Genomic DNA, 57671 nt, shown 5'->3' on the forward strand with positions numbered 1-57671 from the left:
GTTCGAGGCGCGCGTACTGCCGCAACTTCATGTTCTGCTTTGGGGAAACAAACGGGGCGTCTAGCCCACGCCGATGACGTAGACGGACATCCAGTTGTCGGCAGCAACGTCGGCCAAGAAAGCCCGAAAATGCCGTGCTGGAAAAGGTTTCGAATCCGCATGCTGGCTCGCCTATCGCCGGTGCTTCGCGCTCCTCCAGGCGTGACTTGCTCTCGGTACGTGCGCGCGCTTCCCCAGGGTTGATTGGTCGCCGATCGCCGCCTCGGGCCGAATGCGCTTGACAAGATAGCGCCGGCTCGTTCAATTCGGAGCATTCACCAGGGGAGTCCCGGCAAGGGGCTGAGATACTGCTGGCTTTCGCGGCGCAGTGACCCGTTGAACCTGATCCAGTTCATACTGGCGTAGGGACGGTGCAAGCGCTTTGCGGGAGTTTACGCCCGAGGTCCTGTTTCGAGCAGGCGGCCAAAGCGTCTTTTCATCCTTCCGGCACAGAACTGGGTCTCCAATGCACGAGCAAAGGAGCCTCAAGATGAATGCCCTCACCCCCGCCGTGTCGACGGGACCACTGCCCGCCTCACGCAAGATCCACAAGTCTGGCGTCCTCTATCCGCACATCAAAGTGCCGATGCGCGAAATCTCCGTCCATCCGACAGCCGGGGAGCCGCCTGTCACCGTCTACGATCCGTCAGGCCCCTATACCGACCCGACTGTCGAAACCAGCATCGACAAGGGCCTTGCCCGGCTTCGCCACGAATGGGTCGCGGCGCGCGGCGATGTCGAAGCCTATGACGGCCGCCATGTCCAGCCCGAAGACAATGGATTTGTCACGGGTGAGCGCCTGACGCCGGAATTTCCCTTACGCAACCGGCCGCTCAGGGCCAAGGCCGGCAAGGCGGTGACACAGCTCGCCTATGCGCGTGCCGGCATCATCACGCCCGAAATGGAGTTCGTCGCCATCCGCGAGAACCTCGGACGCGAGAGCCTGTGCGGCAAGCTGCATCGCGACGGCGAAAGCTTCGGCGCGGCGCTTCCTGATTTCGTCACGCCGGAATTCGTGCGCGAGGAGGTGGCGCGCGGACGGGCGATCATTCCCGCAAACATCAATCATCCCGAGAGCGAGCCGATGATCATCGGCCGCAATTTCCTGGTGAAGATCAACGCCAATATCGGCAATTCAGCGGTCACATCGTCGATGGCCGAGGAGGTCGAAAAAATGGTCTGGGCGATCCGCTGGGGCGCCGATACGGTGATGGATCTGTCGACCGGCCGCAACATTCACAACATCCGCGACTGGATCGTGCGCAATTCACCGGTGCCGATTGGCACCGTGCCGCTTTACCAGGCGCTCGAGAAGGTCGGCAGCGTCGCCGAGGATCTGACCTGGGAGGTCTATCGCGACACGCTGATCGAACAGGCCGAACAAGGCGTCGACTATTTCACCATCCATGCGGGCGTGCGGCTGCACTACATCCCGCTGACCGTCGACCGGGTCACTGGCATCGTCTCGCGCGGCGGCTCTATCATGGCCAAATGGTGCCTCCACCATCACCGGGAAAGCTTCCTTTACGAGCATTTCGCGGAAATCTGCGACATCTGCCGTGCCTATGATGTGTCCTTTTCCCTCGGCGACGGCCTTCGTCCCGGCTCGATCGCCGATGCCAACGACGCGGCGCAATTCGCCGAGTTGGAAACGCTCGGCGAGCTGACGAAGATCGCCTGGGCAAAGGACTGCCAGGTGATGATCGAGGGGCCCGGCCACGTGCCGATGCACAAGATCAAGGAGAACATGGACAAGCAGCTCGCTGTGTGCGGCGAGGCGCCGTTCTATACGCTTGGGCCGCTGACGACCGACATCGCGCCGGGCTATGACCACATCACCTCAGGTATCGGCGCGGCGATGATCGGGTGGTTCGGCACGGCCATGCTCTGCTACGTCACGCCCAAGGAGCATCTCGGCCTTCCCGATCGCAACGATGTCAAGATTGGCGTCATCACCTACAGGATAGCTGCCCATGCCGCCGACCTGGCGAAGGGCCACCCGGCAGCGAAAGTCAGGGATGATGCCCTTTCCCGCGCGCGCTTCGAGTTCCGCTGGGAGGACCAGTTCAACCTGTCGCTCGACCCCGAAACCGCGCGTTCCTTCCATGACCAGACCTTGCCGAAGGAGGCGCACAAGGTCGCGCATTTCTGCTCCATGTGCGGGCCGAAATTCTGCTCGATGCGCATCTCCCACGACATCCGGGCCGAGGCGCAGAAAGAGGGCATGGCGGCGATGGCGGCGAAATACCGCGAGGGCGGCAGTCTTTATATGCCGGTGGACGGCGAACCGCTTTTGTCGAAGATGCCGGAGCCGTCATGAGGGTGCTGGTCAAAGGGGCCGGCGTCGCCGGCCTCTCTGCTGCCTTCGAACTCGCCGCCCGCGGGGCGGCGGTGACCGTCGCCGAGACCCGGCACTGCCTTGGCGGCAACGCATCATGGATGGCCGGCGGCATGCTCGCGCCCTGGTGCGAGCGCGAAAGCGCCGAACAGCCGGTGCTGGATCTCGGACGCGATGCCGCCGACTGGTGGGATGCGGTGCTGCCGGGTCATGTCACGCGGGCCGGAACGCTCGTTTTGGCGATGCCGCGGGATGCAGGCGAACTCGACCGGTTTGCAAGCCGCACCTCGGGCCATCGGCGGGTCGACGAAGACGAAATTGCGCTCCTGGAGCCCGATCTCGCCGGCCGCTTCCGTCGCGGGCTGTTCCTCCCGGGTGAAGCCCATCTCGACCCACGTCGTGCAATGGCGGCGCTGCATGAAAAACTCGCCGGAAGCGGCGTCGAATTCCGCTTCGGAGTGGACGGCCGGCACATGACGGGATTCGACCGCGAGATCGACTGCACGGGAATGGCCGCGGTCGATGACCGACTGCGCGGCGTTCGGGGCGAGATGCTGATCCTGCGCACGCCGGACATTTCGCTGTCACGCCCGGTCCGGCTGCTTCATCCGCGTTTGCCGCTCTATCTGGTGCCGCGCGCCGACCACCGTTTCATGGTCGGCGCGACGATGGTCGAGAGCCAATCCGGAGAACCGGTCACGGTCCGTTCGATGATGGAGCTTCTGAGCGCCGCCTATGCCCTCCATCCAGCGTTCGGCGAGGCAGGCATCGTTGAGACCGGTGCCGGTGTTCGTCCAGCCTTTCCCGACAATCTGCCGCGCGTCGAAATGAGCGGCGAAACCGTCGCGATCAACGGGCTCTATCGCCATGGTTTTCTTCTCGCCCCCGCCATGGCGCGCCAGGCGGCCGACCTGGTTTTCAGTCAAGACGGAACCAAGGAACTTACTCATGAAACTGATGGTCAACGGCGAAGCGTATGAGGTTGCCGCCACCACGCTGGCGGAGCTGCTTGCCGCGCTCGACTATGAGGGCGATTGGCTGGCAACGGCCGTCAACTGCGATCTCGTGCACAAAGCCAACCGCGCGGAGTTCCAGTTGAGCGACGGCGACCGGATCGAAATCCTCTCGCCCATGCAGGGAGGCTAGCATGTTCGATCTTCTCGGAACGACGCTTGCCTCACGCCTGCTTCTCGGCACCGCTCAATACCCTTCGCCGGCCATCCTTGCCGATGCGGTCAAGGCGTCGGGCACATCGGTGGTGACCGTCTCGCTGCGCCGTGAGATGGCAGGCGGCAGAGCCGGCGAAAAATTCTGGTCGCTGATCCGCGCACTCGGCACAAGAATCCTGCCCAACACTGCCGGCTGTCACTCCGTCAAGGAAGCGGTCACCACCGCAAAAATGGCGCGCGAAGTGTTCGGAACCAACTGGATCAAGCTCGAAGTGATCGGCAACCACGACACACTGCAGCCGGACGTGTTCGGCCTTGTCGAAGCCGCCCGAATCCTTTGCGAGGACGGTTTTGATGTATTCCCGTATACCACCGACGACCTAGTCGTCACCGAGCGGCTGCTTGCGGCGGGCTGCAACGTCTTGATGCCGTGGTGCGCACCGATCGGATCCGCCCTCGGGCCGATAAACATCACGGCGCTGCGCTCGATGCGCGGACATTTCCCTGGCGTCCCGCTGATTGTGGATGCAGGGCTCGGGCGACCGTCGCACGCGGCGATTGTCATGGAACTCGGCTTTGACGCCGTGCTCCTGAACACGGCGGTCGCCAGGGCGGCCGATCCAGTCGGCATGGCGCGTGCGTTCGGCAAGGCGGTCGAGGCCGGTCGTGAAGCTTTCAGTTCGGGAATGCTCGAACCGCGCGACGTCGCCGTGCCGTCGACACCGACGATCGGCAGGGCAGTTTTTTCATGAAGCTCGATCCCTTCTATCTGATCGTCGAAAGTGCAGCCTGGATCGATCGGCTGGTGCCGCTCGGCGTCAAGCTGGTGCAGCTTCGCATCAAGACCATGGGCGAAGCCGGATTGCGCGCTGAGATCCGCACAGCGAAGGCCTTGTGCGCTCGATACGGGTGCCAGCTCATCATCAATGATTACTGGCGACTGGCCATCGAGGAAGGCTGCGACTTCGTTCATCTCGGTCAGGAGGATATGCAAACCGCCGACCGTTCGCGGATTCGGGTAGCCGGCGTGAGGCTCGGACTGAGCACGCATGATGGTGTCGAACTGGACACGGCGATGGCCGCCGAGCCTGACTATATCGCGCTTGGGCCCATCTACCCGACCATCCTGAAGAAGATGAAATGGGCGCCGCAGGGACTCGAACGGATCAGAGAATGGAAGCATCGGGTAGCGCCAATCCCATTGGTCGCCATTGGCGGTCTCAACCCTGACAGGCTCGACGGAGTTTTCGCGGCTGACGCCGACAGCGCGGCGGTGGTCACCGACATCACGCTGAATGCCGATCCCGAAGGGCGCACACGAGAATGGATCGAAAAGACGGAGCGATGGCGCTGAGGCGAGAACCGCATGTGCTTGTCGTTGGCGGGTCGGACTCCAGCGGTGGAGCTGGAATTGCCCGCGATATAGAAACGGTTTCCGCCTTCGGGCTGCGCAGTTGTCTTGCCATCACCGCCGTGACAGTCCAGACGCACTCGGCTGTCGAGCACGTCAAGCTTGTGCCGTCGGAGCTTGTCGCCGCTCAGATGCGCGCCGCGTTCGCTGCCAACGCTGTCGCGGCCGTCAAGATAGGCATGATTGGGACATCGGCGGCTGTTGAGGCAGTCGGCGCTGTTTTGGTCAACCGCCAAGTGCCTGTGATACTCGACCCGGTCCTGGCCTCTACCTCGGGACGCAATCTGCTGGCGGACGATGCCATTAATATGCTGCGCCACGATCTGATGCCGATCTGCCGGCTTGTAACGCCTAACCTGGTCGAGCTGGCTGCGTTTACCGGCTCGTCACCGGCCGCGGACGAAGAAGGGGCTTGTCGTCAGGCTGAAGAGCTATCGAGGACGGTGAGGACCGCCGTACTCGTCAAGGGCGGCCATGCACAAGGAACCCGTTGCGTCGACGTGCTTTTGCAGCCGAACCAACCTGCAGTTCGGTTCGAGGCGCCCCGCTTGCCTCGTGGGATGCGCGGAACGGGTTGCATGATGGCCAGCGCAGTCGCCGCCTCGCTTGCTCTTGGAGCGTCGCTGGAAGCGAGCGTGCGCCAAGCCAAGCAACATGTTTTCGATGCGCTTGCCGGATCGAAGGACATCGGGCCGATAAGCTGATCGGGCCGAACGTATCCAACGCTCCGATCAAGTCTGGCAGGCGATCGTGGGTCTACTCCTAGGTAGTGTGCTGAGAGTTCTGCAAATTCGCTGAGAGAGGGCGGTCATGGCAGGCTGGTGATGTTCAACGTCACCGATTCCCGCGAAGGAACGCCACCATGACCAAGACAGAAGGTAAGTCGACCAGCGCTGCCGTCAAAGACATTCTGCTTTCGAATCCGGAGGGGCTGCACGAAGTGATCCGTGCGGTAATGCAGGAGGGTCTCGAGGCCGAGATGGAGGAGGCGCTGGGTGCTTCGAAGGGCGAACGCACGCCTGAGCGCCTTGGGTATCGCTCGGGTTACTACGGCCGCACCCTCGTCACCCGGGTGGGCAAGCTTGAGCTGCGGGTTCCACAGGACCGGGCGGGTCACTTCTCCACCGAGCTGTTCGAGCGCTACCAGCGTTCGGAGCGGGCCTTGGTTGCGACGCTTGCGGAGATGTATGTGCAGGGCGTGTCGACCCGCAAGGTCAAGGCGATCACGGAAGAGCTGTGCGGTCATGCCTTCTCGGCTTCGTCGATCTCGGCCATCAACAAGCGCTTGGACGAGAGCCTGAAGGCGTTTGCCGAACGACCGCTTCAGGAGCCATTCCCCTACCTCATTCTCGATGCCCGCTACGAGAAAGTGCGCGAAGCCGGCATCGTGATGAGCCAGGCGGTGCTGATCGCGGTCGGCATCGACTGGGACGGGCGCCGGCAGATCCTGGCCGTGGAGATGGCCAATCGCGAGAGCCGCTCCGCCTGGAAGGACTTCCTCGTCGGCTTGAAACGACGCGGTCTCAAGGGCGTCGAACTGGCCGTGTCCGACGACCATGCCGGCCTGGTCGCGGCGATCGGCGAGGTGATCCCGGAAGCAGCATGGCAGCGCTGCTACGTCCACTTCCTCAGGAACGCGCTCGATCACCTGCCCAGGAAGCACGGCGACGATTGTCTGCAGGAACTGCGCTGGCTCTACGACCGGCGCGATCTCGCCGAGGCCAAGGCCGATCTCGCCGCATGGCTGTCCAAATGGTCCGCCCGCTACCCGCGGCTGACCACCTGGGCGGAAGAAGCCATAGAACAGACGCTGACTTTCTTCCGGCTGCCGCGTCAGCATCACAAGCACCTGAAGTCCACAAACATGCTTGAACGGCTCAATGAGGAAATCCGCCGGCGCACCTATGTCGTGCGCATCTTCCCGAACGCCGAAAGCTGCCTGCGCCTGGTCAGGGCGCTGGCCGTCGAAACCAACGAAAACTGGATGGAGGCCAACCGCTACATCAACATGGATGATCTGCGCGAGCACAAGAAGCTCGCTCTACGCCAAGCCGCATGACCAGATTCATGATCGCCCATTTTGCAGAACTTGACGCACACAACCTACTCCTAGGACATGAAGGCCCTATCCGAGGGGTGAAAATGCGGCATGCACGGTCGCTTTCGCCCATGAACAACACGCCGCTTTGAGGAGGAGCCGCATGCCTTCTGTGCCAACAGGTTGATGGGTCATCCGAAACCCGCACCTAGTCGTCGCTAGCGACCGCATGCCGCTTGGCACGTTGTTGGGTGAGCGAACGTTCGAACCGGGGTTAGCCAACTCGAGCCATAATTGCGGATTGAATCGCCGTTGCGGTATATAGGGAAGCATCTAACGACAGATTCCCAAACGCCGGTTGACAAAGGAGGTAGTTTGCACCTGCCGCTTCCAGCTGATCACGAAGAGCTTGTCCCGCAGAAGCTGCCGTTCCTACTACGCACAATTCCTTCTCGATTGCTGCATCGAAGGTCAGCGGCAGGTTTGGTGGAGTCGGCATGCCATTGAGATCATAAAGGAATTTAAAGCTCGTTAGCCACCGTTCGTAAGCAGGTGCGGCGAGTGAACGTGCATCTGTTTCAGAACGCCCAATCACGACCATTCGGAGCAACCCAAGAAATGGCGTTTGGTCGTCCGCCTCACTGGTGTGCTCTCGACCGGCGCGGAAGGCATCAGTGATTCTTCGAACGGAAGAGGAAGGTCCCACGCACGCGATGTTCACGCCATTCGCAGCGGCCCAGACTGCCGATTCCGGTCGATTGGTGGCGATCCAAGTCGGCGGATGTGGACGCTGATGAGTTCTTAGCGTCAGCGGAACGCTGTTCAACTCAAAATGGCGACCTTGATAGGATAGCGTGCCGCCCTTCAGCGCATTGATAAGAATTTCGCTGGCTTCCGCATAGTGGTTTGGCGCCGCGTCCGAGCCAATCCCGAAGTAACCCAATTCGATCGGGAGCGAGCCGCGCCCTATCCCAAGTTCGAGCCTGCCACCGCTCAATTGGTCCAGCATACAGATCTCTTCGAACGCACGTAGCGGATGATAGAGGGCAAGCAGCATTACCAACGGGCCGACACGAAGGCGCCGGGTTCGCTGGGCTACGCTCGACAAGAACAGATTCGGTGAGGGACCTCTCCCATGTGGGGTACAATGGTGCTCTGCGAGATGATATGCATAGAACCCAAGGTGATCGCACGCCTCCGCTAACATCAGGCGATCTTCGTACTGTCGGGCGATATCGGGGCCGTCCTCGTCCAGATGATCGAAGATGCCGACAGCTAGGCCTGAAGGAAAGGCCTTATCCATGATATTGTCTCCATTTTTGACGCAACAAGTCCGGTTGCTTGCGTATTCCAAGCAATTTAAAGATTTCTCGCTCGTGTAATCGTTCGGATTATTGCATGCGAAATGCTAAAGCAGAGCCTTAGCAACCTAATGCGGGGGTGTTGACATATTCAATATTCTGCTAATACGACTAGCGGCACGAAGAAACGCATCCATTTGCTCTTTTGTACCGATGCTGACGCGGATGTAATTCTCCAAACCTTTATCTGGAAAGACGGCAACAAGTATTTTGTGCCTTGCGAAGGCTGATTGCCACCATGAGCCGTCCTGTCCCGTTGGCACGCGGGCAAGCAAGAAGTTTGCGTGGGAAGGGATTACGGAAAATCCAAGTTGCGACAGCGCGAGCGTCACTCGCCGTCGTTCATGCCTGATGTGTCTGTGGTTGTCTGCATAGGCGGCGCGGTGCGCAAGGACGCTGATACCAACCGCCTGCCCGATCACATTCATGTTGAAGACGTTCTGGATGTTGCGTAGCCTGCCGATAATTTCAGGATGACCGAAACCGAAACCGACGCGAACGCCGGCGGCAGCATAGCTTTTCGAAAATGTCCTTAAGACCAGAAGGTTCGAATAGCGATTGATGAGGCGTAGACCATTCTCGGGTGCAAAGTCGACGTAGGCCTCATCTAGCACGATCAAGCGGTCCGATTTCGCTACCAGGCGTTCGATATCGGCCACCGGAACGAACGTTCCAGTCGGATTGTTCGGATTGGCTAGCAGAATGAACTTGGCGTCCTTTGCAGGACCGAAGAGCAATTGCTCCATCTGCAAGGAATGATCTTCGCTAAATTCGATTTCGACAAATTGAGCACCCTGCAACGTTGCAAGTTTGCGGTTGAACGAAAAGCCTGGCGACATCATCGCCACGCTATCCCCCGGGGTAAGGAATGCTCTGTAGACAAGTCCAAGCAGTTCAGACGATCCGTTGCCGGCGATCACCTGATCCATGGAGACGCTGTAGGCATTCGCGGCTGCTTCCCTCAAGCTGATGTTATCGTCTTCTGGATATAGATACTGCCGTTCGAGAGCTGCAATCGCACTTTGCATTATGATTGCCGGAAGCGGGAAGGGGTTCTCATTCGTGTTTAGTTTTACCCAACTTGAATCCGGCGCTGGTGTATCGGATGGCAGAGCATCTAACTGTCTCGCCACTTGCGAAAGAGACGACAGCACACTCTGAAGTTTTGCATCGGACATGTTTTTCTCCGTTTCAGTCGCAGAGGGAATCCGGGATGAACTGATGGTCTAGAGCACATGGCCGACCAACAGTGCATTCACACCGCCGTTGTCAGCACATTGACCCCGCGAGGTCGGGCGGGCTGTCCTCCCGGGTCGGATTGGCCCGACGCTCAGTCCGCATCCACTCGTCATCGGGCCAAGGCTCCGCCAACCACCAACGCTTGATTTGTCCCTGATATTTGCCTCGGTCAGCCTTTCAAGGACGCTTGATCTGATGCCGTATTTCCTCAGCGTGTATCCAATCTGGCGGGGCGTCAGTCCAAGGAGGCGCCGCCTTTGTCTGCACCGAGCCATCTCTTCACGGCCGCGATGACACGCTCGCGATTTGACATACTCGTACCTTTAAAAAGGCTGCGCTGGGAGGCGCCAGCGGTGCCTGGTCGCTGACGACGGACGGGACCGTATCGGCGGCCCAAGGAGCAGCCTCAGTCGGCCGCGTGGCCGGCCTGTCTGGCATCATCGGCCCCAGTTGCGGCACCTTGTTGCCCGGTCCGCTCTTCCACGGCGCCGCGAAAAAACACTGTCCGTGGCAGCAGTCAAAGTCGTTTCTGCCGATTGACGCTCCCGCTGCCAGGAACATGCGATGCAGCTTCACTGTCTGCCCAACCAGATTGGCGATTGCGGTGAGGAGGCGGAGGTCGTAATCGAGGAGGGAACTAGATTTGTTGTCCAAGATGCGGTCGATGGTCGGCGTGCCCACGACGTTCGCATCGACGCGAACGGGTACGCCGATGAACGACACTTTCATGTTGTCGGACGCCCCGAGCGCGTCCTTGTCGGCGGCGTTGAAAGCCGGATCCACCGCTTGGTTGCGGATTTTGACTGGTCACGGGCAAGCGCGAAAAAACGCCCTAGCCGTAAGTCGGGGCGCTGCAACGTGGTCGAGTGCACAGCGGTGCGATGCCTTGCCATGGGGTTTCCTTTCATGAATCGCGACCGTCGACTGGCTTCTGCACGCCGCAACCGCACGTTGATTCACGAGACGGGAATGGGGCGGGAGAGTCAATCGAGCTTTCTTTCATTCGCGAAAGGAAACTCTGCGCTCATGATAGAATTCCATCAGTTTCATATAGCTCCGGTAGATGATATCGAACGGCAGAATGTCTGCCCCGGCGTCGCCGCGGTGCCGGTGCTGATGGCCCGGGCCATCAGCCTAATCAGCTCCTGGCAAAGCTGGGCGCAGTGGCGTGGCGACCGCCATCGCGACGATGCCATCTACGAGGGCCGACCCGGCGTGATTTCATTGACAATCGCGACAGCGTCTTGAGCTTTGCGCACCTCGCGGAGCGCCTGATGGCCCCCTGCCCCCGCCGACCATACAGAAGCCGACGAGCTCAGGTTGCCGTGCATGAGATCCAGCGTGGTCTCGTATGTGCTGCGCTGCGCCGTTTCGCAAACGTCTAGTCACATTTTCGAAGTGCGTGTTGGAATCGGTGATTCCGACACATTATCGCCACGTTTTAGCCGCGAGGTGGTCGTAATCTCCCACCGTGAAAGCCGGCGTTGCCCTGAGACGGTTCGGTCCGGCATCGGCTCAAACCAGCCCCCCACTTAAGGGTCAGTGCCGGATCGAACGCTCTTGCATCTCTTCTTGAAGGAAATCAGGTGCGACGCCGAAGCAAGCTGATCCGCTCCATTGAGCGACACATGGTCCGCCAAATTGCCCAGCGCGCCAAGCACCTACAAATCAACGATGTTTTGAGGCGGCGGCTGCCAGGCGAGACGCATTGGGGCCGGCAAGGCCATTCCGAGCCCCCAGCGCGCGAGATGCTTCGGATCGGAAGTGTTGCGTAGCTCACTTCTCGAGGATCGATCCGATCGCAAAGACGCATCACGGATCGCATGTCGTGCTCGACCAGCAGAATGGAAACATTGTCCATCGTTAACCTGAACTCGTTGCCCTGCGGTCACCGCTGCTCGTTCACGCTGAAAGTGCGGTGAATCGCGGTGTCCAACTGAGCTCGCATCAGAGCACGACGAGGATGAGTATGGCGGGCTAGACGCACCTGGTCTCGGCCTATGCGATAACCCACAGCCTCGTGCTGGGGGAATTGGCGGTGGCCGACAAATCCAATGAGATCACCGCCATTCTCTTTGCTGCTGAAGGAACTGGCCGCGTCCGGAGCGCTGGCGGGCAGTTTCGTTTCCATCGACGCCATGGGGCTGTTAGTCCGACATCGCGGAGACGATCGTCGATCTCTGCGGCGACTATATCTTGGCCACCAAGGACAACCAGAAGACTGCCCATGCCGACAGCTCTATTTCGACGCCGCTCCCGTCAATGAGATCGGTGACCGAGGTCGAAAGGGGCCATGGCCGCATCTAGACGCGCCGTCATCTCGTCTCACAGCGCGTCGACTGGATGAGTGGCAGAAGGCGCTATCCCGACGAGCCGCGCTTCAAGGGCCTCATCACCATCGCTATGGTCGAGACCCACATCGAGACCCGCGCCGAGGTCAGGGTCGAGCGGCGATGCTACATCTCCTCTCGCATCCTCACCGCAAAAACCTTCGCCGAGGCCACCCCATTGGGGATCGAGAAGGGTTACGTGAATTCAAGGAGGACCAGTCCCGCCTGCGCCGGGGCCACGCGCCACAAACATGGCGATGGTCCGCCACGTCGCCCTCAACCTCATCCGAGCCATGTCCGGAAAACAATCCATCAAGGGAGCGAAAAATCGCGACCTTGGATACCTACTACCTGATTGCAGCTCTCCAATTCCGGATGGTCGACCCATACCAGCATAATAGGAGGATATTTGCTGCTCTTTCCTCGTCCCGCCATAGGAGGAAACGGCACCGCGACCTTGATGCAGTGTCATGGATGGATAGGGCATCATTCGGGAACCGAACCAATCCACAGAAATATTTTGTTGGTATTTTTGTTGGTCCGCGCTGCTATTGCTCCATGCCGAGGCGATTGAAAACGAACTCAAATTTTCTCTACTTGGATTCCGCCTCTGTCAACATGACCAAGCGTGGCGCCGACCAGATCGGCGGCGCCGACTACACATTCGACTGCACCGGCAGCACCAAGGTGATGCGCCAGGCACTCGAAGCGTCGCATCGCGGCTGGGGCAAGTCGGTCGTCATCGGCGTGGCGGGTGCCGGCCAGGAGATTTCGACGCGGCCTTTCCAGCTGGTCACCGGACGCACCTGGATGGGCACCGCCTTCGGCGGCGCGCGCGGCCGCACCGACGTGCCAAAAATCGTCGACTGGGTACATGGACGGCAAGATCCAGATCGACCCGATGATCACTCATTTGCTGAAGCTGGAAGACATCAACAAGGGCTTCGACCTCATGCATGCGGGCAAATCAATCCGAAGCGTCGTGGTTTACTGAGGAGAAAAAGAGCCGCCGACCGAAGGGCCAGCGACTGAAGTTGCACGGGTTCACAAGGGAGGAATAAATGCCGGAAAAACTTCCCAAGATCGACAATGGACTGCCTAGGGAAAGCGCAAGCTTTGCCGGCGGCACGCTGGTCTGTGCCTGCACCAGCAAGCCGGTGAAGGTTAAGGTCAAGGGCCAGATCGCCCACAACCATGCCTGCGGCTGCACCAAATGCTGGAAGCCGGCAGGCGCGGTGTTCTCGGTCGTGGCAGTCGCCGGCACCGGCGACGTCACCGTCACCGAGAATGGCGACAAGCTCAAAGTGGTCGACCCCGGCGCGCTGATCCTGCGCCATGCCTGCACCGGCTGCGGCGTCCACATGCACGGACCGGTTGAGCGCGACCATCCGTTCAAGGGCCTCCTCAACCCCGGCCTGATGGACTACATCGCCACCTGGACCGCGAAAAAGTCCGGCGCGTTGCCGGCCTGACAGCCGTAGGATTTCAGGTATGGGGCCGGACACGTTTCCGGCCCCTTGGGCAACGGTGGAATCCAACTACCAGCTGGAAAGTAGTATCCTAGTGAGATTACCTCAGGTCTGAGGAAGGACGAGGGCCGACGCCCACAGCGGGCTTTCGTGAGATGGCCTGGCTGGCAAGGCCGAGCCTTTCTCGTCGGTCATCGGCGAAATTCTCGGCGGACGCTGTGTCTTAAAACCGATGAACTGTCAGTTTGCCGTCCCGTCCTGCAGAACAAGAGCGGCCTGCGGCACATAGGATGAATAGCCTGCATAACCAGTTAGGTCCGTAAGGCCTCCGGTTCGAGTCCAGACTCCCCTTGGGAGGTCGAATAGCGAGGTTTAAAATTTGTAAGAATTGCGGCGATGACCGCCGCATTTTTTAAAAGATTGTAAATTCACTTCTAACGTGATAGTTTATAGGAGTCATGGAATGCGGCGATCATCGCCGCATGCTAGCGCCTTTATAAACTTATGCCAACGAACACTGACCGGAGACAATTGCTGCAAAACCTGGTGCCTGAAGGCCTGCCGGTTACAAAACAATGGCTAGCGAAGCAGACCCCGGACTTCGATCGCCATGCGCTCGACAATCTGGTCAAAAGCAGGCAGCTCACGCCGCTCGCATCCGGCGTCTACATACGCCCCGGTGCACACCTCACCTGGCAGGGCGTCGTCGCTGCGTTGCAGACTATCTTCCGCACGGATCTCACTGTCGGCGGGCTGACTGCACTCGAATTGCAAGGATTTGCACATTACCTGCCACTGTCGAGGCAACGTGCAGTCCATCTCTACGGCAAAACCGCTTTGCCCACCTGGCTACAAAATGCGCTGCCTTCAGTTCAATTGGTTCGACACAGCCGTCTCAACTCACTAGGCGGTGCCGGTCTCCTAACTTGGGAGTATGATACCAAAGAGCGATCTTTCGTGGCCAGCGACATACCGGGTCAACGGGCAAGCGCGTGGCCGTTCACCATGTCGTCGCCCGAGCGCGCTTATCTCGAAGTTCTCAACGAAGTGCCTGGCACCATCTCTTTCGAACATGCCGACCAGCTTCTCCAAGGTATGACGACCCTCTCGCCAAGGCGCATGGAGCAGCTCTTGCGAAAATGCTCGAGCGTCAAATTGCGCAGGCTGTTCTACTGGATGGCCGAGCGCCATTCCTACGTCTGGCTGAAGAAGCTCCCCAAACCCGACGCGCTCGATGAGCTTGGCCTTGGCAGCGGCAACAGAGTGGTGGCCAGGGGCGGCAGACTCGATACAAAATACCACATAACGGTCCCGGAGGAGATGTGGACACAAGTAGCCCCTACTACAGACAAGTCCGGCTCCTGACGCGGGTCTTGCCGCTGGTTGCGGCGGAGATGTGCTTCGCCCTAAAAGGCGGCACCGCCATCAATCTCTTTATTCGCGATCTGCCGCGGCTTTCCGTCGACATCGATCTTGTCTACCTGCCCATGGACGAGCGTGACGAGGCGCTCAAGAAAATCGCCGAAGCGCTGTCACGCATTGCAGACACCATCGCCATGGCTATCCCCGATACGGAGATCATTCGATCATATGAAGATCAGCGGGATGCCTTGCGTCTTTTCGTGACGCAAGGCGGCGATCGCATCAAGATCGAACTCTCCCCCGTGCTGCGCGGCTCGGTATTCCCCGAGGAGCTACGAGAGGTGTCGCCGGTCGTCGAAGAGCAATTCGGCTACGTCGAAATGCAGCTTCTTTCGATTCCCGATCTCTATGCCGGAAAAATCTGCGCCGCGCTCGATCGCCAACATCCGCGCGACCTCTTCGATGTCAAGTTGTTGCTCGAGAATGAAGGGTTGACCGAGGATTTGGTAAAGACCTTTCTCGTCTACCTCATCAGTCACAATCGAACGATAGCTGAGCTCCTTCAACCGACCCGCAAGGATATTGCCGGCATCTACGAAGGTGAGTTTTTGCGCATGTCGCAGATCGAGGTGAGTCTCGATGAATTGCTCGACGTTCGCGAGCGATTGATCGTGGGCCTCAATCAGGCATTGACCGGCGATCAGCGAAAATTTCTTCTCTCTTTTAAGGCGCGTCGCCCACAATGGGAGCTTCTCGGAATTGAAGGGGCGGACAAGCTTCCCGCCGTTCGCTGGAAGCTCCAGAATCTGGAACGCATGCCTGATGCGAGACATCAGCAGGCATACGAAAATCTTGAGCGAGTGCTCAGCAAGAAAGCGAGCGACACCACCCCGCCACCGCGTACCGATACCGAAAAGTGAGGCCTTGTTTGCCTGCTCACCTTGCTACCGCGTTGCCCGGCGAACGGCACGGCTGAGGACCTCGCTCGAATCTGAATCGGGGTGCTCGCCACCGCCTTTCCATTCATCAGAAACCAGCCATTCTTCGAAGTAGAATAGCCATGTCGCAATCCATGGAATGAAGGTCTGGTCCAGTGTCGCACTGCACTTAAATGTAAGATTGCGCGGTCCTCTCGCAGAGACCGGTAACTTCTCTGGGGTCAGGCGGCGCGCAGGAGTGGCGGTCTGGGCTTGAATAGTGGTGGGACGTTCGGCTCTGTCTGTCGGAACGGTGCCCGCAATCGATCGCGAAGCTCGCCGTTGAGATCTGCCGTGCGGACCTGCATGAGCATGTGAGCGCCGTGAAGCGACCATCGCATCTGCTGTTTCTTGACCATCCGCTTGCCGACGAGTGAATTCACTGCTGACTCAGCCAAGGTCGTGGCGACGCGAAGCCCGGCTCGGTAGCGCTTGCCATAGTTGATGATCGCGCCGCGGTTCGATCGGATATAAGTCAGGAGCTGCGAGCCGAGGCTGTGAAGGACGGACGACGGAGAACTCGCCGCCTCCCTGCAAATCGATCACTCTCTCCAAGAGTTGTTCCAGGTCGCGGATCGCGCGATCGACCCGCCCATGCCACAGACGCCACTTCACCGCTCTGATGTCCTGGTCGATGAGGGGAAGCGCTTCAGAGAGACCCGATGGGGATCGAGCCATATGATCGGCGATCTGCTGCATCGGCTGGATCTTCATGGCGATGTGGACCAGTCGATGATGTGGGCCGTCGGCTTCGGCATTGCGCGGGGCAGCCGCTTCAGGATTTCGGCGCCGTCCGAAATCACTGTCACATCGCCAAAGCCGCGGTAACCTACTTCCCGAAGGGCATGAAGCGCACGATCCCGGATTGCCCGTTGGTCCGTGCTGCTGGTCACGAAATAGCGGCCGCCACCTTCGCCCCGCCCGCCGCGGCCGCATCGGGCCACGACGAGCTCGAAGTTGCGCGCTGAATTGGGATCGGCGCTGCGAACATGCGCAGTATCGATGCTGATGACGAACTCTTTGCGGCGATCGCCGGGCAGCTGCATTTCAAGCTGGCGTCGTTCGTCCGTTTGCGCCCTTGCGTGCAATTCTTCGTCAGCAACCTGATCGTCGAGCCGTTCGCCAATCCTGATGGTTCGCTTGCGCACGGTGGCATGCGTCTCGGTCGGCTCAACAGGTAGGAATTCGGCAAGCACATCCGCTGCCCGTCGGTACGGCATCATGCTCCCCAGCCGCGCCGTCAGTTCCATCAGCTCGGATGTCGCTCGATCGGGGCAGATCTCCTTCAGCGGCGCGAAGGCAATGACCGTGCCCGGGTATCATCCAGCGAGGATTGCGCACCTCCACGGTGCCGAAGACGGTCTGGATCTGGCGCGTCGTGTAGTCCTTGACCGGCCGAAACCTGTGGCAATCCGGGCAGACCCGGCGAAAGAGCGAATACGTCTCCGCCTCGTGGTTCACAACCGCGCTCTGCAGCGCCGTCATGATCGTCTTACCGTCCTCGATCGACAGGCCAAGGTCGCCGTCAGACAGACGGTTCCATCTCTTGTCGATGCGAACCGCCTTCCGGCAAACGTCACCGAACTCGTTCCTGCCCTCGATCGTGATCGTCCATTCCACCGCCATCGCCTTCTCTCCGAACAAAGCGACGCTGATGGACTACGCAGGCCTAATAAACCGTATTCGACCCCAGAGATGGGGTGGTTGCCGCCTTTTCCAGACGGCATCGCGATGTGCCAGGATAGTAGTGTTATCAGCCACTGAGCGGAAAGGACGGCAACCGTGACGAAAGATACGATGATCGGGGTGGATCTGGCAAAGAATGTTTTTGTGCTGCATGGCGCGTCGCTGCTAGGGCAATTGCAGTTCCGTAGGAAGCTGTCGCGGCAAGGTTTCTCCAGATTTATGGCCCAGCAGCCTCCAGCATTGGTCGTGATGGAGGCGTGCGGTAGCGCCCATTACTGGGCTCGCGAGATGATCAGGTTCGGCCATGAGGTGAAGCTGATAGCACCACATTACGTGAAGCCATTTTTGAAGCGGCAGAAAAACGACGCAACGGATGCGGAAGCGGTCGTGGAGGCGGCCAGCCGACCGGCCATGCGTTTTGTCGAACCGAAATCAGCGGACCAGCAAAGCCTGGCAATTTTGTTTCGCGCTCGGGAACGACTGGTCCATCAACGCACTGAACTGGTCAACGCACTGCGGGCCTGCCTCTATGAATACGGCCACGTTGTTCTGCAGGGAATTCGCCAGATCAAGCGGATCGAAGAGATCCTGGAGGCATCGAACAGCGACTTACCTGACTTGTTGCGTGAAGAATGCCGCGACTTGCTGGAACAGATCGCCGAGAAAACGGTGCGCATCAATGCCAGGACTGACAAGATCAAGACGCTGGCGGCTGAGGCTGACACGGCGCGGCGACTGCAGACCATGCACGGCGTTGGTCCCTTGACCGCCCTGGCATTCGAAGCCTTTGCCCCGCCAATGGGTAGCTTCAAGTGTGGACGCGACTTCGCTGCCTGGCTCGGCCTGGTTCCGCGTCAATTCTCCTCCGGGGGCAAAGAACGGCTCGGGCGCGTTTCCAAGGCAGGGCAAGCTGATCTGCGTAGATTGTTGATTATCGGCGCAATGTCCCGTCTGAACTGGATGGGTCGTAAATCGATCCCGGAAGGTTCTTGGCTGGCGCAGATGATGGCGCGCAAACCTCGGATGCTGGTTGCGATCCCGCACGCTAACAAGATGGCCCGGACAATCTGGGCCATGCTGACAAAGCAGCAGGATTACCAGGTTCCGGCAGCAGCAACCGTAGCCTGATCAAGAGGCTACGCAAGGCTGACGCTGGCAACGGGGAGGCAAGAAGGCGACGTCCTGAATGGGCAAAATGATCGAACAGATCTGGATCGGGAAAACCAGATAATTTCTCCGAGCCCGTGAGCTCGTCCCAGAGATATGGACCCGATCCGCGGATCACCATACCGGCCAGCGGCTTCTGAAAGGGCCGCATTCAAAGGCCTTACAGAAGACCGCACTCGATCACCACTCCATAAGGATCAAAAACTTCTTGCATCACAGGCGGCAACCACAGAAGAAATTACCGGTCTCTCAGGATGTCCGGACGGTCCTGCTCCAGTGCATGTGCGGACTTTTTTGAACGTCCAGCCGTGGCCGCCAAGCCAGGCGCTCAAGGCGCTGCGGCTGATCCCCACCGACCGCTCGGTCGCCAGCCGATCCACCATCTCGTTCAGCGTGATGTCCTTGCGCTCATCGATCAGCCCGACGATGAAGGCTTCATGCATGTCGATGTCCTGCCACGGGTAATTTCCTCCATCTGAGATTAGAGTCCGGGCCTTGATTGAAGGACGGACTGATGAAGAGAAAGCGGTTTTCGGAAGAGCAGATCATCGCGGTTCTGCGTGAGCACGAGGCGGGAGCGAAGACGGGCGATCTGGCCCGCAAGCACGGGATCTCCGAGGCGACGCTGTATAACTGGAAGGCGAAGTATGGCGGGATGGATGTGTCCGACGCCAAACGGCTGAAAGCCTTGGAAGACGAGAACGCGAAGCTGAAGAAGTTGCTCGCCGACCAGATGCTCGAAGCCTCGGCACTGCGCGAGCTTCTGTCAAAAAAATGGTAGGGCCCGCCGCCAAGCGCGAAGCCGTCGCGCATCTGCAGGCCGTCATGGGCCTATCGGAGCGTCGGGCCTGTTCCTTCGTCTGCGCCGATCGCAAGATGATCCGCTACCAGTCTCGCCGACCGCCAGAGACGGAGCTGCGTGGTCGGCTGCGTGACCTCGCCAACGAGCGCCGACGCTTCGGCTACCGGCATCCTGCTCAGGCGCGAGGGCGAGGCATCTGGGGTCAACCGTATCTACCGTCTCTATCGCGAGGAAGGTCTGACGGTGCGCAAGCGCCGGGCAAGACGGCGAGCAGTCGGCACGCGGGCGCCGATCCTGGTCGAGGCAAAGCCGAATGCGCGCTGGTCGCTGGATTTCGTCCATGACCAGTTCGCCTGCGGCCGGCGCTTCCGTGTGCTCAACATCGTCGACGACGTGACACGCGAATGTCTGGCCGCGATTCCGGACACCTCGATCTCCGGCCGTCGGGTTGCTCGCGAGCTGACGGAACTGATCGCCCAGCGCGGCAAGCCCGGCATGATCGTCTCCGACCACGGCACCGAGTTCACCTCGAACGCCATCCTTGCATGGTCGAAGGATCACGATGATCGGATGGCACTACATCGCGCCGGGCAAGCCGATGCAGAACGGTTATGTCGAATCCTTCAACGGTCGCATGCGCGACGAGCTCTTGAATGAGAGCCTGTTCTTCGGCCTCGACCACGCCCGCAGCGCCATCGCCGAATGGCGGGAGGACTTCAAACCGCGAGGCCGCATTCCTCGCTCGGCTACCAGACCCCGGCGGCCTATGCCGAGGTCATCACCGCAACCGGCTCCGACGCTGTGCTGATGGAAGGCTCCGCGTCTTCGCCGGTTGCTCAACCCGCGCCCCACGGCGTAACAGAAACGGTCGAGGCTCTAATCGCCGTTGGATGAAACTTCAGTGGCAGGTCATCGAGGCTGGACGCACGGCGACGACCCTGCGGCCGCGCCGTCAACTCGCCGAGCTTCGCCCGCGCAATCCAACGGATCGCGCTGGACACTCCCACACCGAACCGCGCCGCCGCTTGCCGTGCCGACATGCCCGCGTCCGAAGCCTTCCAGACCCGCGATCGGAGATCGTCACTCAGTGCTCTTCCCATCATCCACCTCATCAAAGGAGTTGAATCACCGGCGAAGACCGCCGTCATATCACAATCGATTCATCAATCGCAGGACGTGCTCTAGTCAAAAGGTTGCAACAGATCCTGCCATATTCCTACAGGTGGTGGCTGATCGCCGTCGGCCACATGCTTCTCAATAATCTGGCACTTCTCAATATTTCAATATCGCGGGTCTGCGCAGCAGTCGTTTCGATTCACCCGGCACTTCTGGGCCGGATCGCAGCCAGTAAAAGCGCTTCTGGGCGATGCCGGATCAACCTTCAGGAAGCTTATCCAAGGGTTGAAACTTCTCGTGCGGAACTTCTTCGCAATGGCTCCTGCAAAGGCCGATCCGTTCAATTATGTCAATCGCTAGCAGAACCGATGCGCGTTTCACAAAAAGTGGCAACAATGGCGCCCACAACGGGATTTTGAAGCGCAGATTACATCAATTTTGCCCGCAATTGTGTCTGTACCTCCGCGGCAATTGGTGAGATGGTCACAAACGAGGAAGCTCTCCAACGAAATAATCGTCGTACCGCTGCCTGATATTAGACGCCGCCTTTCTCGTCCGTTAGAAATCAAACGTATGTTTGTAACCTTTGGGAAGTTAACCCGCCACGTGGTTACTATATTCACCAGACGCGGGTGGGATTGGTTAATCAATAGGTGGGTGGCGTTATGGCACTTAGGATTTCGCTCTGGCCATTATGCACGTTCCGAAATCGATGAGGCAAACGGCTATCGAAATAGTAAGCATCACCTGTTTTGAGGACCCGCTTTTCGCTTCCGACAGTCACCTCCACCACGCCGGATAATATCATGCCAGCTTCTTGAGCTGCATGAACAAACTCCTCGCCACTATCGGCGCCCGGTGCATATCGCTCGTGCAAGACGAGCATTTGGCGGTTAGGATGATCGAAGCCGATGACGCGATACGAGATTGTGTCGACTTTTCCAATCTCTACGAGGTCGGGGGACGCGTAGAATGGCGAGTACGGAAGACTGGACTGAAGATCGGAAAAGAAGCCAGTCAGGGTGGTCCCAAGGGCATCTATCACGGCACCCAAGGTGTCGATCGAAGGGCTCATTTTGTCTCTCTCGATCAGAGATATTGTAGAATGAGATATGCCGGAGCGAGTCGCTAATTCTCTGATGCCAAGATCACGTCGGCGACGTAGTTCACGTAGTTTCATCCCAATCTTCGGCATTGGTCCGCTCCTCGTTTGACTTGATAAATACCCTGCAATGGCAACGACGCCGGGCGGAAGCTCAGGTCACATAACATGGTGAATATAATGAACAGGGTCCTGATGGGCAATGGTCGGGCTGTTCAAGTTCCACGATGCTGTCTTCGGAGATTCCACATTAGGCTAGGAGATTCTGATGACGTCGCGTCTCAAAGCGCTGAAAGGAAAGTTTACTCAGATTAAGGAGCCCTCACGAGATGCCATCTCGGACGCGGTTCCGGTCGAGAAGACCGTAAGGGACATCATTGCGAATGTTCGCAAACGTGGGGACGCTGCGGTTCGTGAATACTCGCTTGCCTTCGACAAGGTTGACGTCACCAACTTTGAAATCACCGAGGAGGAGAAGCAGAAAGCTGTCGCCGATCTCGATCCGCAGACCCGGGAAGACACGGAATTCGCCATCGCTAACGTCCGCCGCTTCGCCGAGGCCCAGTTGAAGACCATTCTTCCCCTCGAAATCGAAAGCTTGCCGGGACTTCATCTTGGCCACCGCGTCATTCCGATTGAAATCGTTGGCTGCTATGTGCCGGGCGGTCGCTACCCGCTTCTGTCGGCGCCAGTCATGACCATTGTCCCGGCCAAGGTTGCAGGCTGTGATCAGGTCATTGCCTGCCTTCCGCCGAATGCTCACCCTGCTATGATCGCAGGTTGCCACCTTGCCGGGGCAGATCGCATTTTCCGCGTTGGCGGAGCCCAGGCGATCGCCGCCATGGCCTACGGCACTGAGACGATTCCGGCAGTCGACAAGATCGTCGGCCCGGGCAACGCGTTTGTGAATGAAGCAAAGCGGCAGGTGTTCGGTCAGGTCGGTATCGACCAGCTCGCTGGCCCGAGCGAAATCTTCATCGTGGCCGACGAAACCGGCAATGCAGCAACCATCGCGACCGATCTTCTGGCGCAGGCCGAGCACGACGTCCGCACCCGTGTTGGGCTCGTGACGACTGACTGCAAGCTTGCTGAGGACGTTCTCAAGGAAGTCGAAAGGCAGTTGGAAGACTTGCCCACGGCCGCGGTAGCGGGCGTTGCATGGAAGGATTATGGAGAGATCACTGTCGTGGAAGACGAAGGCACGATGGTTGCCTACTCGGACTACATCGCTACTGAGCATCTTCAGGTCCACACCCGGGATCCGCAGGCAACCGCTAAAAAGCTTCGAAACTACGGCTCACTCTTCATTGGAGAACTTGCCAGCGTCGTCTATTCGGACAAGTGCTGCGGTACGAACCACACCTTGCCGACCATGGCGGCAGGTCGCTACACTGGCGGCCTTTGGGTTGGCTCCTACGTTAAGATCGCCACGCACCAGTGGTTGGACGAGCGTGGTGTTGCCGCCGTTGCCCCGGCAGCTGTGCGCCAAAGTGCAACTGAAAAGCTGGAAGGCCATCGTCGCGCCGCGGCATTGCGTCTTACCCCAAACAACTGGCCTCAGTTGGGTAATTCACGACAGCGTCCGAAAGCAGATTGAGGCCGGTGCAGACGCCTCGATAAACCTGGTTTGGGGGTAGACGGGGTAGCGAGCGAGGCAATTGCGAGGTCCGGGCGGTGCAATCGAATTGTCCCCCTCGTTAACGTGCAACGCGAACGACGGCCAAATGTCACGTGCTCGATTGGCCGTCGCTTCAGTGGTGATCCAGGCCTGGTGTAGCGTGAATGCCTCATACGGTTAAACGCTCCACGACTTGAGCCGCGACAATGGGCGCGTCATCCACATTGGTGTCCGGCCAGACTCGTGCGCGTTTTTTGGGGAAAGCACCGGGCACGAAATAGGAGAGGCCCGCGCTTGCAACATAGATAGTCGCTGCAACACCCGCGAAATTGCGATTGAAGTGGAACTGCGACTTCATCACGATAAAGTCCTGCTCGCTGATATTGACGCCGTGGGACTCGAAAATGGCGCGATCAACGATGAACCCTGGCTTTGAAGTGGCAATCACAAGGAACCGATTATCAATCTCGATGAGGGCCGTCTTTCCCATGGCAGCGGATTCGTTGGCAAACTAGGTCCAATGAGTTTAATATCCCTATTGTTGAGCACCTTGACCACGCCTTCGACATCGAAGGGCAGATATAGCGGGGTCATCTTGCCGCCGAGACGCATCTTGATTTTCGCGCCGACGCCGGCCGCATGTGCCTGAGCGACGGTTTCCGGATCATTGACCGTCATCGCGCCCTGGAGCTTCACAGGATGCTTCAGTGCGGCCTGCAGGATCAAGGTGCTGTCTCCCGGCGCGCCGGCCAGCGTCCGGTCACCAAGATCGGCAAGCGCCTTGGTAGTGCCACTCTTGTCCTTCGCAGTCGCATCTAGGACCGCTGCGATCGTAACAGTTTCATCCTTGAAGCACTCACGCAGATCCCAGAACTCCTGGGCGTAATCCTCCACGATCGCCTTGGCTTGCGCATATGGCCCGTTGCTCAGTATCACGGCGGCCTGACCCATGTTCGTTAGATCCGCAAAGCGATAGGCGTTGTAGATGCTGAGGTCCACCACTGGCGCTTTCGACTTCTCGAGCGCACGGGCACGGGCGTGCATTTCCTTAAGTGGGCTGAGATGAGTTTCGAGCCTGCCTGGGCAATCATTCGGGTTTTCGCGAAGGTATAGACCGGGCGCAGACGGCCTTCCAGGACATCGAAAACCAATCTGACGACCTTCTTGCCATTTTCGTAGTAATCGTCATGGGGATTGTTCTTGCAGGCGATGCAGATGTCGGCTGCCTTCAACATCTGCGGCGTGATATTGGCATGAAGGTCGAGACCTACTCCGATGACTGCGTTTCCGCCGATGGTGCCGCGAATGTAGGAGAGGAAATCACCTTCCGCATCTTCGACCTCAGTCGTGGACATCGACCCATGCAGGTCGAGGACAATCGCATCGGGCGCGAGCTTCTTGAGTTCCTCGCCCCAGAACTGGCGTTGCTCAACGTAGAAACCATGCTCGATTGCGCCGCTCGGAGCGACCATCGAATCTGAAATGGGAAGGATTTCAATATCAGCGCGTTCAATCAAGGCGTCGACAATCCCGCCGAGCGTCGTGCCATTTCCCTCGGCCGCTTCGATCACAGTCTCGCCGCGAACGACCGTGATATCTGCCGCCGCTGTCGCAGGCGCATATCCGTGCGATTCATGAAACAGGCGTCCGACTGCAATACGCTTCATAATATTAGGTTGCCTCCTGAAGGTCGGGGTTGGTCGCCAGGGACTTCGCCGCTACCTTACTGGGCGCGTGCGACGACGTATGCTGCGTTTTAGGCCGCGGTTTGAAGTTCACGATGCGGATGGGCTGGCGGGTGGTGACCCGCAACAGGGTGCGCCGGGAACAAGTGCTTCGGTTCTTAAGGGTCCGCAGGCCGCTCCTGTTCCCCCAGCGGTCGAAAATGGTGTAATCGACCAATCGATCAAGTCGACGGCACGCTGAAGTATCGCCTTTGTTTGACCACGGCTGGGGGAAGCGGCGATGACATATCCGATCATGTCTCGGAGATCGCCTGTCCTGACGATCGGTGTCTTAGGTTCAACATGCAATTTGACCTCGGCGACACCTGGTACAGCAGCCGCCCGGCTGTCGCCACGGATCCAATCGAGAGTGCCATCGCAATCAGGAACCAGGAACCGCACCGCCGCAGTCTGCGAATGCCTTCTGCGCAAATTCCACTTCTCACCGATGGCAAGCTTGATGTGCTGGGTGACCAGATCGACACCGTAAGCCAGTTGAACCAGTTGGGGATCGCCTGCGCCATGAAGACGGGGATTGACTTCAATGACGACTGGACCACGCTTGGTCCACCGGAAATCAATGCCCGCTGGCCCCCAGCCAAGGTCGAGAGCTCCCAAGCAGTTCCGCGAAACATCGGCGATACGTTTATACTCGTCATCCGTCAGTAGGGCCGGAAAGGTGAACTCATGACAGACGAAATGCGGCAGGGGGCCGAAGTCGGAGGCGGTAATCCCAATGAACTCATTGCCCATTATTTGAGGGGAATAATGGGGCCCTTGTGCGAATTCTTCGACCAAGATCCTCGGCGAAGACCGCCATAAGTGCTTCCCGCCCAACAGATAGGTCGTATGTTCAGCCAACTCGTTGACGTCGCGGCACAATCGAACTCCCCTACTGCCGCTGCCCACGGCTGGCTTGACAATCACCGGCAGGCCGATCTCCTCGGCAGCCCTTTCCACCTCCGTCGCATCAGCTGCCAAGCGATAAGCAGGTATTGGAACGCCGGCTTCCTCGAGAAGCTGACGTTGCTTGAATTTGTCGCAGCATTGTTCGATGGATGTGGGGTTCGGTCCTGGCAGATCGAAATGGCGGCAGAGCTTACCAACTGTCGCATAGAACTGGTCCCCGACGGACGTAATGCCAGCAATGTCATAGGTTGCACCGAGCCGGGAACATTCGCGGATCAGCGCATCGAGATCGGTTGTATCGACACGGATTGCCTCAATTCCTTCGACCCCAAGATAGTCGTACTGAGCTGGATCAGCCGACAGGACAATTGGATGAAGACCAAGTTGCAGAGCTGCTTGGACATATAGCGGACCATTATACCTTGAACCTTCAAGTAGGATGAGCGCTCTTCTTGCCATTGGTCGTTGTCTCCGACTTTGCGTGCTGTGCGGCGGCCCGAGCGTACATCGGCAAAATCTTTTTCAGCCGTGCCTGATCTCAGACCTTGAAGTGACCGTACCATTGTCAGGGATTTGCGGTCGCAAAGATTCTGCAAATTTAGTTCAAGGATTTGTTGCAATAGTTTGGTCGCCGGACCGTGTCCGGCTTTTGCGATTCGCTGCTGGTGCCGAATCGCGTGCGCATTCGTGCCACCAATGCCAAATGAGCTGACCCCACTGCGCCTTGGCCCACCGCCCTTGGGCCAAGCGGTGCAGGTCCTATTTACGAACACCGGGCTTTCCTTGAAGTCGATATTTGGGTTGGGCTTGTCAAAATGTAGGCTAGCGGGAATGACGTTCCTGTTCAGCATCGTGGCGAGCTTGATCAATCCCGCGCCCGCTGCGGCGTCGAGATGGCCGACATTTGTCTTCACCGAACCTATTGCGCAGAATTGTTTCCGTGCTGTGTGGGAACCGAAGGCCTTGGTCAGGCCGGAGATTTCGATGGGGTCGCCAAGATAGGTTCCGATACCATGCGCCTCCACATAACCAATGGTGTCTGCAGAGATCTCAGCATCGGCGAGGGCAGCTTGGATCACCGCAGCCTGTCCGTCAGCACTGGGGGCAGTGAAGCCGACCTTGGCGGCACCATCATTGTTAATGGCGGTCCCCTTTATAACTGCCCAGATATAGTCGCCATCTCTACAAGCATCGGTTAGCCGCTTGAGAACGACGACCGCTGCTCCGCTGCCTCTCACCGTTCCCTGTGCTTTAGCATCGAACGCACGGCAGTGGCCGTCAGGAGACAAGATATCGCCTTGTTGATGGAGATAGCCCTTTCCACGCGGCAGGGAAATGGATGCACCGCCTGCCAGCGCCATATCGCACTCATTGCTGCGCAGGCTCTGGCAAGCGAGGTGGACAGCAACCAGCGAAGTGGAACAGGCCGTCTGAACTAACACGCAGGGGCCGGTCAAATTGAGCTTGTAGGCAATGCGAGTCGCCGTGAAATCGTGGCCATTAAGAATGCGGATCTGCAACTTCTCTGAATCCAGCAGGTCGTGACCTGCTTCACGTCAGCGAGATAGTGGTTGGCTCCCACGCCGGCAAAGACACCGACTCGGCCTTCTACGTTCTCGCGCGATCCGTATCCCGCATGTTCGAGCGCCTGATACGCCGTTTCCAACAGGATCCGCTGTTGCGGGTCCATCCACGCTGCTTCCTTGGGCGAGAGACCGAAAAACGCTGCGTCAAACAGATCAACTCCGCTGATAACGGCTTCGCGCCTCACATAATTAGGCTTGCCAAAGGTATTGGGATCAACGCCGGCTTCTCGCAATGTCTGTTCATCCAAGTCTGCGATGGACTCTATGCCATCAACCAGATTGTTCCAGAATTGATCGACGTTTTCCGCTCCCGGGAACCTGCCCGCCACGCCGATGATCGCGACAGCATTGCGGTTCTGTTCGGGCTTGCTTTCGCTTGCGGCCACGCCAATTGGTTTCTTAAGATACTGAGTGAGGCGAGGGGCGTCGGAAATTGCGGCCAAGTGCGCTGCGAGCGTTCTTATGGTGGGGTGCTCGAACAGATCCAGTATCTTGCAATCAATGCCCAGACGATCTTGGATACGCGCCTGAACCTGAACAATGGCCAGGGAATGTCCACCAACATCGAAGAAATTGTCTTCAATGCCGACGGAGTCCACCTTCAGAATGTCCTTCCAGATGTCAGCCACATCAGCCTGCAACCCATCGGTCGGTAAAGTTGCGGCATTTGATGTCGAGGCGTTTTTCCTCGGCTCGGGAAGAGCGCGCCGATCGATCTTGCCGCTGCTATTGGGCGGTAGCTGCGGAAGGAACACGAACTGTGAGGGAATCATGTAGCCAGGCAGCGCGGAGCGCAGGAAAGCCTGAAGTTCATCGATATCCTACGCTGTTAGGCTCGCATTTTCGTCGGGACGGTCTGTCAGCGTGACGCAGCACGCTTTGATGTTCTCGTGCTCCATCAGACACTGCTCGATTTCGGCAAGCTCGACCCGCATGCCGCGAAACTTGATCTGTCCGTCTTTCCGGCCCAGGAACTCAATCGTGCCATCTGACCGATACCGGGCCAGATCCCCAGTTCTGTAGAGCCTGGATTGCGGATCATCATCGAAAGGGTTTGGCCGGAAAACCTCGCGCGTGAGGTCATCGTGATTGATGTAACCGCGAGCCAGGCCGACGTCCCCGATGTGGAGCTCGCCGATTGCGCCAAGCGGTGCCGGAATGCCATAGCCATCGAGGATATAAGCCTTGGTATTGATGGCAGGGCGCCCAATAGGTGGCCTTTGCCCCTCGGCTTTCACGTCGGTCCTTATGCAATAGACGGTCGTTTCGGTGGGGCCGTAGGAATTGAAGATGCGGCGTTTCTCGCCCCATCGCTCAATGAGGCTCGTCGGCAAGGGCTCTCCGCCTGACTTTATCACGGTGAGATCAGGAAGATCAGTCGACGGCAAGGCGGCCCACGCTGTCGGCGTAAGACCGGCGGCGGTAACGCGCTCACGGCGCATGAACTCGACAAGCTCTGCTCCGGGCAGCGACGCTGATGGGGGCGCTAGGCACAATCGACCACCTGCAGTTAAGGCCAGCATAAAATCGAATAGCGATGCATCGAATCCGCAGGAGGCGAACTGTAGTACCCGGCAATCCGCACCCAGTTGATAGGTGTGACCTGCCACTGAAGTTTCATCCAACGGCGATTAGAGCCTCGACCGTTTCTGTTACGCCGTGGGGCGCGGGTTGAGCAACCGGCGAAGACGCGGAGCCTTCCATCAGCACAGCGTCGGAGCCGGTTGCGGTGATGACCTCGGCATAGGCCGCCGGGGTCTGGTAGCCGAGCGAGGAATGCGGCCTCGCGGTGTTGAAGTCCTCCCGCCATTCGGCGATGGCGCTGCGGGCGTGGTCGAGGCCGAAGAACAGGCTCTCATTCAAGAGCTCGTCGCGCATGCGACCGTTGAAGGATTCGACATAACCGTTCTGCATCGGCTTGCCCGGCGCGATGTAGTGCCATCCGATCATCGTGATCCTTCGACCATGCAAGGATGGCGTTCGAGGTGAACTCGGTGCCGTGGTCGGAGACGATCATGCCGGGCTTGCCGCGCTGGGCGATCAGTTCCGTCAGCTCGCGAGCAACCCGACGGCCGGAGATCGAGGTGTCCGGAATCGCGGCCAGACATTCGCGTGTCACGTCGTCGACGATGTTGAGCACACGGAAGCGCCGGCCGCAGGCGAACTGGTCATGGACGAAATCCAGCGACCAGCGCGCATTCGGCTTTGCCTCGACCAGGATCGGCGCCCGCGTGCCGACTGCTCGCCGTCTTGCCCGGCGCTTGCGCACCGTCAGACCTTCCTCGCGATAGAGACGGTAGATACGGTTGACCCCAGATGCCTCGCCCTCGCGCCTGAGCAGGATGCCGGTAGCCGAAGCGTCGGCGCTCGTTGGCGAGGTCACGCAGCCGACCACGCAGCTCCGTCTCTGGCGGTCGGCGAGACTGGTAGCGGATCATCTTGCGATCGGCGCAGACGAAGGAACAGGCCCGACGCTCCGATAGGCCCATGACGGCCTGCAGATGCGCGACGGCTTCGCGCTTGGCGGCGGGCCCTACCATTTTTTTGACAGAAGCTCGCGCAGTGCCGAGGCTTCGAGCATCTGGTCGGCGAGCAACTTCTTCAGCTTCGCGTTCTCGTCTTCCAAGGCTTTCAGCCGTTTGGCGTCGGACACATCCATCCCGCCATACTTCGCCTTCCAGTTATACAGCGTCGCCTCGGAGATCCCGTGCTTGCGGGCCAGATCGCCCGTCTTCGCTCCCGCCTCGTGCTCACGCAGAACCGCGATGATCTGCTCTTCCGAAAACCGCTTTCTCTTCATCAGTCCGTCCTTCAATCAAGGCCCGGACTCTAATCTCAGATGGAGGAAATTACCCGTGGCAGGTCAACACCTTTTGAAATTAGATGACGGGCAAGCCTGTTTGCCCTTTGCTCAAGTACGGCATAGCTGAGCGCCTCCGATGGGCAACTGACAGCGATATTGTCTGGGCAAGCGGCAGCCTGCACTTCGATCAGGTTGTGCAGGCAAATATCGGACGGAAAAGGTGCAGTTGTCGCGTTCCAACCGTGCAGAAGCTGGTGCTCTTCCTTGGGTGTCAAAAAAATATAGTTTCCTATCCGTCGTGCCGGCGCATCTGCTATCGCCTCAAGCAACAAGCAATAGTGCTTCGCCAGCCGCTCGATGCTGCTTCGATCCCACAAATCGGCATTGTATACGGCGTAGAGTCGGACGCCTTCTTTTCCAGCCAGGATTCTGAAATCAAGATCGATCCAGATATCGGTCTCACAAAATCGGATTTGGGCAGGCAAACCGGAGAGGTCGACGTCGCATGGCGTGAAGCCAAGAGAACTCACCGCTTCGGGTGTGAAGTTGAAAACGGCTTGCGCGAGCGGATTGCGATTTGGTGCAGCGGGGAGCTTGAGCTTCTCCAGGAGCAGTGGAAGAGGAAAATACTCGTGGTTGCGCGCGCTGCGCATCAGGTGTCGCACCCGCTGCAAATGGTCGACGAAAATGGGATATCCGGAAAGATTCTGCCGTAATGCCCCAAGGGTCACAAAGTAACCGAATGTCCCCGAAAAATTTCCTGCCGGACGACCGAGGCGTGGCACGTAAAGGGTGATGTCGTCCTGGTCGCCATAACGATGCAGCAGGACATAACAGGCAGCAAGCAGCACGGTGGCGAGCGTCACTTTTTCCTGGCGTGCCAGTCGCTCCAATCGCGCGACCACGGGCTTGTCGATATCCAGGGAGAACACTGACCAATGTGCGTCGCGGCCGCAGTTCGTGGTTTGTCGGTCGGAAAGGCCAGGTCGGGCTCATGATCGACAAATTGGCTTCGCCAGTACGCCCCCATACGCTCTCCGTCGTCGCCGGCAAGGAGTCGCTCCTGCCAGGCTACGAAGTTCCCGTAAGGAGCCGCCGTGGTCAGATCCGGCATATCCGTGTCGCCGCAAAACGCCTGGTAGAGCCCGCCGAACTCGTGCAGGAAGGTGCGAATGCTGTAGCCGTCGGAAATGATGTGATGGAAATTGAGGAGGAGAACCTCTTCCTTGGCACTGCTGATGAACAGGTGAGCGCGAAACACCGGACCAGTTTCCAGATCGAAAGGTGAGCGAGCTTCCGCCGCGATAGATTTATGGAACTCCGCTTTTTCGGCACCCTGCAGCTGAACGACATGAAAGTTGAAAGAGACTTTCTCATGAATGCGCTGAACGACTTGCTCGCCTTCTTGGTGAAAGGTCGTGCGCAGCATTTCATGGCGGTCGATCAATGATTGGAGCGCGCGCCGCAAGGCATCGATGTCGAACGGTGCCTTGATGCGCAGCTCGACTGGCAGATTGTATTCGCTACCGGTCGGTCGTTTTTGATGATGTATCCAAAGGCCCATCTGGCCATGCGACAGCGCACGCGTAATATGATCCATTGCTTTCTCCAGGCACATGGTTGTGCGGAGAACGCTACCCGTCTTCTCTTGGAAACGGTTTGAATTTTCTCTTGGAAACGGTTTGAATTTTCGGAGAATTATTCAGCCGTTTATGTGAAACCGTCGTATGATAGAATACATATTCACTAGAAGTAAGAATTACATATGACTGGCGTTATAAATTTTGAAGGAAAGCTGAAAAAGGTGGACAGCGGAAGTATCAACCGTTTCGCGATCGTTGAAGTGGCTTCATATATCTTTACACATCGCGAGCCGTCGGCAGCGTAGAAGTGACTCCTACTCAGTAACGACGACCCACGCCACCTAAGGCAGCTGAAGGGTGTGAACGGCCAAAGCGTCAACGACTTGACCCTTGTGCTGATCAGGCAAGGGCGTGTGGTGGAGCACGCTGTGATGCATGCACTCGAATAGGCAGACGGGTACAATCGACGTTTGGGTTTTCTGGCATTCACAGCTGACGATCACAACATGGCATATGCGCGAAGTGTTGAGTCCAGCTGAGCGGGAACGGGCAGAAAAATTCGTCACATGGATATGCGCCTTTCATATCTTCAGGCAAAGAGCGCTTTTCGAATCATCCTTGCTGCGCACTTGCATGTTCCGCCGAGAGATCTCCAGATGACCGTTTCGCGCTTCGGCAACCCCCAATTGCCGGCGCACGATATTGAAGCGAGCCAGTCTCATAGCCAGGATTGGTCCGCCGTCGCCGTATCAGCCTTGGGCTTGGTCGGGATAGATATTGAGCGTTGGCGCCCCCTGGCAAATTGCCGCCAGTTGGCTTGCCACATTATGACCGGCCAAGAGGCAAGAGTTTTGAAGACACTCCGGGCGAGTTGACTGTGCGAAAGTTCCTGGAGCTCTGGACCAGAAAAGAGGCCGTACTGAAATGCGCGGGTCTTGGACTCCGCCAAGACCCGCGCGGCCTTCATACGGGCTGGGATGAGCCAGCCGTGCAATTTGGTGACGTGCAATATTACCTCAACGCATCAGGCTGCGGGCAATTGGTAGGGCATTTAGCGTCGCATGTTCCCCAAAAGATCATGCGCAGCCTGCCATCACAATTGGATGCTCCGATACCATTCTTTGGACCGCCGGAAGGTAGAGTTTCCCGGCCTTTGCTCCGATACCATTCTCTGGACCGCCGGAAGGTAGAGCTTCCCGGCTTTTGCTCCGATACCATTCTCTGGACCGCCGGAAGGTAGAGCTTCCCGGCTTTCTCACGATGGCGGGCTGGCGGCGCCATCGGGATTAAGCAAATGCCCATTTGATCCTCAACATTGATCCGGCATGAACCCGCGCACGGACGGCGCTTTGGTCGGGCAGAAACAACTGCAAGACAATCGGGACCGGCACTCATTTTTGGCCCGCGTCGGCGAGACCAAGCTTTGGAGGTCCTTCTTGCCCAAAAGCTCCGGAATATTACGGCTCCGCACCCAGCGAATGTGTGCCTGTCTTGGGCACCACGTTCGCCTCGTCTTTCAGTACCATGAGCATCATTATTCTCCAATCGCCGAACCGATATGCGCCACTGTGGGGTTATGTTGCCTTTTCGGAACGATTGAGTTTTGCTGTTCGGAGTGTTGCCTCAATATCGGAACACAAGAGTGGCAGTTTCGGAGCCAGCCGCTTATTGTTTTGAGCTATGAACCGCAGAAACTCTTCGTCGTACATGGTCACATAGTTTAGTCTCTCGACTGTGGACTTCGACAGAACGGGGATTGATGACAGATCCACTATTGTGCGCGGCTCTAAACGCAGAAGTGCGTTCTGAAGAATAGCTTGGTATTCATCATTGACATCGGCGGTTGCGATCACAACGATCGACCGTGGTTCGCGTGCGTGCCCAATCTCTGCCGGGCGCATAAGCGCGACGTCTATGTCAGTCCAGGGGCGGAGACGTTTGCGAAGATTTTTCGGGTTCCGCGTTACGATTACCGTGGTACGAAATCGCTCTCCCACGCCGCTCCTAATCAGCTCGCGACCCAGCATACCCGCCCCGATGATGTAAAGGCGGTCGGGTAGCTCTGCATTCTGAAATCGATCAGCTATGATGTCTCGGACGATCTGATCGTAGTTGAACGGTGCAGTGAACCGCTGTCGCTCGCGCGAGGCACGACCTATATCTATTGCCAACCGTGCGATCTGGAAAATCGGAAGGTTTGGATCAAGAAGTTCGATAGCCTTCGCGAGCTGATCGCTGATGTAATTCTCGCCGAGGATTTGGGAACGAGCACCGGACGCAATCTCGGCGAGACGCTGAGCAATAGCGTCCGTACCTTCAATGGATTCACATGAAAAACCAGGAAATACAGTGCCATCGATGTTTCTGAGTGCGGGCTCCTCGCCATAGACCTCAACTCGCAAGCAGGTTGTGACCAGAAGAACCCCGCTTCTCGCAAGATCGTTCGCAATTGGTTTGATCTTCGCAGAATGCTGCGCCATTGCAAAAGGCGAGGTCATGTGGTGATCAACATAAAGGCCAAGAAGCTCGCTCATCGTTTCCTCCTGAAGCTAATTGAAGCTCAAGCGGCCATTGCCGGCGGCACGTTCTCGAGTTCGAAGTCTTCCACCGGACCTTCCTTCGCTGCGAGATGCAGAACCGTATCCTGCACCTTCAATTTCAGGAATTTCAGGATTGGCCGCGTAGTGTCGACTTTGGGATCGCAGCCGACGATAAGGAGCTTCTGGCCGAGGTCGACAAGGGCTGCGAGAGCGTTTTGGGAGGCACGTAGTAGACTTGCAGATGCCCTTTTCCCGTAAAACGTAATGTGACGCAGAGCTGACATGCTGTTGTTCCTTCCTTCGCTCCATCAATCGCGCAGTTATCCAGCCCATACCGGTCCGGTCGGCAACTGCGGCTTCGCACCGAAGGAAGCAAACCGCGCGCCAATTTGGCGAGCGAGCCGAAGGAAAAAATGTTCTTATTATTATTCAAGGACTTCCCTAGAGGGCGGCAGAACGCCAGGCCGCACCGCACTGGGTCGCGGATTCGACAAACCCGACAGGTAGCGTCGAGAACCCCACACCAACAAGCGCTTGTTTCAGAAATTCGCGGACACCCACGGAATACACCCTCACACAGCTTGCACGGGGATTTGCGGCATAGACCGACGGCATGAACACCGCGACCATCAGCTACAAGCGACCATCGTTTCCCGCCGCAGATCATCGCCTATGCAGTCTGGCTCTACTACAGGTTCCCCTTGAGGCTGCGTCTGGTCGAGGAAATGCTGCTGGAGCGCGGGTCGTGGTTTCGTATGAGGCAATCCGCCGGTGGGGCATCAAGTTCGGTCCGCATTGCGCTCGCCGCTTGCGCCCCAAGCAGCACAGCCGAAACGATGTCTGGCATCTGGACGAGGTCGTCACCACCATCGCCGGCAGGAAACATTGGTTGTGGCGCGCCGTCGACCAGGATGGCTATGTGCTCGACGAGATCGTCCAGAACCCCCGCAACACCAAAGCGGCCAAGCGCTTGCTGACGCGGCTGCGGACATCAGCGTCCGCAGGTCTCAACGCGTGTATATGCCAACGTGACATCGCCCGGCAATGCTCAGTCGGAGGCTGGATATCTTTATAGGACTCCTGACGTGGCCGAAATCGCATAGTCGCAAAACCTTAATAAACGATAACTTGCATGTACGGCCATCATCGACAACGATTGCCACTATAGCTTCAACGCTCGAATTTGAACATGTCGGTAAAGCGAATTCGCGGGCTGTTTCCATGGGACGCATATACCGTTGAGCATGCAGTAGAATGGAAGCAAGCATGGAATGCCTTGAAGATGCTATTTTTGACGAGGAGTCCTTCAATGACAATAATTCTGCCTGAATTCGAGGAAGCGCCGCGGAGATCACGTGGCCGAAACGTTCGCGCTGGCTTACAACGCGGACTAGGCCTGCGGGGCAATCTGGTTGAGCAATTGCACCAAGACAAACTTTACAATAAGGCGATGGATCTGGCACGAAACCGGACGCTCCTGGACGAGCGAAACCGAATGAATCTCTATCTCATCTTACGTTTCGGCTTCGATGGCCTGGCGGCCGGCCATGTCGTCGAGTTCGGCACTTATCGCGGCGGCAATGCGCTTTTTCTGGCCGCCGTTTGCAAGGAACTCTATCCCGACATGAAAGTCTACGCTTTCGACACTTTCGAGGGTATGCCGCCAACGGACCCGCAGCGTGACACTTACAGAGCAGGCGATTTCAGTGATGCAGGATACGATGATCTGCTGGAGCTCATCGAGAGGCAGAAGATCGATAATCTCCATCTGGTTCGGGGGCTCTTCGAGGACACTGCCGAGGATGCGCTGAAAAATATAGGCTCGGTCCGTTTGTGCCATATCGACTGTGACATTTACAGCGCCGTGAAGTATAGCTACGATGTGTCCCGAAAATATATGGTCGATGGAGGCTATTGGGTGTTCGACGACTGCCTGTATGCGAACTGCATAGGAGCCATGGAGGCGGTGGAGGAAGTGATGATTCAGCGGGACTGCCGCTTCGCGGAGCAGGTTTTTCCACATCTCGTCTATCGCAATTGGCCGTGAAGCCGAACCTGACCATTCCGCCAGCGGGCATTCCACTGGCGTAAATCTGACAAGACAGTTCCTCTACCAGGAAAGATGCCTACCAGAGGGAAACTATGGAATGGTCCGACGTTATCAACTTAACTCGCGTTCAGGGATTTGCGGCATAGACCAATGGCATGAACACCGCAACCGTCAGCTACAAGCGCCATCGTTTCCCGCCGCAGATCATCGCCCATGCGGTCTGGCTCTATTACAGGTTCCCCTTGAGCCTGCGTCTGGTCGAGGAAATGCTGCTGGAGCGCGGGATCGTGGTTTCGTATGGGACAATCCATCCGGTGGGGCATCAAGTTCGGTCCGCATTGCGCTCGCCGCTTGCGCCGCAAGCAGCACAGCCGAAACGATGTCTGGCACCTGGACGAGGTCGTCATCACCATCGCAAACACTGGTTATGGCGCGCCGTCGACCAGGATGGCTATGTGCTCGGCGAGATCGTCCAGAACCGCCGCAACACCAAAGCGGCCAAGCGCTTGCTGACGCGGCTGGAAGAAGCAAGGCGTCGCGCCGAAGCGCATGATAACCGACAAGCTGCGCTCCTGAGCAGCCAGGCGACAGGTGATGCCGGACGTCGAGCATCGGTCTCATAAGGGATTGAACAACCGGGCGGAGAATGCACATGTGCCGCTGCGAAAACGGGAGCGGATGATGCAAGGCTTCCGATCACCAGGAGCACTGCTTCGTTTCGATCTTCTCGGCTCTGCGCAATCTATTCGTCCCGCCCCGCTCTACGCTCCGCTCTCGCTACACATATTCACCGCCCGCAGGCCATGGCGGAATGGAAAGCCGTGGCCATGGTCAGCTGACATCAGCGGCCGCAGGTCTCAACGCGTGTATGTGCAGACAACGTGACATCGCCTCGCCGGCCGGCCCCTACGATATCGCCAGCGACAGGCATCCACTAACATTCAAACTGGATCACCCAATGGGGGCCGGCCAGCGCCATCGCCAGTTTTAGCTTACTTTCTTGCGCGCGCGTTCCTTCAATCTCCTGTTCATAGCCTCCTGCGCTTCGGGTGAACCATCATGAAAAGTCCCAAACCATTTGTCGAGAGGGATAAGACCACCAGAGTAGTTACATTCAAAGTACTTGTGATGGAGGTAATGTTGAAAGCCGTGCGTATCTACGGCTTTCTCTCCCACCACAAGCTTGTCGAATCCTGCGTGGACTTGTGCGGGGTCCAGAGCAGAATGAAACAGATGGAATATCGCGTGAATTGGGTGGGATGGAATCACTACGTGGACCAAAACTCCTGAGAAGTAGAGTAGGTGCTCAATGGGGTGCATCGCCAATCCCGACCAGGGGCCTGGGTTCACGTTGTTGTGGTGTAAAGAATGGACCCATCGATACATCGGAGGCCAGTGCAAGAATCTGTGAGTAACATAAAAATGCAGATTTTCGACAAATGGGATCAGCAGCAGCAATACTGTGCAGTAGATGGGATGCTCCCACCATTCTACGAACGGAATATAACCGTTGGCGAAGAGCCATAACATGCCTGCTTCGTAGGCGGTCCAGATTGGCACGCCACTCCCTAGCGACCAAATAACATTGTCCACATTTTGGTGTTTGAACAAGAAGGCCCGATTGCCTTTGGCCGGCCATAAACTATTGTACTTGAATTTCTTACTCTGGAGTTTGAAAGTATAGAGCCTGAGATGCCACGCCCCGTAGACTACCAAGGCTATTAAGATATTCCGCCCGAAGAGGTATGCCAGCCACTCATAGTTTGATGATCTGAGCGTCTCCATAGAAGGAGTTAGGTATGCCCAAACCCCGCAGGCAACGAGGGCGTAAGCAATATACCAGGGCAGGATATATCCATCGAATGCGAACAGCCACCTGAGAGTAGCCATCGGCTTTAATGGCCACACGAACAATGGTGGATATTTCAGTGGATCGCGTGGCTTCCAATCGCCACGTTTGTTGCGGATTCCGTATTCTAGATCATCCATAGGCCACTCCCAACGAGGATTTCTTATTCACAAATGTTATGTTGGATGACGTGAATATGCGTCACCCTTTCATGATGGTTTTCCATCATCTAGCTACGCACCCTGGCAGCACAACACGGAAGAGACCCGGAGCGACCCTGAATCCATGTCATCGAGAACCTCAATGTCGTGTTGGGGTTAGCCACCGGAAAATGCACATGTGTCGCTGCGAAAACGGGAGCGGATCTTCCAAGGCTTCCGATCACCAAGAAGCAACTGCAACGCTTCGACCTTCTCGGACACTCATCCCCGTAGAATGCGGGTCAGGCCTTCGCTTCTCGCTTTTCGTGTCATTATGTGATCACATCACATTGGGTTGCACAAGGATTTTTTTTTACGCAGGCCCAATTAACCCTCATTATATGCCCAATAACGGACTCTCTTCTTGAGTTCATCGGAACTTTCGCCTTGGTGAGGTCGAAATTTCCCTATTGTGTGATCACATTGGCTTGCGCAATGTGATTGAGCCCGCGCCGGGGAAGCTTTTAGAGTGTGGAGCGATTGAATCGATTTGGAGGTCCGCTTGGACAGTCAGCACGCAGAGCATGCCCAGCCAAGCGGCGAAACGCTGGGCGAGCACGTGTATAGCGAGGTCCGGAGTCGGATCCGGCGCGGAGAGTGGCTGCCGGGAACTAAGCTCACTCTGCGCGCGTTGGCGGAAGAGTTGGGAACCAGTGTGCAGCCCGTTAGATACGCAATTGGCAAATTGACTGCCGAGCAAGCGCTGGTGCTTAAGCCAAATTCCAGTGTCGCGCTGCCACCCATCCACAGTCGGCTGCTGGATGAGATTTTCTCGATGAGGAATATGCTTGAGGCGGAGGCTGCTCGGCGCAGCACCGAGCGACTTACCGAAGAAGATCTGGTCGCACTTGAAGAGGCCGTCGTCGCCACCCGTGAACACTATGCAACCGGCGGCACTATTCAGGACCGCGTTGTAGCCCTCAATGAGGTTGCACTCATTCTTGCGGATAGGTCAGGCTCGACGATTTTGGCTGAACAAATTATGTCGCTGAGAACTCGCACATCCCCATACTACGCGGCGGCAATGGCCAGGGATCATGTCAACGATCCAGATTTCGTCACTTTTACAACGCGACTGCAGAACGAATTTCTCATGGCTGTTCGCCGAAGGCACGCTGTTGAAGCGGAGGCCATTCGGAAAGCCGATTTGTACACCTTCCAGCATTACATCTACAGGATGCTGAAGATTATTTGACCTGCCTCACTTCGAAGGGCGGACCGGCACAATGTCGGTCGTGTTATGTGCAGGTGCTGAAAGCGCACGGGATCTGACGGTCGTTGGAATGGGCGGAGCGCTGCAAGAGGCGTTCCGCAGGGCGTACATCCAACCATTCGAGGCCGAAACATCAACATGGATGATCTGCGCGAGCACAAGAAGCTCGCTCTACGCCAAGCCGCATGACCAGATTCATGATCGCCCATTTTGCAGAACTTGACGCACACAACCGATTTGCCGGCGACCTGTGATGAAGTGCGTGGGTCGGAACCCAAAAGGGCTGCATCTTTTCCCTCTCCAGCCAAGATGAGCGCGTCGCTGCCGAACGGCGTGAAGCTGACGCTGGAATGCGGTGATGTGGATGCGTTGGCAGCCGTAATCGGAGCGCTGTGTCATGTTCACACTGGGCGCTAATCTGAAAGTCTACCTGCACCGCGAGCCGATCGACTTCCGCGCCGGCATCAACAGCCTTGCGGTTCTGGTCCAAGAGACGACGGCGCTCGATCCGTTTGCTCCGGCGGTTTTTGCGTTCTGCAATCGCCGTCGCGACCGGATGAAGCTCCTGTTCTTCGATCGGTCGGGCTTTGTGCTGGTCCTGAAGCGGCTGACCGAGGACAAGTTCCGGTGGTCGCGCCGGGAGGCAGCGGTGGTCACGCTTACGACGGAGCAATTGCACTGGATCCTCGACGGCGTCGATATCGATGCGATGGTCCGCCATCCAGTGCGGCAATATCAGGTTGCCGGTTGAGGGCTCTCGAATTGAGCGGTTGACGCGGCGGCATGCTTTCGATTCAAGAATCTGATGAGTCGACCCGGCGAACCGACTGTTGAAGAGTTGATGGCGCGCATTGCTGCGCTGCAGGCGGAGAACCGTCAACTCGCCGAACGCGTCCTCAAACTCGAGGAAGAGCTGGCGCTTGCGCGGCTGCATCGTTTTGCGCCGAAGAGTGAAAAGCACATTGACCGCCTCTTCAATGAAGCCGAACAGGCCGCGGATGAGGACGACGCCGACAGCGAAGATGGCGATGTCGTTGTCCTGCCGGACACGGGCTTGCCGGAGAGCGAAGGGGCGACGGGAAAGAAGCGCGGCCGCAGGCCTTGCCGGAAAACCTGCCGCGCGAGCGCAGCCAGTATGACCTTCCCGACGACCAGAAGGCTTGTCCTTGCTGCCGCCACCAGATGCATCGCATGGGCGAGGCCGTTACCGAGCAACTTCATATCGAGGTGAAGGCGAAGGTTTTGCAGAATGTGCGGTTCAAATATGCTTGCCGCCATTGTGACCGTACCGGCATCAACACGCCGGTCGTGACCGCGCCGATGCCCGCACAACCCTTGCCGGGCAGCATCGCCCCGGCTTCGACGCTGGCCTTCGCGCTCGTTCACAAATACGTCGACGGCACGCCCCTCTACCGTCTGGCACAGGCTTTTGAGCGCGCGGGTGTTCCTGTCAGCCGAGGCGCTCTGGGCCACTGGGTGATCGGCTCGAGCGAAAAGCATCTCTCCCGCATCTATGACGCCCTGAAGCTACGGCTCAGATCGCAGCCCCTCATCCATGGCGACGAGACGATTGTTCAGGTCCTGAAGGAAAAGGATCGAGAGGCGGCCAGCACCTCGTACATGTGGGCATACCGGAGCGGCGAGGACAGTGACGAGCCTATCGTGCTGCTCGATTATCAACCGGGTCGCGGCCAGATACACCCGCAGACGTTCTTGGGCGATTACCGCGGCATAGTGATGAGTGATGGCTATTCCGCTTGGCGCACGCTGGAAGGGGCAACGCATCTTGGATGCATGGCCCATTCGAGGCGGCGCTTCGTCGATGCCCTAAAGGCGAGGAAGAAAGGCGGCGGCCCGCCGGAACAGGCGCTCCGCCTCTTCGAACAGCTCTATCGGGTTGAAAGGCAGGCGCGGAAAGAAATCCCCGATGACGGCGAAACGCGAGATCACTGCATTCGCCGCTCCCGCCAGCAACATAGTGTCCCCATCCTCCATGCTCTCAAGGCATGGCTCGACGACATCGCCCCAAAAGTCTTGCCGGACAGCAAGCTCGGCGACGCCGTCTCCTACACTCTGAACCAATGGGGATATCTGACGCGTTACACCGAGGACGGCAGCAATGCCGATCGACAATAATCTTCTCGAGCGTGACATTAGCCCGTCTTATGCACGACGATGGGCTTTTGAGGCTGGCAGATGTAGCTTAAGCGGTTGATTTGGCGTAGGATTCGGTTGCTTAGGCCAACCCTTCCACCGCATCTCGCGAGCCAGACCCGCCATGACCGACGATACGTTGCTGCCGCTGTCTTTTCCAGCCGTCGGACGCAAGAAGATTACAGCTGCGTTTGACGGCGGCCGCATCACCTCGGATGGCGGCGTCATGCTTCTGGCCGCAGCCGAGCGTCGCCTGCAACTGGCCGACAGGCTGGCCGCGGTGATCCACAATCGGCGCGATCCAGAGCGGGTGACGCACGCCATGGCCGACATTCTGCGCGCCCGCATCTTTGCGATCGCGTGCGGCTACGAGGACGCCAATGATCTCGACCGACTGCGGCCGACCCGGCCTTCAAGCTCGCCTGCGGGCGGCTGCCCGACAGCGGGATTGATCTGTGCTCGCAGCCGACCTGTTCGCGGCTGGAGAACCTGCCGGACGTCAGGACCGTCATCCGGCTCGGCCGCGTGCTGGTCGCTCTGTGGCTGTCGAGCTATGCCGCGCCGCCGAAAAGCGTCACGCTCGACATCGATGATACGCTGGATGTCGTTCACGGCCATCAGCAGCTCTCGCTCTTCAACGCCCACTACGACGAGCGTTGCTTCCTGCCGATCCACATCTACGACGCCGCGACAGGACGCCCGGTCGCGATGATCCTGCGTCCTGGCAAGACCCCGACGGGCAGGGAGATCCGCGGCCATCTGCGCCGTCTCGTGCGCCGCATCCGCGCCCGCTGGCCGACCACCCGCATCCTGATCCGTGGCGACAGCCATTACGGCCGGGCGCAAGTCATGGCCTGGTGCGAGAACAATGCGATCGACTACCTCTTCGGCCTACCCGGCAACAAGGTTCTGCAGCGGCTCGTCGACGAGAGCGCCGACGACATCCGCACCCGCCGCGCGCTCGAGCGCAAGTCTGTGCTGCGCGGCTATGCCGAGACCCGCTACAAGGCGAAGTCCTGGAAGGCCGAACGCCGCACCTGCGCTCGCATCGAGGCAACCACCCTCGGCCTCGACATCCGCTTCGTCGTTACCAATCTCGACAAAGGCTCCGCCGAGCACATCTACGACGTGATCTACTGCGCCCGCGGCCAGGCCGAAAACCTGATCAAGATGCACAAGAGCCAGCTCGCCTCCGACCGCACCTCTTGCCGCTCACCGATTGCCAACCAGGTCCGTCTTGTCCTGCACACCGCCGCATACTGGTTGATGCTCACCCTGCGCGAGGCGGTGCCCACGACCCATCATTTGCGCAACGCCGAGTTCGCTACGCTGCGGCTCAGGCTGCTCAAACTCGGCGCCCGCGTCATCCAAACCGTCTCGCGCATCCGCCTGGCCTTCGCCGCCGCCTGTCCCGAGGCAAGTCTGTTCCGGGCGATCGCCAGCAATCTGCTACCGACAGGACCATGACCGCCGGGGCAGCAGGCCCCGCCGAAACCACACAGCTTCCACCCTCCAGCGCGTTCACAAGTCCAGACACAGCCGCGGTGAAAAAAACGCCGAGCCGCCACCTGTCCGCCGCTCAGCGGCAAACAAACCCAGATCCGTCATGAATAAGGCGGGTTAGAATCTTTGCAACGGGCAGAAAGAGTTGGCTGTTCAGCGATACCGTCGACGGAGCCAGGGCCAGCGCCGTCGTCTACAGCCTGATGTTGACTTGCCGCGCCTGTGGCGTCGAGCCGTTAGCGTGGCTGCGCCACGTCCTCACCGAATTGCCTCAACGCAACGAGGACGCTGATATCTACGATCTGCTGCCCTTCAACTTCGCCAAAGCAACAGCAGCCTGATCAGACCAGATACCGTTCCAAGTTCGAAGGCCATCCGTCGAAAGCGCCGGCGTCAGCGTGCAGGGAAAATAGCGCTTACGGACATTGTGGAGATGGAAGCAGACGAATTGACCCTCGCCTGTTCAGAGGGGCTACTGGTCGATGCTGACTGGACCAAGCTCAGCAACTACTCCAAAGAGCAATCCGGACATGTTCACGCAAGCGGCGCTGGCGCAGTGATGTGGGCGAAGGTGCTGACCTGTGACGCCCACAAGATCAAGGATGGCTCGAAGAACTGGGACGACTTCTGGAGCGTCAAGAAGTGGCCCGGCAAACGTGGTTTGCGGAAGACCGCAAAAATGACCACTGAGATCGCGCTTCTTGCTGATGGGGTAAAGCGCGGCGACGTGTATTTCGTACTGGCGACCAAGTAAGGGCAAGATCGCACCTTCAAGAAGCTGGATGAAATGAAGTGTGATATTCAGTGTTTGGAAAACGGCGCGCGCCCAACCACTCGAATGGCTCGCGTCCGGGTCTGTCGTCATGACCGCAGCCTGTAACGGTCGCATTACCACTGCACGCGATGAAGGCGGGAACTTCCCAATTATCTGGGGCGAAAGCCTTTACGGGATCGACTACTGGGCAGTGATTGCCGGTCCTCCGAACGAAGAACAGCGCTGAACTTCATCGACTACGCAGCCTCCACGAAACAGCAGAAGCTCTTCGCCGAAACGATCCCGTACGACATCGCAAATAAGGCAGCGATGGATGAGCTTGCCCCGGCCGTTCTTGAACGGCTGCCGTCCGTAGGCACGAGCCGGGAAAGATGACCGAAGGCCGAACGATTGGAAGTGGCAAATAGGACTGGCAACTCATGAGTGGAAAGCGGCAGATGACCCAGTGCGTACTGGCCCTGGAGCCGAGGGATCGGGGTGAACCCCCTGTCAGCGACTACCCAGGCGAAACCGGCACCCGAAAGCCCGGCCTGGATAGAACAGCTAATGGAGAAGGTGTGTAGCCGAGAGAATCTGGAAACAGCGTGGAAACGCGTTCGAAGCAACAAGGGTGGCCCGGGCTTGGATAGGATGACCATCGACGACGCCAAGGCACACCTACGTGAGCATGGCCAAGCATTCGGTCTCGTTTGCTTGAGGGAACCTACCAGCCACAACCGGTCAAGTGGGTCGAAGTCCCCAAGCCGGAGGGCGGGATCAGAAAACTCGGCGCGCCTTGCGTCGTCGACAGGCTGATCCAACAAGCCCTGCTGCAGGTTCTCCAGGAACAGTGGGACCCGACGTTCTCCGAGCACAGTTACGGCTTCCGCCCGAGACGCTCCGCCCATCAATGCGTGTAAAGAGGGAAATCCCTCATTTTCGAGGATGGAGTTTAACCGTCCTGCGTGCAAATCCTTATGTCGTCAAGGTAATCGCCAATTTTGGCGCTCAGCAGGAGGAACCGTATGGAAAGAGCCATGGTTATCATTGGTGCCGGGCACGCGGGCTGCAAGGCTGCACAATCCCTGCGCCCTCACGGTTGGGCCGGCCCCATACATCTCATCAATGGAGAGGAGCGCGCGCCCTACGAGCGGCCGCCACTTTCGAAATCCGTACTATTGCAGCAGAAGGAGACATCACAAATCCCGCTGCTCCGGAGCGCTTGGTTGGAGGATGACACCACTTTCTACCATGAAGATGTGCGTGTAACGACGATCGACCGCACCCAGAAGACCCTGGCTTTGTCGAACGGCCAATCCCTCACCTATAAGAGCCTTCTGATTGCGACCGGGGCGAAGCCGCGCACGCTGGATTTCGGCAGGACTCTTCCCGCCGGCGTGATGACGCTACGGTCGGCAGTCCACGCTGAAGCGTTGCGCGACACTTTGCTCGCCGGCAAACAGTTGGTCATAATCGGTGGCGGTTTGATCGGCCTAGAGGTTGCGGCGTCGGCTGTGGGCAAGGGTTGTGGGGTCACTGTTATAGAGACGGCCCCACGCCTCCTCGCAAGAGTTCGTACCGGTGGAAATTGCCTCGGAAGTCCGCAAAGATCACGAAGCCGCGGGCATTCATTTCCGACTAGGCACCTCTGTGGAAGGCATTGTAGGAGACGCTTATATCGAAGGCGTTCGCTTGGCGTCCGGCGAAGAGATTCCTTGTGACGTTCTGCTGGTTTCTATCGGAGTCACCCCTGAAACTGCGCTGGCCGAGGCCTCGGGGTTGGAAATCGACAACGGCATCGTTGTGGACGAATTCCTTCGCACAAGCGATCCGGCGATTTTCGCTGCCGGCGATGTCAGCTCTATTCGACGGGACGAATCCCTGCGACCTCGGCGACTTGAATGCTGGAAAAATGCCGAGGATCAAGGCGAACTCGTGGCCAGGAACATGCTGGGCCATCAGGTTCCTTATGAAATGGTGCCGTGGATGTGGTCGGATCAGTTCGATAAAGTCATCCAAGCGGCCGGCTGGCCGGCGCCAGACCAAGCCATAACCCTCAGGCCTTTGGCGTCGGGCGGCATCGCTGCTTTCCATCATGATCGGGAAACGCTGGTCGCAGTCAGCGCTTACGGCACGATCGGGGTCGTCGCCAAGGCGGTCCGGGTGGGGTCAACAATGCTCCAGCGGGGTATGTCCCCAGCGCCCGGAACTGTTTGTGCTGTAGCTGACCTTCGGGAGCTACTTCAGGTTCAACAGGCAGCGTGGAGTTAGACATGCAAAATCTCCTGATCTTCCAGTCGCTTTGGGCCATGGAATTGCGCAGTGCCCGCTACCCGGAACGCACACTTGAGGACAATATCGATAAGATATTCAAGGCTGGCTTCCAAGGGGTGAGTGCCGATTGGCGCGACCGCAGCTTCGTCAAGAAGCTATCCGCGTTGCTCAGGGACAACGGCATGCAAGCCGAAGGGCAATGCTTTCCGAGAACCGTCGACGACCTCAAGCCGGTGCTTGAAAATGCCGTAGAATTCGGCGTTCACCACATAGATCTGCAGCCGGACGTGCGGCCGCGACGCGTTCAGGAATGTATCCCCTTGCTCGAAGGATGGCGCCGGCTCGCCCATGAAGCGGGCGTCGAAGTCTATATCGAGACCCATCGCGACCGGATGACGACGGATCTCCACTTCACACTGGACCTATTGGACTGCTTCCCTGATCTTAGGCTTCTAGGCGATCTATCGCACTTTGTTGTTGGGCGCGAGTTCGCCTGGCCCATTGCCGATGAGCATCATGTCGAGATTCACCGCATTCTCGACAATTCCTGGGCCTTTCATGGCCGGGTGGCAACGCGCGAACAAGTTCAGATCGAAATCTCCTACCCGCAGCATAAAATGTGGGTGGATCAGTTCCTGTCCTGGTGGGAATACGGCTTTCGAAGCTGGCAGCAGCGAGCGAGCAAGGACGACACCCTTTCGTTTACCTGCGAATTAGGGCCAAAACCGTATGCCATCACCGGGCCGAATGGCGAGGACACGGTTGATCGCTGGGCAGAGTCGCTTCTGCTGAAGGATCACATTGCGCGGGTCTGGAAAAATTCAGTCATTAATCAATAATGGGGGTTTCCATGGACGTTCGCGCCGCAGTGGCCACGCAGGCCGGCAAACCGCTCGAAATCATGACCGTGCAGCTCGAAGGCCCGAGGGCCGGCGAAGTGCTGATCGAGGTCAAGGCGACCGGCATCTGCCATACCGACGATTTTACCCTTTCCGGCGCCGATCCGGAAGGCCTGTTTCCGGCCATCCTCGGCCATGAAGGCGCGGGCATCGTCGTCGATGTCGGACCGGGCGTCACCTCGGTCAAAAAGGGTGATCACGTCATCCCGCTCTACACGCCGGAATGCCGCTCCTGCCCGTCCTGCCTTTCCCATAAGACCAATCTTTGCACCGCCATCCGCGCCACCCAGGGCCAGGGCGTCATGCCGGATGAGACCTCGCGCTTCTCGATCGGCAAGGACAAGATCTTCCATTACATGGGCTGCTCGACCTTCGCCAATTTCACTGTGCTGCCGGAAATCGCCGTCGCCAAGGTGCGTGAGGACGCGCCGTTCGACAAGATCTGCTATATCGGCTGCGGCGTCACCACCGGGCATCGGCGCGGTGGTAAACACCGCCAAGGTAGAGATCGGTGCCACGGCCGTGGTCTTCGGCCTCGGCGGCATCGGCCTCAATGTGCTGCAGGGTCTGAAACTGGCCGGTGCCGACATGATCATCGGCGTCGATTTGAACAACGACAAGAAGGAATGGGGCGAACGTTTCGGCATGACGCATTTCGTCAATCCGAAGGAGGTGGACGGCGACATCGTTCCCTATCTCGTCAACCTGACGAAACGCGGCGCTGACCAGATCGGCGGCGCTGCCTATACCTTCGACTGCACCGGCAACACCAAGGTGATGCGCCAGGCGCTGGAAGCATCACACCGTGGCTGGGGCAAGTCGGTGGTCATTGGCGTCGCCGGCGCCGGCCAGGAAATCTCCAGCCGTCCGTTCCAGCTGGTCACCGGCCGCAGCTGGATGGGCACCGCCTTCGGCGGCGCCCGTGGCCGCACCGACGTGCCCAAGATCCTCGACTGGTACATGGACGGCAAGATCCAGATCGACCCGATGATCACCCACACCATGCCGCTCGGCGACATCAACCAGGGTTTCGAGCTGATGCACCAGGGCGAAAGCATTCGCAGTGTAGTCGTTTATTAAGGAGGAGAATTGTCAAAAATGGCGAACGAAAAATGGGTTGAAGCGGTTGGTATCACGGACGTGCCGGTCGATAATGTAGTGCGGTGGGACCATGAGGGCCTGAGCTATGCCATCTACCGGCTTGGCGCCGGCGATTTCTTCGCCACGGCCAACGTCTGCACGCATGAGCATGCGTTCCTGTCCGAAGGCTTCCTGGAATACGGTGTGATTGAATGTCCGCGGCACTCGGGACGGTTCGACGTCAAAACCGGAGATCCGCTTGGTGCTCCGGTCTGTGACGCCATTAAGACCTTCCCGGTTAAGGTGGAAAACGGATCGGTATTCGTCCAGGTCGAGGGATAGGCACTTATCCAACAGCCACGGATCCAAAGTCCGTTGAGCCGGAGTGGCTGATCACTCCCCTGATCCGCCGCATTTCCCTGCCGATGCTCTCGGCGATACCGTAGCCGGTCGCCCCGACCACAACACCCCACCCGTTGAAGTGGACCAAAATAACCGATCCGTCGGCCATTTTGACTTCCTGCACCAGTACGCCTAAGTGTGGCATTCCCATCAGCTGCAATGACAGTTCATATTGATCGGACCAAAAGAACGGTACCGAAGGATTCGGGACAGCAATACCGCACAGCGACGCCGCGGCAATCGCCGCGTGATCCTCAGCATTCTGCCAGGCTTCCACACGGATTCGACGGTCAAACATGGGATGCCAGAACGACGCCACATCACCACAAGCCAGAATATCCTTGTCTGACGTGACTAGGCCCTGATCCGTACATATTCCAACGTCGATCTCAAGGCCCGCGTCCTGGCCAAGAGCGACGTTCGGGTAAACCCCAACCCCAACGAGCGCGAGATCGCACTGAACCGTCTCGCCGTTAGACAATACCGCGGCCTTAAGCGCCTTATTGCGGTCGTGTACGAACCGTTCGACCATGGTCATGAAATTGAATGTGACGCCTGCCGCGCGATGCCTTTCAAGCAGCTTGCCAGCTATCTGCCGGGGAACAATCCTCGACAGCAGTCGATCTGAAGCCTCCACGACCCGCGTATCGATTCCCAGGCCACGCATGGCTGAGGCAACCTCGAGGCCTATAAAGCCGCCGCCAATGATCAACAGTTTCCGGATGTCACCAAGTCGGGAAGCGACCGCAAGCGCGTCGTCGTATGTCCTGAGTTTCAAAACTTCACGCAGATCGCCGCCGGGGACAGTTAGAGGCCTGACGCTGGATCCTGTGGCAATCACACACTTGTCGTAGGCCACGGACTCTCCATTGGCCAAACTGACTTCCTTCTTGTCTCTGTTGATGGATAGCGCCTGAACCCCGGCCTTTATGCTGATTGCTGTCCACGCGGCGCTCTCTGGGCGCCAGATCAAGTGCTTTTCGAGCGTGGATCCGCCGATGATGACGGACTTCGAAAGGGGTGGACGTTCATACGGCGGATACGGCTCATCAAAAATGAGGGTGGTTTCAAGACTGTCGGCTTCTTTTGCCAGCAGCTGAGAAAGTCGCCCCCCGGCCTGGCCACCCCCGATGATTACGATCTTCTTCCGCATTTGCCTCACCACACGATATCGCTTGGACATTCAACGACATAGACTAAATTGTCAAAGGATGGATTGGCAGCCCTTAGACTTTGACAATCCGAGGGAGCAAGTGGTGCGAAAGAACCTGGAGGACGTTGCCCGGCTCGCCGGCGTTGGTCTCGCTACCGTGGACCGCGTCCTCAATGAACGGGGCGGCGTTTCCCCGAGCACTGCCATTCGCGTGATTGAGGCTGCGCGCCAGCTCCAGATGAAACGCCCCCTGCCCTCACCCTACTCCCGGCGATTGCGCTTTGAAATTATCATGATCACGCCGAATAGCAGCAGTGCCTCGCGCATAAATGCTACCATTGAGTCCCTCATTCCCAAGCTGGGAAACGTTGTTACCTTGCAGCGGCGGTTCCTGCCGGCAAAGCGTTTGGCTGCCTTGGCGGAGGCGATCTCCGAATCGAAAAGCGATGCCTTGATCGTGTTTGCACCCGAAACGGCGAAGGTTCAGGACGCTATCGCTGCAAAAACGGCGTCCGGCGTTCCGGTTGTGACAATCCTGTCCGACCTTCCAACGACGCCTAGACTTTCTTACGTCGGCATTGATCACTTAAGGGCCGGACGGGCAGCAGCGTTTTTTTTGGCGCAGATGCTGGCCGCGGGCGCAGAAACACTGATCGCCTGCAGCGACCTCGATTACAGGTTCGAGGCCGAGCGTGTGGCCGGATTCCGGCAGGCGTGGTCAGAGTTGGGTGCTGAGCCACGCAACGTCAAAGTCGTCGAGTGTGCCCGTAGCCAGCGCCCCTATTGGGAGAGCGTCGCCGCCGCAATCCGCCAAATTGATAATGTGGGAGCGGTCTATAGCGCAGGCGTGGGGAGCCACCTTGTGGAGCAAGGGCTCATTTCCGCTGGTCAAATCGGTAGGATTAAGTTCATCGCCCACGAACTTGACGAGACCGCCAAGCGCCTCTTGCTCGACAACAAGGTGACACTCGTCATTGATCAGAACCTCGAGCTCCAGATAACGCGGGCGGTCGATCATTTTCGACGGAGGTTTGGTTTGGAAGGCGATAGCATCCCCCAGGGAGTTCCATTTCAACTCCACATCAGGGATAACTTGCTCTGAGTTTGTCACCCGGTGCTACCCCCACCGGGGACCAACAGCCGGAGCGGCCACGCCGCTCTGGCTAGAGCGGGATGAAATTAGGGTGAGTCGATAAGGGATTCCCAAATCGGCTTGAATTTGATTGATCGGGATAGGGGGACGCCTCGCGACGCCGCCCCTCCCACACCACCGGCATACGGGTCCGTACCACGTCGGCGGTTCGATCGGATTAAGCTTTGGCAGAGACATAGAGGAGACCGGTAACTTCTCTGGGGTCAGGCGGCGCGCAGGAGTGGCGGTCTGGGCTTGAATAGTGGTGCGACGTTCGGCTCTGTCTGTCGGAACGGTGCCCGCAATCGATCGCGAAGTTCGCCATTGATGTCCGCCGCCCGGACCTGCATGAGCATATGCGCACCGTGAAGCGACCAGCGCATCTGCTGCTTCTTGACCATACGTTTCCCGACGACTGAGTCCACCGCCGACTCAGTGAGAGTGGAGGCGACGCGAAGCCCGGCCCGGTAGCGCTTTCCATAGTTGACGATCGCGCCGCGGTTCGAACGGACATAGGTTAGGAGCTGCTCCCCGAGGCTGTGAAGCCGTGCGATCGAGAACCCGCCTTCCTTCAGTCTTGCTAGAAGTTGCTCCAGGTCGCGGATCGCGCGGCCGACCCGCCCATGCCACAGACGCCACTTCACGGCTCTGATGTCCCTGTCGATGGTTGGAAGCGCTTCAAAGGGGCCTGATCGGTATCGTATGATGTGATCGGCGATCTGCTGCATGGGCTGGATCTTCATGGCAATATGAAACCAGTCGATGATGTGGGTCGTTGGTTTCGGCATGGCACGGGGCAGCCGCTTCAGGATTTCGGCCCCGTCCGAGATCACCGTCACATCCCCAAAGCCGCGATATCCGACTTCCTGGAGAGAGTGAAGAGCACGATCGCGGATTGCCTGCTGGTCGGTGCTGCCGGTGACGAAATAGCGACCGCCTCTTTCGCCCCGCCCCCCGCGGCCGCGCTGGCCACGACGAGCTCGAAATTTCGCGCCGAATGTCGATCAGCGCTACGAACGTGGGCCGTATCAATGCTGATGACGAACTCTTTGCGCCGATCTCCGGGAAGCTGCATCTCAAGCTGGCATCGGTCATCCGTTTGCCTCGCGCGCCAAGTTTCCTGCATGACCTGGTCGTCGAGCCGCTTGCCGATCCTCATGGTACGCTTGCGCACGGTCGCATGCATTTCAGTCGGTTCAGTGGGCAGGAAATCGGCCAGCACCTTCGCCGCCTGCCGGTAGGGCAGCATGCTTCCTAGCCGCGCTGTCAGTTCCATCAGCTCCGGTGTCGCTCGATCGGGACAGATTTCCTTCAATGGCGCAAAGGCAACGACCATGCCGGGGTAACAGTCCCGGCACATCATCCAGCGAGGATTGCGAACCTCCACCGTACCGAAGACGGTTCTGATCCGTCGCGTCGTGTAGTCCTTGACCGGCCGAAACGTATGGCAATCGGAGCAGACACGACGAAAGAGGGAATAGGTATTCGCCTCATGGTTCACGACCGCGCTCTGCAGCGTCACCATGATCTTCTTGCCATCGTCGATCGACAGGCCAATCTCACCGTCGTACAGGCGCTCCCAGCTCTTGTCGATCCGGACTTCCCGGCGACAAACGTCGCCGAACTCGTTCTTCCCCTCGATCGTAACCGTCCATTCCACCGCCATCGCTTTGTCTCCGATCAAAACGATGATGATGGAATGCTCGAGCCTAACAACCCGTGTTTGACCCCGGAGAAATTACCGGCCTCACAGCGTAGCTGCCGTTTGAAGCAGGTCGTGTCGCACATCTGCATTGCACATGCCCAATGCGCAAAAGACGCCTGCCAACCTTGGAACAAAGGCCTCCTGCATCCCAAGACGTCGAGCAACTTCGGCAACGTGAAGCGCCCCCGCCCCCCCCGCGCCAACTAAGACAAATTTTGACGGATCCAGACCGCGCTCGAGACTCACCTTCTCGACCGAGTGACGGATATTCTGCTCAACAAGCCGGATAATGGCATTGGCGGAATCCTTCGTCGAAAGGTCGAGCGGACCGGCAACATCGCGATCGATGGCGGCTTCCGCAAGGTTGCGATCAAGGGTCAGCGTGCCGTTTGCATAGCTGCCTGCCCGCAGGCGCCCGAGCGTGTCAGGCGACATGCACAATTGACCCCCTGACGACACGAAGAACTGATCCCTCTCTTTTGAGAGGAAAGAAGCTAGATGACGATTGAGATTTCTGTGACTCCTGCACCGTCCAGAGCGATGCAGGGAGAGGGGATGCTGCAGGCAGAGGAAGTCATGTCGATGGTGCGCCTGCATAAATGCGTCCTGAGCAAAACGGATCGCGAAGGAATTCGGTTGCGCGCGCAATACGGCTCGCCGCTACCTTCGTGAAGGCGGTGTCATCGCTTATCAGGGTCGCCCGCGCGTGTCGGCGCTCGACGGGCTTGATGATTGGTTGCGGGAGCGATTTTTCCGTCACGACGGCAACGCGGACGTTATTCGCCAAGAGTTGGCGGACGAACACGGGATCGTTATCAGCCTGCGTTCGGTGGAGCGTGGGGTACAGCATTGGCGCCGGGAGCTAAAGGCGCAGAAGCGGGCGACAGTCCGCTTCGAGACGGCGCCCGGTCATCAGATGCAGATCGACTTCGGCGACACGCGGGTATGGATCGGCGGCGAGCGGGTGCGGATCCATGTGTTTGTCGGGACGCTTGGCTATTCGCGCCGGATGCACATCCGGGCCTCGCCGAGGCAGCGCCAGACCGACTGGTTCGAAGGGATGGAAGGCGCTTTCCTGCGGTTTGGGGGCGTGCCGGCGGAAGTTCTGATCGATAATGCAAAGGCGCTGGTTGAGCATCACGACGCGGTGACGCGCGAGGTGAGGTTCAACGCCCGGCTGCACGCTTTTGCCCGATATTGGGGCTTCACACCGCGGGCCTGTGCCCCTTATCGGGCCAGGACGAAGGGGAAAGACGAACGCGGAGTCGGCTACGTCAAGAAGAACGCGATCGCCGGCCGCCGGTTCGAGAGCTGGGCGGCGTTCGAGGCGCATCTGGATCGGTGGACGCGCGAGGTCGCCGACCAGCGCGAACACGGCACGACCGGTGTCGCGCCAGTGGAACGCTTTGCTGCTGAAGCTCGTGCGCTTCGCCCGCTGGCCGGACGCGCGCCGTTCGGACAGCTGCGGGATCTGGTCCGCAAGGTCCAGGCCGACTGCGCAATCGACCTGGATACGAACAGCTACTCGGTCCCTTGGCGCCTGATCGGCGAAAGCGTCCAGGTCGTGGTGCTGGCCGGCCGCGTGATCATCCGTCATGCCGGCCAGGTAGTGGCCGACCATGCCCTGTGCCGAGGGCGACGACAGCGCATCGTGGACCGAATGCATTTTGTCGGCGTTGCCGGCTTCGAAGGGCCGGTGCGCGCCGAGCGCATCGAGATCGCCCCGGCCACCTTGCTGCGGCCACTCGCCGAGTACGAAGCGGTGGTCGGAGGGGGCTGGTGATGACGACCCTAGATCATGACGTGCTGATCGCAACCCTGGATCGGCTGAAGTTGACGGCGATCCGCGACCAGCTCGACACGCTGCTGGACGAAGCGGCCCGTTCGAAGATGACCTTGCGCGAGGCCTTGGCTTTCCTGGTGTCGCGCGAGATCGCACGGCGCGACGAGCGGCGCATCTCCATGTCGAGCAAGATCGCGCAGTTCCCGTTCGTGCGCGAACTCGACGGCTTCGACTTCGACGCGCAGCCATCGGTGGACCCAGGACAGATCAGGGAGCTGGCGACCTGCCGCTGGATTGCCCATGGCGACACGCTCTTGTTGCTGGGGCCTCCGGGAACGGGCAAAACCCATCTTGCTGTGAGCCTTGGTCGCGAGGCGATCCGGCAGAATTACAATGTCCAATTCGTCACTGCGGCCACGCTGGTAGCGATGTTGGCAAAAGCCCATGGCGACGGCTCGCTCGACAAGCAGTTGACGATCTTATCGCGTCCAAAATTGCTGATCATCGACGAGCTCGGCTATCTTCCCTTCGAGGCCAATGCCGCTCACCTATTTGGAGATCCCGTGGTGGCCACCGCGATCCTGGATCGCCTGCTTCACCATTCGGCGGTGATTACTATCCGCGGCGACAGCTACCGTCTCCGCGAAAAACGCCGGTCCGGTCTTCTGCAGAAGACCGGAGCGCGCCCGAAACCAACGAAACAGCAACCCAGTGAAAGGGGGTCAGTTCCTGATGTCGCCAAAGGGGTCAATTCCTCGTGTCGCTTGACAGAGCGCAAGTTGTGCGTCGGGTCGTAGCACGCGCCCCACCCAACCCGTAGCAGGCGGGTCCTGGTCGCGCTCCAGCGCCTTCGGGGCCGGCATACAGCAACCCTCCTGAATCGACACCGCAGATCGTGCCGCCGCCGGTTGCTATGGTATGTATCTCTACGCTGGGCAAGGAGATGAGGGTATCGCCGACCGTGATAGCATCCGTTTCGCCGACCGCTCCATTGCTAATAACAGTCACATCGCAGCTAGTGCCGCCGATCTCGATCGAAATAAGATTGTCTGCGCCAAGCGACTGACCCTGGAGCTTTAGGGAAGCGAGGCCCGCGGCCGGCCCAGACAGGGCAAGAGCCGCAGGCCGTTCGCCAATCTGTCGAGAGAAATTGCACCGCCATTGCTCTGAATAAGCAGCAGGTCTCTGGATAGACCACGGTTTGAAAGCTCGCTACGGAGCTGGTTTAGGATATGGGAGCACCCGAGGGGCGACGTAGGCGTTTGCCACTGTCGTCGATACGCGCTCGAATTCGCCTATGATGGGGGCGAGATTTGAGGATGCTGTGACGTAAACGCCGGGAATCTCTTCCGCAATCATTTCTGCGCACCGTTGTTCATGAATGGGATTCAGGTAGGAGTGCAAGAGGCAGATCGCGACGGCTTCCACGTTCTCGGCCTTAAGTCGGGCGGCCGCCGATCGTGCGGATTCCGACGATTTACCGGACTGCATTCCGATCAAAAACCGGACGCGATTCCGACAATTAACCGGACGCGATTCCGATTAAATACCGGACAGTTTTGAAGCTTGGATAGTGCCTTTGGGTCAGCAACCTGGGCATGCATTTCCTCGACGGTAGAGGAGAGACGCATGCCGAAGAGAAGAAGGCTGACCATGAGACAATTGAGACAACTGCTTCGGCTAAGCGCGGACGGCTTAAGCGTTCGCGACATTGCCACCATGCTTGGGATTGCCCGCAGCACGGTGCAGGACAACATAGAGCGAGCGAGTGCCGCCGGCCTTTCCTGGCCGTTACCGGCGGAGCTGACAGACGATGTTCTCGAACATCGGCTCTTCTCCCGTCAGGGGGTCAAACAAGGGATACGCCGACGCGCCGAGCCCGACTGGGGGGCGCTGGCCGTCGAACTGAAGAAGCCGGGCGTGACGCTGTCGATCCTGTGGGAGGAGTATCGGGCCGTTCATCCCGACGGTTACGCTTACAGCAGATTCTGTGATCTCTTTAGAGGCTTCGAGCGGCGGCTGACGCCAACGATGCGCCAGGTGCATGTCGCCGGAGACAAGGTGTTCGTCGACTATTCCGGCAAGAAGCTGCCGATCGTGGACCGCAAGACCGGCGAGATCCGCGAGGCCGAGATCTTTCTCGGGGTGCTCGGCGCGTCGAGCTACACCTTTGCGGAGGCGACCTGGAGCCAGACCCTGCCGGACTGGATTGGCTCGCATGTGCGCATGTTCCGCTTCTTTGGCGGCGTCCCGCGGCTAATTGTTCCCGACAATCTGAAGTCTGGCGTGAATCGGTCGAGCTTCTACGACCCCGAGATCAACCGCAGCTTCGGCATGATGGCTTCGCACTACGGTGTCGGCGTTCTGCTGGCGCGACCGAAGCGACCGAAGGATAAAGCCAAGGTCGAATGTGGCGTCCGGTTCGCGCAGAGCTGCATTCTCGGTCGGCTGCGCAACCAGACTTTCTTTTCCCTGGACGAAGCCAATGCTGCTATCCGGGAGGCTGTGGAGCGGATCAACACCCACGTCATGCGCCGACTGGACCAGTGCCGTCGCGACCTGTTCGAGACGATGGAACGGCCAGCGCTCGCCGTGCTGCCGGCCGAGGAATACGAGTTCGCCGAGTGGCGGCTGGCGCGTGTATCGACAGACTATCATGTCGAGTTCGAGCGCTATTTCTACTCCGTGCCGCACAGCCTCATTCGAGAGCAGGTGGACGTCCGGGCGACGAGCCGAACGATCGAGATCTTCCTCAAGGGCAAGCGCGTCGCTGCCCATCAGCGCCCCTATGGCGGGGCCCGTTTTGGAACCGATCCGGACCACATGCCCAGTTCGCACGGCCGCTACGCGGAATGGTCGCCGGAGCGCTTCCGGCGCTGGGCTCGTTCGATCGGTCTACAGACCGAGGGGCTCGTCATCGGCATCCTTGCCAGCCGGCCGCATCCGGAACAGGGATTCAGGACATGCCTCGGCGTTCTCAAGCTCTACCAGGCGATCGACACAGCGCAGGCCGAAGCCGTTTCGGCCCGTGCTCTCGAGATCGGCGGCCTGAACTGCAAAAGCATCAGCGCCCTCATCAAATCCCACAAAGCCTCCAGGCACACCGCCGAACCTGCCGCCGTCGGCGAGCACGCCAATCTTCGCGGCCCAG

At 58.6% G+C, this 57671-nt stretch carries 43 protein-coding genes, 18 pseudogenes and 1 riboswitch (2 of these 62 only partly in view); of the genes and pseudogenes, 35 read left to right on the forward strand and 26 right to left on the reverse strand.

The window, feature by feature from the left end:
- The 8 genes from queE to AC1RZR_RS35240 form a co-directional block, all read left to right on the forward strand.
- Positions 1-64, forward strand: partial view of a 7-carboxy-7-deazaguanine synthase QueE gene (gene queE / locus AC1RZR_RS35205; RefSeq protein ID WP_481829269.1) — the final stretch only. The gene continues 674 nt to the left of window position 1, outside the view; the window shows 64 of its 738 coding nt (coding positions 675-738); its start codon lies off the left edge, out of view; the stop codon is at positions 62-64.
- Positions 65-309: 245 nt separating this feature from the next.
- A riboswitch (TPP riboswitch) is annotated at positions 310-426 on the forward strand.
- Positions 427-529: 103 nt separating this feature from the next.
- Positions 530-2359 carry a phosphomethylpyrimidine synthase ThiC gene (gene thiC, locus AC1RZR_RS35210; RefSeq protein WP_481829270.1) on the forward strand — a complete coding sequence of 610 codons (1830 nt, stop codon included), beginning with the start codon at positions 530-532 and terminating at the stop codon, positions 2357-2359.
- On the forward strand, positions 2356-3357 hold the full coding sequence (thiO, locus tag AC1RZR_RS35215) for a glycine oxidase ThiO (RefSeq protein WP_481829271.1): 1002 nt from the start codon (positions 2356-2358) through the stop codon (positions 3355-3357). The genes thiC and thiO overlap by 4 nt, the downstream gene beginning before the upstream one ends.
- Positions 3326-3523, forward strand: coding sequence for a sulfur carrier protein ThiS (thiS, locus tag AC1RZR_RS35220; protein ID WP_481829272.1), 198 nt, complete (start codon positions 3326-3328; stop codon positions 3521-3523). The genes thiO and thiS overlap by 32 nt, the downstream gene beginning before the upstream one ends.
- Before the next feature lies 1 nt (position 3524).
- Positions 3525-4298 (forward strand): thiazole synthase, encoded by a 774-nt coding sequence (locus AC1RZR_RS35225; RefSeq protein ID WP_481829273.1) that lies wholly within the window; start codon positions 3525-3527, stop codon positions 4296-4298.
- Positions 4295-4900: a thiamine phosphate synthase gene (locus AC1RZR_RS35230; RefSeq protein WP_481829274.1), complete on the forward strand. Its 606-nt coding sequence runs from the start codon at positions 4295-4297 to the stop codon at positions 4898-4900. The genes AC1RZR_RS35225 and AC1RZR_RS35230 overlap by 4 nt, the downstream gene beginning before the upstream one ends.
- Positions 4891-5661: a hydroxymethylpyrimidine/phosphomethylpyrimidine kinase gene (locus tag AC1RZR_RS35235; RefSeq protein WP_481829597.1), complete on the forward strand. Its 771-nt coding sequence runs from the start codon at positions 4891-4893 to the stop codon at positions 5659-5661. Before AC1RZR_RS35230 ends, AC1RZR_RS35235 begins: the two co-directional genes overlap by 10 nt.
- A 158-nt stretch (positions 5662-5819) precedes the next feature.
- Positions 5820-7016 (forward strand): IS256 family transposase, encoded by a 1197-nt coding sequence (locus AC1RZR_RS35240; RefSeq protein ID WP_481829275.1) that lies wholly within the window; start codon positions 5820-5822, stop codon positions 7014-7016.
- Positions 7017-7269: 253 nt separating this feature from the next.
- Here the strand turns inward: AC1RZR_RS35240 and AC1RZR_RS35245 are convergent, their stop codons facing one another.
- The 3 genes and pseudogenes from AC1RZR_RS35245 to AC1RZR_RS35255 all read right to left on the reverse strand — a co-directional run.
- Positions 7270-8298: an LLM class flavin-dependent oxidoreductase gene (locus tag AC1RZR_RS35245; RefSeq protein WP_481829276.1), complete on the reverse strand. Its 1029-nt coding sequence runs from the start codon at positions 8296-8298 to the stop codon at positions 7270-7272.
- 126 nt (positions 8299-8424) lie between these two features.
- Positions 8425-9534, reverse strand: coding sequence for a histidinol-phosphate transaminase (gene hisC / locus AC1RZR_RS35250; protein WP_481829277.1), 1110 nt, complete (start codon positions 9532-9534; stop codon positions 8425-8427).
- A 616-nt stretch (positions 9535-10150) separates the two neighbouring features.
- A pseudogene (locus AC1RZR_RS35255) lies at positions 10151-10393 on the reverse strand (GAF domain-containing protein); the annotation flags it as partial.
- A gap of 108 nt (positions 10394-10501) precedes the next feature.
- Here AC1RZR_RS35255 and AC1RZR_RS35260 point away from each other — a divergent pair.
- The 5 genes and pseudogenes from AC1RZR_RS35260 (at position 10502) to AC1RZR_RS35280 (ending at position 15676) form a co-directional block, all read left to right on the forward strand.
- Positions 10502-10843, forward strand: coding sequence for a hypothetical protein (locus tag AC1RZR_RS35260; protein WP_481829278.1), 342 nt, complete (start codon positions 10502-10504; stop codon positions 10841-10843).
- A 1727-nt stretch (positions 10844-12570) separates the two neighbouring features.
- Positions 12571-12919 (forward strand): annotated as a pseudogene (locus AC1RZR_RS35265) (zinc-binding dehydrogenase); the annotation flags it as partial.
- Positions 12920-12986: 67 nt separating this feature from the next.
- The gene (locus AC1RZR_RS35270; RefSeq protein WP_481829279.1) at positions 12987-13397 is read left to right on the forward strand and encodes a GFA family protein; all 411 of its coding nucleotides are present in this window, start codon (positions 12987-12989) and stop codon (positions 13395-13397) included.
- Positions 13398-13925: 528 nt separating this feature from the next.
- Positions 13926-14759 (forward strand): type IV toxin-antitoxin system AbiEi family antitoxin domain-containing protein, encoded by an 834-nt coding sequence (locus AC1RZR_RS35275; protein ID WP_481829280.1) that lies wholly within the window; start codon positions 13926-13928, stop codon positions 14757-14759.
- Positions 14717-15676: a nucleotidyl transferase AbiEii/AbiGii toxin family protein gene (locus tag AC1RZR_RS35280; RefSeq protein WP_481829281.1), complete on the forward strand. Its 960-nt coding sequence runs from the start codon at positions 14717-14719 to the stop codon at positions 15674-15676. The genes AC1RZR_RS35275 and AC1RZR_RS35280 overlap by 43 nt, the downstream gene beginning before the upstream one ends.
- Before the next feature lie 24 nt (positions 15677-15700).
- Here the strand turns inward: AC1RZR_RS35280 and AC1RZR_RS35285 are convergent, their stop codons facing one another.
- Entirely contained in the window at positions 15701-15997 is a 297-nt protein-coding gene (locus AC1RZR_RS35285) for a type II CBASS E2 protein (protein ID WP_481829598.1), read from the reverse strand.
- A pseudogene (locus AC1RZR_RS35290) lies at positions 15916-17359 on the reverse strand (ISKra4 family transposase). The gene AC1RZR_RS35285 and the pseudogene AC1RZR_RS35290 overlap by 82 nt, the downstream one beginning before the upstream one ends.
- A 171-nt stretch (positions 17360-17530) precedes the next feature.
- On the opposite strand from AC1RZR_RS35290, the gene AC1RZR_RS35295 reads away from it, so the two are divergent.
- The gene (locus AC1RZR_RS35295; RefSeq protein WP_481829599.1) at positions 17531-18547 is read left to right on the forward strand and encodes an IS110 family RNA-guided transposase; all 1017 of its coding nucleotides are present in this window, start codon (positions 17531-17533) and stop codon (positions 18545-18547) included.
- A gap of 280 nt (positions 18548-18827) precedes the next feature.
- Here AC1RZR_RS35295 and AC1RZR_RS35300 read toward each other — a convergent pair.
- Positions 18828-19035: pseudogene (locus tag AC1RZR_RS35300) on the reverse strand (IS630 family transposase); the annotation flags it as partial.
- Positions 19036-19100: 65 nt separating this feature from the next.
- Between AC1RZR_RS35300 and AC1RZR_RS35305 the strand changes: the two are divergent.
- Positions 19101-20282, forward strand: a pseudogene (locus AC1RZR_RS35305) (IS3 family transposase).
- 17 nt (positions 20283-20299) lie between these two features.
- On the opposite strand, the pseudogene AC1RZR_RS35310 reads toward AC1RZR_RS35305, so the two are convergent.
- Positions 20300-20488: pseudogene (locus AC1RZR_RS35310) on the reverse strand (IS630 transposase-related protein); the annotation flags it as partial.
- 662 nt (positions 20489-21150) lie between these two features.
- On the reverse strand, positions 21151-21699 hold the full coding sequence (locus AC1RZR_RS35315; RefSeq protein ID WP_481829282.1) for a cupin domain-containing protein: 549 nt from the start codon (positions 21697-21699) through the stop codon (positions 21151-21153).
- Positions 21700-21874: 175 nt separating this feature from the next.
- Here AC1RZR_RS35315 and hisD point away from each other — a divergent pair, with 175 nt between their 5' ends.
- The gene (gene hisD, locus AC1RZR_RS35320; protein ID WP_481829283.1) at positions 21875-23203 is read left to right on the forward strand and encodes a histidinol dehydrogenase; all 1329 of its coding nucleotides are present in this window, start codon (positions 21875-21877) and stop codon (positions 23201-23203) included.
- A 190-nt stretch (positions 23204-23393) separates the two neighbouring features.
- Here the strand turns inward: hisD and AC1RZR_RS35325 are convergent, their stop codons facing one another.
- The 10 genes and pseudogenes from AC1RZR_RS35325 to AC1RZR_RS35370 all read right to left on the reverse strand — a co-directional run bounded on the left by AC1RZR_RS35325 (position 23394) and on the right by AC1RZR_RS35370 (position 31846).
- The gene (locus tag AC1RZR_RS35325; RefSeq protein WP_481829284.1) at positions 23394-23714 is read right to left on the reverse strand and encodes an MlrC C-terminal domain-containing protein; all 321 of its coding nucleotides are present in this window, start codon (positions 23712-23714) and stop codon (positions 23394-23396) included.
- Positions 23669-24268, reverse strand: coding sequence for an MlrC C-terminal domain-containing protein (locus AC1RZR_RS35330; RefSeq protein ID WP_481829285.1), 600 nt, complete (start codon positions 24266-24268; stop codon positions 23669-23671). Before AC1RZR_RS35330 ends, AC1RZR_RS35325 begins: the two co-directional genes overlap by 46 nt.
- On the reverse strand, positions 24181-24891 hold the full coding sequence (locus tag AC1RZR_RS35335) for a M81 family metallopeptidase (protein ID WP_481829286.1): 711 nt from the start codon (positions 24889-24891) through the stop codon (positions 24181-24183). Before AC1RZR_RS35335 ends, AC1RZR_RS35330 begins: the two co-directional genes overlap by 88 nt.
- Before the next feature lie 108 nt (positions 24892-24999).
- Positions 25000-26316 carry an ATP-grasp domain-containing protein gene (locus tag AC1RZR_RS35340; RefSeq protein ID WP_481829287.1) on the reverse strand — a complete coding sequence of 439 codons (1317 nt, stop codon included), beginning with the start codon at positions 26314-26316 and terminating at the stop codon, positions 25000-25002.
- A gap of 116 nt (positions 26317-26432) precedes the next feature.
- A pseudogene (locus AC1RZR_RS35345) lies at positions 26433-27299 on the reverse strand (beta-ketoacyl synthase N-terminal-like domain-containing protein); the annotation flags it as partial.
- 11 nt (positions 27300-27310) lie between these two features.
- Positions 27311-28216 carry a beta-ketoacyl synthase N-terminal-like domain-containing protein gene (locus tag AC1RZR_RS35350; RefSeq protein ID WP_481829288.1) on the reverse strand — a complete coding sequence of 302 codons (906 nt, stop codon included), beginning with the start codon at positions 28214-28216 and terminating at the stop codon, positions 27311-27313.
- 48 nt (positions 28217-28264) lie between these two features.
- The gene (locus AC1RZR_RS35355; protein ID WP_481829289.1) at positions 28265-29053 is read right to left on the reverse strand and encodes an AMP-binding protein; all 789 of its coding nucleotides are present in this window, start codon (positions 29051-29053) and stop codon (positions 28265-28267) included.
- 7 nt (positions 29054-29060) lie between these two features.
- A pseudogene (locus AC1RZR_RS35360) lies at positions 29061-30243 on the reverse strand (IS3 family transposase).
- A gap of 35 nt (positions 30244-30278) precedes the next feature.
- Positions 30279-31178 carry a condensation domain-containing protein gene (locus tag AC1RZR_RS35365; RefSeq protein WP_481829290.1) on the reverse strand — a complete coding sequence of 300 codons (900 nt, stop codon included), beginning with the start codon at positions 31176-31178 and terminating at the stop codon, positions 30279-30281.
- A complete protein-coding gene (locus AC1RZR_RS35370) occupies positions 31109-31846 on the reverse strand; it encodes a condensation domain-containing protein (protein ID WP_481829291.1) in 738 nt (245 codons plus the stop codon). The genes AC1RZR_RS35365 and AC1RZR_RS35370 overlap by 70 nt, the downstream gene beginning before the upstream one ends.
- Positions 31847-32646: 800 nt before the next feature.
- On the opposite strand from AC1RZR_RS35370, the gene AC1RZR_RS35375 reads away from it, so the two are divergent.
- Entirely contained in the window at positions 32647-33069 is a 423-nt protein-coding gene (locus AC1RZR_RS35375; protein ID WP_481829600.1) for a 4'-phosphopantetheinyl transferase superfamily protein, read from the forward strand.
- Between the two features lie 334 nt (positions 33070-33403).
- Here the strand turns inward: AC1RZR_RS35375 and AC1RZR_RS35380 are convergent, their stop codons facing one another.
- The gene (locus AC1RZR_RS35380; RefSeq protein WP_481829292.1) at positions 33404-34363 is read right to left on the reverse strand and encodes a Rossmann-fold NAD(P)-binding domain-containing protein; all 960 of its coding nucleotides are present in this window, start codon (positions 34361-34363) and stop codon (positions 33404-33406) included.
- 47 nt (positions 34364-34410) lie between these two features.
- Positions 34411-34653 (reverse strand): annotated as a pseudogene (nifH, locus tag AC1RZR_RS35385) (nitrogenase reductase); the annotation flags it as partial.
- 329 nt (positions 34654-34982) lie between these two features.
- On the opposite strand from nifH, the pseudogene AC1RZR_RS35390 reads away from it, so the two are divergent.
- The 3 genes and pseudogenes from AC1RZR_RS35390 to AC1RZR_RS35400 all read left to right on the forward strand — a co-directional run.
- Positions 34983-35354, forward strand: a pseudogene (locus AC1RZR_RS35390) (IS6 family transposase); the annotation flags it as partial.
- Positions 35355-35678: 324 nt separating this feature from the next.
- Positions 35679-36416, forward strand: a complete 738-nt coding sequence (locus AC1RZR_RS35395; protein ID WP_481829293.1) for a TylF/MycF/NovP-related O-methyltransferase — start codon at positions 35679-35681, stop codon at positions 36414-36416.
- A 100-nt stretch (positions 36417-36516) separates the two neighbouring features.
- Positions 36517-37258: pseudogene (locus AC1RZR_RS35400) on the forward strand (IS6 family transposase).
- Between the two features lie 148 nt (positions 37259-37406).
- Here AC1RZR_RS35400 and AC1RZR_RS35405 read toward each other — a convergent pair.
- The gene (locus AC1RZR_RS35405; RefSeq protein ID WP_481829294.1) at positions 37407-38408 is read right to left on the reverse strand and encodes a sterol desaturase family protein; all 1002 of its coding nucleotides are present in this window, start codon (positions 38406-38408) and stop codon (positions 37407-37409) included.
- Between the two features lie 562 nt (positions 38409-38970).
- Between AC1RZR_RS35405 and AC1RZR_RS35410 the strand changes: the two genes are divergently transcribed.
- The 11 genes and pseudogenes from AC1RZR_RS35410 (at position 38971) to AC1RZR_RS35460 (ending at position 48687) form a co-directional block, all read left to right on the forward strand.
- On the forward strand, positions 38971-39663 hold the full coding sequence (locus tag AC1RZR_RS35410; protein WP_481829295.1) for a GntR family transcriptional regulator: 693 nt from the start codon (positions 38971-38973) through the stop codon (positions 39661-39663).
- A 415-nt stretch (positions 39664-40078) separates the two neighbouring features.
- Positions 40079-40432: an IS66 family insertion sequence element accessory protein TnpB gene (tnpB, locus tag AC1RZR_RS35415; RefSeq protein WP_481829296.1), complete on the forward strand. Its 354-nt coding sequence runs from the start codon at positions 40079-40081 to the stop codon at positions 40430-40432.
- 54 nt (positions 40433-40486) lie between these two features.
- A pseudogene (gene tnpC / locus AC1RZR_RS35420) lies at positions 40487-41836 on the forward strand (IS66 family transposase); the annotation flags it as partial.
- Positions 41837-41959: 123 nt separating this feature from the next.
- Positions 41960-43302, forward strand: a pseudogene (locus tag AC1RZR_RS35425) (IS1380 family transposase).
- 146 nt (positions 43303-43448) lie between these two features.
- Positions 43449-43679, forward strand: a pseudogene (locus AC1RZR_RS35430) (transposase domain-containing protein); the annotation flags it as partial.
- Positions 43680-43711: 32 nt separating this feature from the next.
- Positions 43712-44092 (forward strand): extracellular solute-binding protein, encoded by a 381-nt coding sequence (locus tag AC1RZR_RS35435; RefSeq protein ID WP_481829601.1) that lies wholly within the window; start codon positions 43712-43714, stop codon positions 44090-44092.
- A gap of 1037 nt (positions 44093-45129) precedes the next feature.
- A pseudogene (locus AC1RZR_RS35440) lies at positions 45130-45651 on the forward strand (FAD-dependent oxidoreductase); the annotation flags it as partial.
- Positions 45652-45673: 22 nt separating this feature from the next.
- Positions 45674-46363 carry an FAD-dependent oxidoreductase gene (locus AC1RZR_RS35445; RefSeq protein ID WP_481829297.1) on the forward strand — a complete coding sequence of 230 codons (690 nt, stop codon included), beginning with the start codon at positions 45674-45676 and terminating at the stop codon, positions 46361-46363.
- A 2-nt stretch (positions 46364-46365) separates the two neighbouring features.
- The gene (locus tag AC1RZR_RS35450) at positions 46366-47205 is read left to right on the forward strand and encodes a sugar phosphate isomerase/epimerase family protein (protein WP_481829298.1); all 840 of its coding nucleotides are present in this window, start codon (positions 46366-46368) and stop codon (positions 47203-47205) included.
- A gap of 11 nt (positions 47206-47216) precedes the next feature.
- Positions 47217-48345 (forward strand): annotated as a pseudogene (locus AC1RZR_RS35455) (S-(hydroxymethyl)glutathione dehydrogenase/class III alcohol dehydrogenase).
- A gap of 18 nt (positions 48346-48363) precedes the next feature.
- Positions 48364-48687, forward strand: coding sequence for a non-heme iron oxygenase ferredoxin subunit (locus tag AC1RZR_RS35460; protein WP_481829299.1), 324 nt, complete (start codon positions 48364-48366; stop codon positions 48685-48687).
- Positions 48688-48691: 4 nt separating this feature from the next.
- Here AC1RZR_RS35460 and AC1RZR_RS35465 read toward each other — a convergent pair whose 3' ends face one another.
- On the reverse strand, positions 48692-49900 hold the full coding sequence (locus AC1RZR_RS35465; RefSeq protein WP_481829300.1) for an NAD(P)/FAD-dependent oxidoreductase: 1209 nt from the start codon (positions 49898-49900) through the stop codon (positions 48692-48694).
- 103 nt (positions 49901-50003) lie between these two features.
- On the opposite strand from AC1RZR_RS35465, the gene AC1RZR_RS35470 reads away from it, so the two are divergent.
- On the forward strand, positions 50004-51002 hold the full coding sequence (locus AC1RZR_RS35470; RefSeq protein ID WP_481829301.1) for a LacI family DNA-binding transcriptional regulator: 999 nt from the start codon (positions 50004-50006) through the stop codon (positions 51000-51002).
- Positions 51003-51256: 254 nt separating this feature from the next.
- Here AC1RZR_RS35470 and AC1RZR_RS35475 read toward each other — a convergent pair.
- Positions 51257-52698, reverse strand: a pseudogene (locus AC1RZR_RS35475) (ISKra4 family transposase).
- An 81-nt stretch (positions 52699-52779) separates the two neighbouring features.
- Entirely contained in the window at positions 52780-53172 is a 393-nt protein-coding gene (locus AC1RZR_RS35480; protein ID WP_481829302.1) for a hydantoinase/oxoprolinase family protein, read from the reverse strand.
- A gap of 63 nt (positions 53173-53235) precedes the next feature.
- Here AC1RZR_RS35480 and istA (AC1RZR_RS35485) point away from each other — a divergent pair.
- Positions 53236-54520, forward strand: a pseudogene (gene istA, locus AC1RZR_RS35485) (IS21 family transposase).
- Positions 54520-55317 carry an ATP-binding protein gene (locus AC1RZR_RS35490; protein ID WP_481829602.1) on the forward strand — a complete coding sequence of 266 codons (798 nt, stop codon included), beginning with the start codon at positions 54520-54522 and terminating at the stop codon, positions 55315-55317. The pseudogene istA (AC1RZR_RS35485) and the gene AC1RZR_RS35490 overlap by 1 nt, the downstream one beginning before the upstream one ends.
- Here AC1RZR_RS35490 and AC1RZR_RS35495 read toward each other — a convergent pair.
- Both AC1RZR_RS35495 and AC1RZR_RS35500 read right to left on the reverse strand, forming a co-directional pair.
- Positions 55268-55711, reverse strand: a complete 444-nt coding sequence (locus AC1RZR_RS35495) for a hydantoinase/oxoprolinase family protein (RefSeq protein WP_481829603.1) — start codon at positions 55709-55711, stop codon at positions 55268-55270. The genes AC1RZR_RS35490 and AC1RZR_RS35495 overlap by 50 nt on opposite strands.
- A gap of 21 nt (positions 55712-55732) precedes the next feature.
- Complete coding sequence (locus tag AC1RZR_RS35500; RefSeq protein ID WP_481829303.1) at positions 55733-56011, reverse strand: hydantoinase/oxoprolinase N-terminal domain-containing protein; 279 nt, start codon at positions 56009-56011, stop codon at positions 55733-55735.
- A 138-nt stretch (positions 56012-56149) separates the two neighbouring features.
- Between AC1RZR_RS35500 and istA (AC1RZR_RS35505) the strand changes: the two genes are divergently transcribed.
- On the forward strand, positions 56150-57671 hold the 5' portion of the coding sequence (gene istA, locus AC1RZR_RS35505; protein WP_481829304.1) for an IS21 family transposase. The gene runs 14 nt beyond the window's last position; the window shows 1522 of its 1536 coding nt (coding positions 1-1522); it begins with the start codon at positions 56150-56152; the stop codon falls past the right edge of the window.

Source organism: Mesorhizobium bavaricum (genome assembly GCF_056781655.1).

Excerpts from the sequence above, each read along its gene's own strand:
- thiC (WP_481829270.1), top strand. The coding sequence starts at position 530 with ATGAATGCCCTCACCCCCGCCGTGTCGACGGGACCACTGCCCGCCTCA.
- thiO (WP_481829271.1), top strand. The coding sequence starts at position 2,356 with ATGAGGGTGCTGGTCAAAGGGGCCGGCGTCGCCGGCCTCTCTGCTGCC.
- thiS (WP_481829272.1), top strand. The coding sequence starts at position 3,326 with ATGAAACTGATGGTCAACGGCGAAGCGTATGAGGTTGCCGCCACCACG.
- AC1RZR_RS35225 (WP_481829273.1), top strand. The coding sequence starts at position 3,525 with ATGTTCGATCTTCTCGGAACGACGCTTGCCTCACGCCTGCTTCTCGGC.
- AC1RZR_RS35230 (WP_481829274.1), top strand. The coding sequence starts at position 4,295 with ATGAAGCTCGATCCCTTCTATCTGATCGTCGAAAGTGCAGCCTGGATC.
- AC1RZR_RS35235 (WP_481829597.1), top strand. The coding sequence starts at position 4,891 with ATGGCGCTGAGGCGAGAACCGCATGTGCTTGTCGTTGGCGGGTCGGAC.
- AC1RZR_RS35240 (WP_481829275.1), top strand. The coding sequence starts at position 5,820 with ATGACCAAGACAGAAGGTAAGTCGACCAGCGCTGCCGTCAAAGACATT.
- AC1RZR_RS35245 (WP_481829276.1), bottom strand. The coding sequence starts at position 8,298 with ATGGATAAGGCCTTTCCTTCAGGCCTAGCTGTCGGCATCTTCGATCAT.
- hisC (WP_481829277.1), bottom strand. The coding sequence starts at position 9,534 with ATGTCCGATGCAAAACTTCAGAGTGTGCTGTCGTCTCTTTCGCAAGTG.
- AC1RZR_RS35260 (WP_481829278.1), top strand. The coding sequence starts at position 10,502 with ATGAATCGCGACCGTCGACTGGCTTCTGCACGCCGCAACCGCACGTTG.
- AC1RZR_RS35270 (WP_481829279.1), top strand. The coding sequence starts at position 12,987 with ATGCCGGAAAAACTTCCCAAGATCGACAATGGACTGCCTAGGGAAAGC.
- AC1RZR_RS35295 (WP_481829599.1), top strand. The coding sequence starts at position 17,531 with ATGATCGGGGTGGATCTGGCAAAGAATGTTTTTGTGCTGCATGGCGCG.
- AC1RZR_RS35315 (WP_481829282.1), bottom strand. The coding sequence starts at position 21,699 with ATGCCGAAGATTGGGATGAAACTACGTGAACTACGTCGCCGACGTGAT.
- hisD (WP_481829283.1), top strand. The coding sequence starts at position 21,875 with ATGACGTCGCGTCTCAAAGCGCTGAAAGGAAAGTTTACTCAGATTAAG.
- AC1RZR_RS35325 (WP_481829284.1), bottom strand. The coding sequence starts at position 23,714 with ATGGGAAAGACGGCCCTCATCGAGATTGATAATCGGTTCCTTGTGATT.
- AC1RZR_RS35330 (WP_481829285.1), bottom strand. The coding sequence starts at position 24,268 with ATGCACGCCCGTGCCCGTGCGCTCGAGAAGTCGAAAGCGCCAGTGGTG.
- AC1RZR_RS35335 (WP_481829286.1), bottom strand. The coding sequence starts at position 24,891 with ATGAAGCGTATTGCAGTCGGACGCCTGTTTCATGAATCGCACGGATAT.
- AC1RZR_RS35340 (WP_481829287.1), bottom strand. The coding sequence starts at position 26,316 with ATGGCAAGAAGAGCGCTCATCCTACTTGAAGGTTCAAGGTATAATGGT.
- AC1RZR_RS35350 (WP_481829288.1), bottom strand. The coding sequence starts at position 28,216 with ATGATTCCCTCACAGTTCGTGTTCCTTCCGCAGCTACCGCCCAATAGC.
- AC1RZR_RS35370 (WP_481829291.1), bottom strand. The coding sequence starts at position 31,846 with ATGGATCATATTACGCGTGCGCTGTCGCATGGCCAGATGGGCCTTTGG.
- AC1RZR_RS35380 (WP_481829292.1), bottom strand. The coding sequence starts at position 34,363 with ATGAGCGAGCTTCTTGGCCTTTATGTTGATCACCACATGACCTCGCCT.
- AC1RZR_RS35395 (WP_481829293.1), top strand. The coding sequence starts at position 35,679 with ATGACAATAATTCTGCCTGAATTCGAGGAAGCGCCGCGGAGATCACGT.
- AC1RZR_RS35405 (WP_481829294.1), bottom strand. The coding sequence starts at position 38,408 with ATGGATGATCTAGAATACGGAATCCGCAACAAACGTGGCGATTGGAAG.
- tnpB (WP_481829296.1), top strand. The coding sequence starts at position 40,079 with ATGTTCACACTGGGCGCTAATCTGAAAGTCTACCTGCACCGCGAGCCG.
- AC1RZR_RS35450 (WP_481829298.1), top strand. The coding sequence starts at position 46,366 with ATGCAAAATCTCCTGATCTTCCAGTCGCTTTGGGCCATGGAATTGCGC.
- AC1RZR_RS35460 (WP_481829299.1), top strand. The coding sequence starts at position 48,364 with ATGGCGAACGAAAAATGGGTTGAAGCGGTTGGTATCACGGACGTGCCG.
- AC1RZR_RS35465 (WP_481829300.1), bottom strand. The coding sequence starts at position 49,900 with ATGCGGAAGAAGATCGTAATCATCGGGGGTGGCCAGGCCGGGGGGCGA.
- AC1RZR_RS35480 (WP_481829302.1), bottom strand. The coding sequence starts at position 53,172 with ATGTCGCCTGACACGCTCGGGCGCCTGCGGGCAGGCAGCTATGCAAAC.
- AC1RZR_RS35490 (WP_481829602.1), top strand. The coding sequence starts at position 54,520 with ATGACGACCCTAGATCATGACGTGCTGATCGCAACCCTGGATCGGCTG.
- AC1RZR_RS35500 (WP_481829303.1), bottom strand. The coding sequence starts at position 56,011 with ATGCAGTCCGGTAAATCGTCGGAATCCGCACGATCGGCGGCCGCCCGA.